The organism is Psychrobacter sp. NPDC078929 (assembly GCF_050267985.1).
In the GTDB taxonomy this organism is placed as follows: Bacteria; Pseudomonadota; Gammaproteobacteria; order Pseudomonadales; family Moraxellaceae; genus Psychrobacter.
On the sequence record NZ_JBNNFX010000018.1, the window covers coordinates 1 to 57,671 of the forward strand.

At 42.6% G+C, this 57,671-nt stretch carries 43 protein-coding genes and 1 pseudogene (1 of these 44 running past the window's edge); 20 read left to right on the forward strand and 24 right to left on the reverse strand.

Translation table 11 applies throughout. The features are described from left to right. From ACQKCG_RS10325 to ACQKCG_RS10350, 6 genes are all read right to left on the reverse strand, one after another. Positions 1 to 215: transposase (locus tag ACQKCG_RS10325; RefSeq protein WP_427585393.1), on the reverse strand; the 215-nt coding region annotated here is incomplete at its 3' end. A gap of 131 nt (positions 216 to 346) precedes the next feature. Continuing rightward, on the reverse strand, positions 347 to 913 hold the full coding sequence (locus ACQKCG_RS10330) for a YsnF/AvaK domain-containing protein (protein WP_134292605.1): 567 nt from the start codon (positions 911 to 913) through the stop codon (positions 347 to 349). 243 nt (positions 914 to 1,156) lie between these two features. Then, positions 1,157 to 2,005 (reverse strand): DUF2382 domain-containing protein, encoded by an 849-nt coding sequence (locus ACQKCG_RS10335; protein WP_102090798.1) that lies wholly within the window; start codon positions 2,003 to 2,005, stop codon positions 1,157 to 1,159. A 398-nt stretch (positions 2,006 to 2,403) separates the two neighbouring features. Next, entirely contained in the window at positions 2,404 to 3,585 is a 1,182-nt protein-coding gene (locus ACQKCG_RS10340; RefSeq protein ID WP_134292604.1) for a thiolase family protein, read from the reverse strand. A 109-nt stretch (positions 3,586 to 3,694) separates the two neighbouring features. Beyond that, on the reverse strand, positions 3,695 to 5,035 hold the full coding sequence (locus ACQKCG_RS10345; protein ID WP_134292603.1) for a homoserine dehydrogenase: 1,341 nt from the start codon (positions 5,033 to 5,035) through the stop codon (positions 3,695 to 3,697). A 386-nt stretch (positions 5,036 to 5,421) separates the two neighbouring features. Continuing rightward, entirely contained in the window at positions 5,422 to 6,276 is an 855-nt protein-coding gene (locus ACQKCG_RS10350) for a DsbC family protein (protein ID WP_101205524.1), read from the reverse strand. Positions 6,277 to 6,681: 405 nt separating this feature from the next. Here ACQKCG_RS10350 and ACQKCG_RS10355 point away from each other — a divergent pair, with 405 nt between their 5' ends. Next, positions 6,682 to 7,623: a DUF808 domain-containing protein gene (locus ACQKCG_RS10355; RefSeq protein ID WP_134292602.1), complete on the forward strand. Its 942-nt coding sequence runs from the start codon at positions 6,682 to 6,684 to the stop codon at positions 7,621 to 7,623. A 116-nt stretch (positions 7,624 to 7,739) separates the two neighbouring features. Here the strand turns inward: ACQKCG_RS10355 and ACQKCG_RS10360 are convergent, their stop codons facing one another. Next, a complete protein-coding gene (locus ACQKCG_RS10360; RefSeq protein WP_134292601.1) occupies positions 7,740 to 11,918 on the reverse strand; it encodes an Rne/Rng family ribonuclease in 4,179 nt (1,392 codons plus the stop codon). 1,189 nt (positions 11,919 to 13,107) lie between these two features. Between ACQKCG_RS10360 and ACQKCG_RS10365 the strand changes: the two genes are divergently transcribed. Beyond that, positions 13,108 to 14,118 carry an RluA family pseudouridine synthase gene (locus ACQKCG_RS10365; RefSeq protein WP_134292600.1) on the forward strand — a complete coding sequence of 337 codons (1,011 nt, stop codon included), beginning with the start codon at positions 13,108 to 13,110 and terminating at the stop codon, positions 14,116 to 14,118. A gap of 133 nt (positions 14,119 to 14,251) precedes the next feature. Next, on the forward strand, positions 14,252 to 14,959 hold the full coding sequence (locus tag ACQKCG_RS10370) for an HAD family hydrolase (protein WP_134292599.1): 708 nt from the start codon (positions 14,252 to 14,254) through the stop codon (positions 14,957 to 14,959). Positions 14,960 to 15,082: 123 nt separating this feature from the next. Here the strand turns inward: ACQKCG_RS10370 and yihA are convergent, their stop codons facing one another. Beyond that, positions 15,083 to 15,838, reverse strand: coding sequence for a ribosome biogenesis GTP-binding protein YihA/YsxC (gene yihA / locus ACQKCG_RS10375; RefSeq protein ID WP_134292598.1), 756 nt, complete (start codon positions 15,836 to 15,838; stop codon positions 15,083 to 15,085). A gap of 404 nt (positions 15,839 to 16,242) precedes the next feature. Between yihA and ACQKCG_RS10380 the strand changes: the two genes are divergently transcribed. From ACQKCG_RS10380 to ACQKCG_RS10395, 4 genes are all read left to right on the forward strand, one after another. Further along, positions 16,243 to 16,578, forward strand: a complete 336-nt coding sequence (locus ACQKCG_RS10380; protein ID WP_057758239.1) for a c-type cytochrome — start codon at positions 16,243 to 16,245, stop codon at positions 16,576 to 16,578. 318 nt (positions 16,579 to 16,896) lie between these two features. After that, positions 16,897 to 17,565, forward strand: coding sequence for a c-type cytochrome (locus ACQKCG_RS10385; protein ID WP_101205531.1), 669 nt, complete (start codon positions 16,897 to 16,899; stop codon positions 17,563 to 17,565). A 358-nt stretch (positions 17,566 to 17,923) separates the two neighbouring features. Beyond that, positions 17,924 to 19,057, forward strand: a complete 1,134-nt coding sequence (locus ACQKCG_RS10390; RefSeq protein ID WP_134292597.1) for a hypothetical protein — start codon at positions 17,924 to 17,926, stop codon at positions 19,055 to 19,057. Then, positions 19,045 to 19,416, forward strand: a complete 372-nt coding sequence (locus tag ACQKCG_RS10395; RefSeq protein ID WP_227543688.1) for an RnfH family protein — start codon at positions 19,045 to 19,047, stop codon at positions 19,414 to 19,416. Before ACQKCG_RS10390 ends, ACQKCG_RS10395 begins: the two co-directional genes overlap by 13 nt. Positions 19,417 to 19,450: 34 nt before the next feature. Here ACQKCG_RS10395 and ACQKCG_RS10400 read toward each other — a convergent pair whose 3' ends face one another. Beyond that, a complete protein-coding gene (locus tag ACQKCG_RS10400) occupies positions 19,451 to 19,870 on the reverse strand; it encodes an outer membrane protein assembly factor BamE (RefSeq protein ID WP_057758247.1) in 420 nt (139 codons plus the stop codon). Between the two features lie 317 nt (positions 19,871 to 20,187). Between ACQKCG_RS10400 and fur the strand changes: the two genes are divergently transcribed. Further along, positions 20,188 to 20,622, forward strand: coding sequence for a ferric iron uptake transcriptional regulator (gene fur / locus ACQKCG_RS10405; protein WP_057758249.1), 435 nt, complete (start codon positions 20,188 to 20,190; stop codon positions 20,620 to 20,622). Between the two features lie 126 nt (positions 20,623 to 20,748). On the opposite strand, the gene ACQKCG_RS10410 is transcribed toward fur, so the two are convergent. Both ACQKCG_RS10410 and ACQKCG_RS10415 read right to left on the reverse strand, forming a co-directional pair. After that, positions 20,749 to 21,870 carry a PilT/PilU family type 4a pilus ATPase gene (locus ACQKCG_RS10410; protein ID WP_134292596.1) on the reverse strand — a complete coding sequence of 374 codons (1,122 nt, stop codon included), beginning with the start codon at positions 21,868 to 21,870 and terminating at the stop codon, positions 20,749 to 20,751. A gap of 132 nt (positions 21,871 to 22,002) precedes the next feature. Continuing rightward, positions 22,003 to 23,058 (reverse strand): type IV pilus twitching motility protein PilT, encoded by a 1,056-nt coding sequence (locus tag ACQKCG_RS10415; protein WP_057758253.1) that lies wholly within the window; start codon positions 23,056 to 23,058, stop codon positions 22,003 to 22,005. A 354-nt stretch (positions 23,059 to 23,412) separates the two neighbouring features. On the opposite strand from ACQKCG_RS10415, the gene ACQKCG_RS10420 reads away from it, so the two are divergent. Then, positions 23,413 to 24,129: a YggS family pyridoxal phosphate-dependent enzyme gene (locus tag ACQKCG_RS10420; RefSeq protein ID WP_134292595.1), complete on the forward strand. Its 717-nt coding sequence runs from the start codon at positions 23,413 to 23,415 to the stop codon at positions 24,127 to 24,129. A 46-nt stretch (positions 24,130 to 24,175) separates the two neighbouring features. On the opposite strand, the gene ACQKCG_RS10425 is transcribed toward ACQKCG_RS10420, so the two are convergent. Then, positions 24,176 to 25,450 carry a hemolysin family protein gene (locus ACQKCG_RS10425; RefSeq protein ID WP_134292594.1) on the reverse strand — a complete coding sequence of 425 codons (1,275 nt, stop codon included), beginning with the start codon at positions 25,448 to 25,450 and terminating at the stop codon, positions 24,176 to 24,178. A 214-nt stretch (positions 25,451 to 25,664) separates the two neighbouring features. Then, the gene (locus tag ACQKCG_RS10430) at positions 25,665 to 27,356 is read right to left on the reverse strand and encodes an NAD+ synthase (RefSeq protein ID WP_102078089.1); all 1,692 of its coding nucleotides are present in this window, start codon (positions 27,354 to 27,356) and stop codon (positions 25,665 to 25,667) included. Between the two features lie 874 nt (positions 27,357 to 28,230). On the opposite strand from ACQKCG_RS10430, the gene ACQKCG_RS10435 reads away from it, so the two are divergent. From ACQKCG_RS10435 to epmA, 3 genes are all read left to right on the forward strand, one after another. Next, on the forward strand, positions 28,231 to 29,358 hold the full coding sequence (locus ACQKCG_RS10435; protein ID WP_134292593.1) for an AI-2E family transporter: 1,128 nt from the start codon (positions 28,231 to 28,233) through the stop codon (positions 29,356 to 29,358). Positions 29,359 to 29,466: 108 nt separating this feature from the next. Further along, positions 29,467 to 30,576, forward strand: a complete 1,110-nt coding sequence (locus ACQKCG_RS10440; protein WP_101205607.1) for a 4-phosphoerythronate dehydrogenase — start codon at positions 29,467 to 29,469, stop codon at positions 30,574 to 30,576. A 50-nt stretch (positions 30,577 to 30,626) separates the two neighbouring features. Further along, positions 30,627 to 31,655, forward strand: a complete 1,029-nt coding sequence (gene epmA / locus ACQKCG_RS10445; RefSeq protein ID WP_102090784.1) for an EF-P lysine aminoacylase EpmA — start codon at positions 30,627 to 30,629, stop codon at positions 31,653 to 31,655. A gap of 158 nt (positions 31,656 to 31,813) precedes the next feature. Here the strand turns inward: epmA and ACQKCG_RS10450 are convergent, their stop codons facing one another. From ACQKCG_RS10450 to ACQKCG_RS10475, 6 genes are all read right to left on the reverse strand, one after another. Next, positions 31,814 to 32,455 (reverse strand): NAD(P)H-binding protein, encoded by a 642-nt coding sequence (locus tag ACQKCG_RS10450; RefSeq protein ID WP_134292592.1) that lies wholly within the window; start codon positions 32,453 to 32,455, stop codon positions 31,814 to 31,816. Between the two features lie 235 nt (positions 32,456 to 32,690). Continuing rightward, a complete protein-coding gene (locus ACQKCG_RS10455; RefSeq protein WP_102093310.1) occupies positions 32,691 to 33,140 on the reverse strand; it encodes a YaiI/YqxD family protein in 450 nt (149 codons plus the stop codon). After that, positions 33,140 to 34,516: a 5-(carboxyamino)imidazole ribonucleotide synthase gene (locus ACQKCG_RS10460; RefSeq protein ID WP_134292591.1), complete on the reverse strand. Its 1,377-nt coding sequence runs from the start codon at positions 34,514 to 34,516 to the stop codon at positions 33,140 to 33,142. The genes ACQKCG_RS10455 and ACQKCG_RS10460 overlap by 1 nt, the downstream gene beginning before the upstream one ends. Before the next feature lie 197 nt (positions 34,517 to 34,713). Continuing rightward, positions 34,714 to 35,265, reverse strand: a complete 552-nt coding sequence (purE, locus tag ACQKCG_RS10465) for a 5-(carboxyamino)imidazole ribonucleotide mutase (RefSeq protein WP_082624535.1) — start codon at positions 35,263 to 35,265, stop codon at positions 34,714 to 34,716. Positions 35,266 to 35,372: 107 nt separating this feature from the next. Further along, complete coding sequence (locus ACQKCG_RS10470; RefSeq protein WP_101205543.1) at positions 35,373 to 36,329, reverse strand: metallophosphoesterase; 957 nt, start codon at positions 36,327 to 36,329, stop codon at positions 35,373 to 35,375. 103 nt (positions 36,330 to 36,432) lie between these two features. After that, positions 36,433 to 37,041: a rhomboid family intramembrane serine protease gene (locus ACQKCG_RS10475; protein WP_101205544.1), complete on the reverse strand. Its 609-nt coding sequence runs from the start codon at positions 37,039 to 37,041 to the stop codon at positions 36,433 to 36,435. Between the two features lie 423 nt (positions 37,042 to 37,464). Here ACQKCG_RS10475 and ACQKCG_RS10480 point away from each other — a divergent pair, with 423 nt between their 5' ends. Further along, complete coding sequence (locus ACQKCG_RS10480; RefSeq protein WP_101205545.1) at positions 37,465 to 39,111, forward strand: hypothetical protein; 1,647 nt, start codon at positions 37,465 to 37,467, stop codon at positions 39,109 to 39,111. Between the two features lie 294 nt (positions 39,112 to 39,405). Continuing rightward, positions 39,406 to 41,001, forward strand: a complete 1,596-nt coding sequence (locus tag ACQKCG_RS10485; protein ID WP_101205546.1) for an OmpA family protein — start codon at positions 39,406 to 39,408, stop codon at positions 40,999 to 41,001. A gap of 112 nt (positions 41,002 to 41,113) precedes the next feature. Here the strand turns inward: ACQKCG_RS10485 and nagZ are convergent, their stop codons facing one another. Continuing rightward, complete coding sequence (gene nagZ, locus ACQKCG_RS10490) at positions 41,114 to 42,190, reverse strand: beta-N-acetylhexosaminidase (protein ID WP_101205547.1); 1,077 nt, start codon at positions 42,188 to 42,190, stop codon at positions 41,114 to 41,116. A 454-nt stretch (positions 42,191 to 42,644) separates the two neighbouring features. Here nagZ and ACQKCG_RS10495 point away from each other — a divergent pair, with 454 nt between their 5' ends. Continuing rightward, positions 42,645 to 44,855 (forward strand): carboxy terminal-processing peptidase, encoded by a 2,211-nt coding sequence (locus tag ACQKCG_RS10495; protein WP_101205548.1) that lies wholly within the window; start codon positions 42,645 to 42,647, stop codon positions 44,853 to 44,855. A gap of 545 nt (positions 44,856 to 45,400) precedes the next feature. On the opposite strand, the gene ACQKCG_RS10500 is transcribed toward ACQKCG_RS10495, so the two are convergent. Then, positions 45,401 to 45,886: an FKBP-type peptidyl-prolyl cis-trans isomerase gene (locus ACQKCG_RS10500; protein WP_057758283.1), complete on the reverse strand. Its 486-nt coding sequence runs from the start codon at positions 45,884 to 45,886 to the stop codon at positions 45,401 to 45,403. Between the two features lie 324 nt (positions 45,887 to 46,210). On the opposite strand from ACQKCG_RS10500, the gene ACQKCG_RS10505 reads away from it, so the two are divergent. Then, positions 46,211 to 48,241 (forward strand): M61 family metallopeptidase, encoded by a 2,031-nt coding sequence (locus tag ACQKCG_RS10505; RefSeq protein ID WP_134292590.1) that lies wholly within the window; start codon positions 46,211 to 46,213, stop codon positions 48,239 to 48,241. Positions 48,242 to 48,412: 171 nt separating this feature from the next. Here the strand turns inward: ACQKCG_RS10505 and copM are convergent, their stop codons facing one another. Both copM and ACQKCG_RS10515 read right to left on the reverse strand, forming a co-directional pair. After that, entirely contained in the window at positions 48,413 to 49,276 is an 864-nt protein-coding gene (copM, locus tag ACQKCG_RS10510; protein ID WP_101205550.1) for a CopM family metallochaperone, read from the reverse strand. A 221-nt stretch (positions 49,277 to 49,497) separates the two neighbouring features. Next, a complete protein-coding gene (locus ACQKCG_RS10515) occupies positions 49,498 to 50,112 on the reverse strand; it encodes a pseudouridine synthase (protein WP_101205551.1) in 615 nt (204 codons plus the stop codon). A gap of 438 nt (positions 50,113 to 50,550) precedes the next feature. On the opposite strand from ACQKCG_RS10515, the pseudogene icd reads away from it, so the two are divergent. After that, positions 50,551 to 51,810: pseudogene (gene icd, locus ACQKCG_RS10520) on the forward strand (NADP-dependent isocitrate dehydrogenase). Positions 51,811 to 52,044: 234 nt separating this feature from the next. Here icd and ACQKCG_RS10525 read toward each other — a convergent pair. Then, a complete protein-coding gene (locus ACQKCG_RS10525; protein ID WP_101205552.1) occupies positions 52,045 to 54,264 on the reverse strand; it encodes an NADP-dependent isocitrate dehydrogenase in 2,220 nt (739 codons plus the stop codon). Between the two features lie 607 nt (positions 54,265 to 54,871). Here ACQKCG_RS10525 and ACQKCG_RS10530 point away from each other — a divergent pair. The 3 genes from ACQKCG_RS10530 to glyA form a co-directional block, all read left to right on the forward strand. Next, the gene (locus tag ACQKCG_RS10530; RefSeq protein ID WP_134292589.1) at positions 54,872 to 56,281 is read left to right on the forward strand and encodes a GNAT family N-acetyltransferase; all 1,410 of its coding nucleotides are present in this window, start codon (positions 54,872 to 54,874) and stop codon (positions 56,279 to 56,281) included. Positions 56,282 to 56,354: 73 nt separating this feature from the next. Then, positions 56,355 to 56,849 (forward strand): chorismate--pyruvate lyase family protein, encoded by a 495-nt coding sequence (locus tag ACQKCG_RS10535; protein ID WP_101205554.1) that lies wholly within the window; start codon positions 56,355 to 56,357, stop codon positions 56,847 to 56,849. A 488-nt stretch (positions 56,850 to 57,337) separates the two neighbouring features. After that, positions 57,338 to 57,671 carry the start of a serine hydroxymethyltransferase gene (gene glyA / locus ACQKCG_RS10540; RefSeq protein WP_101205555.1) on the forward strand. The gene runs 923 nt beyond the window's last position, so 334 of the gene's 1,257 nt are visible here — the first part of the coding sequence; it begins with the start codon at positions 57,338 to 57,340; its stop codon lies beyond the right edge, outside the window.

Below are 57,671 nucleotides of genomic sequence, written 5' to 3' on the forward strand. Positions count from 1 at the left end.
CTGCGGACGGTCTTTTTAGTGTGTCCGTTGCGCTTGTTTGGTTTATCTGCTTTCTCATGCTTGGGGTAGCCGAGATGGTCTTCCATCTCGGCTTCAAGTGCGGTGTCGATAAAAGATTGCATGAGCTGCCTCTGAAAGTCTTTGATGTCATCGAAGCTGTTCATGCTACCAGCCATTTGCTCGGCCAGTTTTTTAATGTCAGATTGAGTCGTCATTGCTTATTCTCCTGTTAGTGGATTATAAGCACTTACACAAAGTTTGGGAAAGGCTCGATAGCGTTGCTTTTTTATGTTGTGACATAATCTCTATCAATCATACAAGTTCGTAGTGGTTAAACTATCAACGCTTATTTTAACGGAGTTGTATCAGAACCATGAGCCAACAGACCCTCTTCAGTCACATCTAACTCTTCATGTCTGAGCTCTACTTGAATGTTGTCAGTATGTACATGAGTGCTCTTATTGATTTCGATGTCTTGAATAGCGTAGGTGTCTTTGGTAACAGTAGCCACTTGGCGAGATAGCACAATATCAATCGGTTCATCGCCAATCTCTATTTGTTTACCATTAATGGTCACTACAGCTTTGCTATCCAAAGAAGGCTCGACGTGGCGCAATATATCTTTTTCATCGTAGTTACCAGAGAGTAAATCTTGGCTTTCTGCGTCATGATAATCAGTACGAATGGTGATATATTCTTCTACCAACTCAATTGGCACTTCAACAGTCTTAGTACGTGAACGCTTGGTGACGGTTACTTTACCCACATCTAAGCGTTCTTTGTTAATTACAGGACGCTCTTCTAATAGCTCTAAGTGTCCAACATTGACGGTATTATTCGTCTGCTTCGTTGAGATATTTTGTTCTTTATCCAAGTCATCTTGGTAAAGGCTGTTTCCATTTTCAGTAGTCATTGTTGTTCCTTTATAATTATAAAATGATGAGTTTTCAACAATCTAAAACGTTATATGCCAACTACATATATTAACTAGCTACATTTAATACTATAAACCATTCGCTCATGTTATGAATACAAAAAAGACCAGAGACATGCTCTGATCTTAATGGCCAAACATATGAGTTTAGCTGATTATTACTATCATATTTAACTGACGATATAGGAAATTTACGTCGTTAAACTATGACTTATTAGCATATTACATGCCACGAGCACGGCGTACATCTTCTGCTGTGATACCATCACGGTCTACTAAGTTACCTTCACGGTCAACCACGTTGCCGTCACCATCAACATCTAGCTCTTCGCGTTGAATGGTCTCAACCACAGTTTCAGTGTGATGATCGGTCGTCTTGCCAACATTTACTTCTTCAGAAACATAGGTTTCTTTGCTGACGCGAGCACGTTCGGCCTGTAGCTCAACTTCAACTGTTTCAGTAGCATCGAGATCACCAATACGACGATCTGTTGGGCGATCTACGCTAGTACGTTGGATATTGGCATGTTCTTCTTCTAGATCTACATCGACATTGCGCTCTTCAGTAACGACATGCTTACCTACTTTTACTAGACCAGCAACGATACGGTCTTTGTTTACCGTTAAACGCTCTTCTAATAACTCTAATGTATTTGGTGCATCATAAGAGTGGTCTGCAATATCGACGCGATCTTCTACAGGGAGTGTATCAGCAGTAAATGCTTGACGATCTCTTTCGTACTGCTCTTTATAGCTGTATTGATAATCGTGATCGTATACTTCCATGGCTTCTACTTGTGTTTTGGTCAAGCTATCAAAGAAGACATCATCACCAACGATACGGGCTAAACCTGCTGGTACCAGTACTTCTTTTGAACTAAACCAGCCGCCTGCATCTACGATTAAGTAACGAATACGACCAGTAGTGTCTTCTACTAAGGCACCTTCGATTTTACCGATTTTTTCTTCATTGATACCGTAAGCAGTTTTGTGCGTTGGGTCATAATAGTCATCACCAATTAAGTCTTGATGAGTAGCTTGAATATCTTTTAAACGGATTAGTTGACTCATTATTGTATTCCTTTTTTGCGAGTTTATTTTTTATAATGTAATGGTTGATGTTGTTATTAGTTTTTAGCAAAACCATATGTACTACAGTTAACGGTAGACCAAATCAATAGTTTCCCTATCAACTTGTAGCTATCCTAACACCGTGATTTTTGATGAGATATATGAGCAAGGTAGCAAAATGTGCACTTGCAGTAATTGCGTGTAATAGGCTGTAAGTGGCATAACATAGGAGGGGGTAGAAGTTAACGAGACTTTACACAGAGTAATATTCAACATTCATCGAAAGAAAAGAGACACAAAAAAACCGCATTACCATTAGCAATGCAGTTTCTCAATAAACAATAATTATCTAAGTATTAGTTAGCTAACTTACTTTAAGTCAGTTAGACCTGCTTTATTTAAGCAAGTTCAATAGCAACAGCTACCGCTTCACCACCACCGATACATAGCGTTGCGATACCTTTTTTGCCACCAGTACGTTTTAGAGAGTTGATAAGCGTAATTAGAATACGAGCACCTGAACAGCCTACTGGATGACCAAGGGCACATGCACCGCCTTCGATATTTACTTTAGCATGGTCAAGTTTCAGCTCGTCCATTGCAGCCATAGTAACCATCGCAAAGGCTTCGTTAATTTCCCAAAGATCTACATCATCTACTGACCAGCCAGCACCTGTTAATACTTTTTCAATGGCGCCGATTGGCGCAATGGTGAACTCGCTTGGGTGACGTGAGTTTGAGGCAGTAGCAACAATGCGAGCTTGATAATCAAGACCTTCAGCATTCGCTTGAGATTCTTTCATAACGACGACAGCTGCAGCACCGTCTGAGATTGAGCTAGCGTTTGCAGCAGTAATTGTACCGTCTTTAGCAAATGCTGGACGCAAAGTAGGAATGCGATCAGCGTTGGCAAGGGCAGGTTGCTCATCGGTATCAACAGTTTGCTCGCCTTTACGCGTTGCAAACGTAACAGGCTCGATCTCATTTTTAAAATGGTTGTCTTTGATAGCAGTCAGCGCACGGTTCAATGATTCAATAGCAAACTCATCCATTTGCTCACGTGTATAGCCTTTCTCATCGGCCATTTCTTGAGCAAACATACCCATTAGCTTACCAGTATCGGCATCTTCTAGACCATCTAAGAACATATGGTCTTTGACTTCTTTATGACCCATACGATAGCCGCCACGTGAACCTGGCATGATATACGGTGCATTGGTCATTGACTCCATGCCACCTGCAACAGCGACGTTGAAGCTGCCCGCTTTGATACCATCATGCGCTTGCATGACTGCTTTTAGGCCTGAACCACAAAGTTTATTGATCGTGACAGCACCAGTCGCATCCGGTAGACCTGCTTTACGCATGGCTTGACGGGCAGGGCCTTGACCCAGACCTGCCGTCAAGATACAACCCATAATGACTTCATCAACACTGTCAGCGCTAACACCTGAGCGTTCAACAGCAGCTTTGATAGCGGCGGCGCCCAGCTCGGTAGCACTCATGTCTTTTAGTGCGCCCTGAAAGCCACCCATTGGTGTACGTGCGCCGTTTAGGATTACAATTGCATCATTTGACATCGTTATTATTCCTTGTTGTGCGTTTTGATTAAGTATCTACCAAGAAATCAGATGCCAATTGGCTAGCTTTTGCTTATATTATAAGCATCTGTCTTCTTCAGTATTTGGTTTATGCTAGCTCATCTAATCGTATGCGTACTACTTTATCAGTAATGGTCTCTAACTTTTCAATCTTTTCGATAGCGAGATTCATCTGACTCTCGACCACAGGTAGCGTCAGAATAATCACTGGCACTTGACCTACTTTATGCGCAGGTTTTTGCAAGATTGCATCGATATTGATACCGGCATCACTTAGGATGCGCGTGATATCTGCCAGTACGCCTGGGCTATCATAAGCATGCACACGCAAATAATATCCAGTTACCATCTGATCAGCGCGCAATATAGGTGTGTCTGATAGCTGGTCAGGGATAAATGCTAAATGCGGGACATGATGTCCAGTGTTGCTCTGATCGTCGCGGTCTTTGCTACCCAGTACACGAACCAAATCCATGACATCGGCCATTACTGCAGAAGCAGTTGCACCAGCACCAGCACCATCGCCGCAATAGAGTGTCTGACCAAGTGGATGTGAGTTGACCAGTACTGCGTTTTTCACACCATTGACGTTCGCCAATAGTGCATCTTGTGGAATAAGTGTTGGATGTACGCGTAATTCAACCCCTGCGTCACCATCGTTTTCACTATCGCGGCGTACTGCAAACCCTAAATGCTTGATACGGTAGCCAAGCTCTTCGGCATAGTTCACGTCTTGCAGGGTAATACCAGTGATACCTTCACAGTAAACTTTATCAAACTGTAGCGGGATACCAAATGCGATTGAGGCAAGTAGCGCCAATTTGTGAGCAGCATCAATACCTTCAACATCAAAAGTAGGATCTGCTTCTGCATAACCTAACTCTTGCGCTTCGCTTAATACGTCGGCAAAAGGACGACCCTTATCACGCATTTCAGTCATGATAAAGTTGCCAGTACCGTTAATGATGCCAGCGAGCCAGTCGACTTTGTTTGCAGCAAGGGCTTCACGCATTACTTTGATGATCGGAATACCACCCGCAACCGCTGCTTCATAAGCAACATGCACATTGTTTTCTTCAGCGAAGGCAAAGATCTCATTACCATGTTCAGCGAGTAGAGCCTTGTTTGCCGTGACTACATGTTTGCCGTTTTTAATAGCCTGCATGATGACGTCTTTGGCTAAGGTAGTACCACCAATTACTTCGATAACAATATCGACATTATCGCTTGCGGCAATTGCCATCAGATCGCTGTTTTGCATGATATTGGTATCAATATCATCACGCTGACGACGCGTACCGACTTCGGTAATAATAATGTCGCGTCCGCTACGGCGTTTTAGCTCATTTAAATTGTCATTGATCAGATTGATCACGCCCGTTCCGACGGTGCCCAGACCAAGTATCGCTAGTTTGATGGAATTACTCACAGTATCCTCAAGAGGTTAAATATAATGAAGTCAGTATAAGCGGTGACAGTGTCAAATGAGTCTGCGACATCAAACATAACGTCTGTGCGCATTGCCTAGTACTGCCTGCCTATCTACTTCATCATAGTTGAATAAAAAAAGCTCAAATAAAAAGGGTGTTGCTCATTTTGCATCGCGCTTTATCGTATCATACCGACAAGGCATTGTGACGTCTATACAATCTCATAAAAGCCAATGTTATAAAGACAACGTCATCAAGGTTATATCAGCTTACGATTATAAAAAAGCAGTAGCTTCAATCTTGTTTGGCATATGTATATATCATTTATGCTTGATTGCCAATATTAGTTGTTAATATGAGTAACTAATACTGGTAACTCAAATGATTAGTTAGCACCTACTGCTTGTGCCAATTCTGCTGCAGGCAAGTAGCCACCTACTTGTTGTCCTGTCTCGGTAAATACCGCAGGCGTACCACGCACACCAAGTCTTGAGCCTAGAGCCATATGTTCTTGGACAGGGTTGGCACAGCTAGGGGCCTGTACGTTGGCACCGATTTTTGCTTGATCCATTGCAGCTTTACGATCCTGACTACACCAGATCGCTTCCATTTTTGGTACAGACTCTTGACTGCGTGGCCATGCCAGATAACGAACCTCGATACCGCGTGCATTGATATCATCCATTTCTGAATGTAGTTTGCGACAGTAGCCACAGTCTGCATCGGTAAAGGCATAGATGACGGCTTTGGTTTCGCCTTTTGCTGGATAAATCACCATGTCTTTTTTATCGACGGCTTTTAGCGCTTCTTGTGCTGTCGTAGCAACTAGGGCGGCACTGATATCAACCGGAGCGGCATCACCCACAGCGATGATCTGACCTTGAATAATATGCTTGCCAGCTTTATCAGTAAAGAAAGAAGGTAGACCTTCAGCGGTCACCCAATAAATACCATCCATATCTGTCGGTACAGCTGAAACGATAGTTTCCTCGATACCAGAGCTTTTTAGGTTCGCCTGTAACGCCTTCACCACGGTTGCATCATTACCAGCTGAGGGCTTAGCAGCAGTGGCATTTGTCTGTGCAGCGTTTACAACACTGGTATTGCTGGTTGCATCAGCGGCATTGTTTGAGCAGCCAGCAGCGATACCAACTAACAGCGCACTCATCATAAAACGAGATAGAACGGTACGAGAAAGAGGATTACGTAAGGTGGTATTTTTGATAGTGGGGAACGGCATACGGGTTTCCTATAGGCGTCGCGCCTAATCATGAGTTCGTTATAAAAAGCGCTATAAACTTTTCTATATAGTAATGTGTCTTGGCAGTGTTTTAAAGGTCTAACATTGAAGAAGTTTTTATAACTTATTGATAATAAAAGATAGGTAATAACATCCTTCATATTACCATATTTACGCCAAATAATAGCGAACGGAAGGCAGCCAAGAAGTATCAGTAAAGCCAACTTTAAAGAATAGCTATCAACATAAATTCAAAAAACAAGATACATTTGTGCTATTTAACATAGTTGCTTGAACTTGTAATCTATGGCTAATCGCATTGTTTCTATAAAAATCTGTATAAAGTGCATTGTATGAACCATTTGAGAACGACTTACTTTAACAAATTTGCTTTAAGGAGCACACATGGCAGGTGCCAGTTTATTAACCTTACTCGATGACATCAGTGTTTTAATGGATGATGTAAGCGTCATGACCAAAGTCGCTGCCAAAAAAACCGCGGGCTTAGTTGGTGATGATTTAGCACTCAACGCCGAGCAGGTCACAGGGGTTAAGCCAAATCGTGAGCTCCCCGTCATTTGGGCAGTTGCCAAAGGCTCTGCCGTGAACAAAGTGATTTTAGTACCAGCGGCGCTATTGATTAGTTATTTTATACCGTGGTTGATTACTCCGCTATTGATGATCGGAGGGCTATACCTGAGTTATGAAGGGGCTGAGAAGGTCATTCACAAATTTTGGCCGAAGTTGTTGCCTCATGATGAAGAGCAAAATGCCCGTTTAAAAGCCAACGCAGATGAGTCGGTAGATTTGGTCGCGTTTGAAAAGGACAAAATCAAAGGTGCCATACGTACAGACTTTATCTTATCAGCTGAGATTATTGTTATCTCTTTAGGCGCAATTACAGCAGCTGGTGGCGATATTGTCCAAAAGGGCATCGTACTTTCGATAGTGGCTGCTGTCGTGACCGTCGGTATTTACGGCTTAGTTGCAGGCATCGTAAAGATTGATGATGCGGGTCTGCATTTGATTGAAAACTCACAAGCAGGTGATAGTAAGCGCAAGTTTGGCGAGTTTATGCTTGCGGCTGCGCCAAAGCTTATGAAGTTTTTGTCCATAGCAGGCACGATTGCGATGTTCTTGGTGGGCGGCGGTATTATCGTTCACGGTATCAGCTTTTTGCATCACAGTGTAGAAGACATTGCCCATCTTACTGGGGTATTTGAAGGGTTAACCGCGTCATTGTTAAATGGATTGGTCGGACTGATTGTTGGCGCTATTGTGGTAGCTATTGTTACTACTATTGGTAAAATCCGTGGTAAAGATGACACAGCGTCTTCTGCACATTAAGCTTATTTGCTTTTTATTGTCTCTCGTTTGAATTAGCAAGTAAGTTCGGCTGTATTAAAATAAAAAGCCCCAAAGCTACGAATAGCTTTGGGGCTTTTACGTTTGAGCTTATATGACTAGCTGTCGCTGTCTGCATCATCAGATGCGAGCTTTTCAGCCTGCGTCGGCTTTTTGTGCTCCGTCTTAGGCTTACGACTGCGCGCCTTTGGTACTTTTGGCGTAGTCAAATTAAACATACCGGTCTGTGGTAGCAATTGCTCAGCCACATTTTCGATCATGTTTTTATAGCTGGCTATGGTCGTCTTAGACTTAGCTGCTTGACTATCATCTTTGCTAGCCTCTTTAGTAGCTTCTACTACTACCGAGTCAGTCGTCTGCTCAGTCTCTGCAGCTATGTTTTCTGCAGCATCTTCTACCTCATTGACAGTTTGCTCTGTAGAGGTTTCGACTTCTACATCCTTAGCCTCTGACTGAGCACGCTCGGCTTCTAGCAAGTGCTCACTATCAACACTGACGTTTTCTGTCTGTGTCTGATTGGCGAGGGCAGTTGCTTCAACGTCATGCGCATCGACTTTGCTATCGGTTTGCTCAGTGATAGCTGGTTCCGCGTCACTTACTTGTTCAGCAGGTACGCTCAATACAGCGGGTTCCTGATAATCAGGATGCTGTCCGCGTGGATCGTTGCTAGCACGCTTAGTGATAGCACGTGGCTCAACGTCTGTCTTACCTTGTGCTGCTGCGAATTGACTGACGGCTTGAGTCATCACTTCAAAGCGTGCAAGGTAGTCGGCAGCCAATGGTTGATAGCCATAATTGCTAAAGTCAAAGCTCTGGCTAGCAGCATTAGAGCTATTATTAGCACCCTGAGATTGCTCATTATGCAACGCAATAGTCGCGATAAAGCAGTTGATAATGCCTTCTTCTGCTAAGCGAGTTTGTGCCTCTGGTAGCGTGGCACGAATAAACTCACCAACCGTGCCACGTATTGCTGGCACATTAGTAGCAGCTGGCTTGTCCGCTCGAGCGGCTTGCTGATCAAGTACTACACGTGGATCGTTACTCGCTTGACCAAATTTCTCAGCAGTCACGTAACGTGCGCCAAATAGTGCTTCATGGGTCAGCTCAAGTGCTGAGTTACTTACATTACTTGTGCTTGCACTATTACTGTCAGCCTGAGTATTTTGAGCTTCATCGCCCTTACTCACATTTTCAGCAGTCTTGGTTTCCTGCTGTTTTGGAGTCTCTGTAGCTTTTTCAGTATCAGCAGTTGCCGACGTTGGAGCTTCCGCTTTACTTTCGGTGTAACTCGTAGAGGTCGATTGAGCTTCTACAACTACAGGTGCTTTTTTCTCTTCAGCAGCCTGCTCATGCTTAGGTACATCGTTTTGCACCTTAGCTTGTTCGGTAGATGCACGCTTATCGTCATTTACCTGATTAGCATTTGCTTCCACCGTACTTTTTGCGTTATCGCTTTGCTTGTCAGCATTTGGAGCACTGGTGTTTTGCTTGTCAGTGTTCTGCTCATTGCTACTATGCTTATCAGTAGGTTTTTGAGCAGCTGTTTCGTTTGAACACTCATCTTTTGCTACGTTATTTGTCGCGCTTTGCTTCTCACTAGGCTGAGTTTTGGCCTGTGTGGATTTGCTATCATCTAAAGATAGATGCACCACTTCAGGGGCTTTTAGCTCAGTTGGCGCTTCATTGACCTGTAGCACGACTTCGTTAGGGTCTTGATTGCGACGTGCGCTAGATTGATTTTTGCTATTGGCAGCATCGTTGTTTCTAGCGTTCTGCTGCTTGCTCTGTTTGACACTGTCAGCCGTTAGTGTTTCACCGCGCTCTAGCTTACCGCGTGAGCCGCGTTGGCTATGCGATTTACGCTTAGTACGAGTTTGCTCATCTGCTTTAGAGCTGTTTTCGTTATCAGCATCACTGCGCTCGCTTGCGTTACGATTGCTGTTCTGTTGATTGCTATCTTGGCGGTTATTACGATTGCGATCGTTCGTGCGTCTGTTATCGTTCTGACGCTTGTCTTGCTGTCTTTGGTCTTGAGTATCAGACGACTTGTCATCAGCATTGTTTGAGTTAGTACTTTCTGAACTACTGTTTGCTTTGCCAGCAGTCTCGTCAGTTGTCTCTTTTCTTTGACGCGGCTTAGAAGATCTAGACTTACGCGGCTTACGTCTTCTTCTGTCTTCATTGCTGCTGTCGTCAGTATCGCTGTCATTACGACGCGCCTGTTGACGGTTAGTGTTATTATCTGACTGTTGGCTTTCGTTTTTCTGACTGTTGCTTTGCTGAGTTGGCTGCTCACTAGTTGCAGCTGCACTATTCAATGCATTGCTATCAACTTGACCAAACGAGCCTAAGCTTTGCGCGCCCGTGTTTACTAGCGCTTCGATTGCTTCAGCGGCATCTCGGCTACTAACACTAGGTGTCGTAGTGGCTTGCGGTGCTTGAGCAAATAGGTTTGATAACCACGCAACGGCTTTTGGTTGAGCAGTAGCTTCGACACTCTGTGTCTGCGGTGCTACTGGAGCGGCAACACTAGCAGTTTTATTAGCTTGCGGTGCATGTGCAGGCGACACGTCGTTGGTATTTTTATGATTACGACGATCATTGCTATGATTTACCGTATCGTTCTGTGCTTGCGTAGTTGCATTCGACTGCGTGTTTGAGCGGCTCTGCTTATCATCTGCAGTTTTACGAGGTTGGCGAGTAGGTTGCTGTTCAGGACGCTCTTTTTCAGCAGTCTGCCAGTCAACATTGTAGCCAAGGTCACTGTGCTCTTGCTGCTGAGTATCAGTGATACGCTCATAGCTGGATGGTGCAAAGCCATCACGATTGAAGTGAAGCTTGAAGTTTGGTGATTCTAAATGCGCGTGTGGCAAAATAGTGATACGCGTGCCACTGTCTTGCTCAAGATAAACCAAGCTGTCGCGCTTTTCATTTAATAAGAATGCTGCGATGTCTGTCGGGACTTCTGCTTGTACTTCACCTTGGCGTTCTTTAAGGGCGATTTGCTCAATTTGACGCATGATAGATAGTGACAATGAGCGCAAGTCACGAATCATACCGTTGCCGTGACAACGTGGGCAGATATAGCCAGTTGACTCTTCTAAGGAAGGACGTAGACGCTGACGGCTCATTTCCATTAGACCAAATTTAGAGATATCGCCGAACTGAACGCGTGCACGGTCATATTTGGTCGCATCAATCAGACGTTTTTCTACTTCTTTTTGGTGCTTATTGTCATTCATGTCAATGAAATCAATAACGATCAAACCACCCATATCACGCAAACGAAGCTGACGAGCAATCTCATCGGCTGCTTCTAAGTTGGTATGGTAAGCGGTCTCAGCAACGTCTGAACCTTTGGTTGACTTAGCTGAGTTAATATCGATAGAGACCAGTGCTTCTGTTTGGTCAATAACGATTGAACCACCTGATGGCAGACGAACTTCACGCTGATAAGCGGTTTCGATTTGTTTTTCAATATTGAAGCGCGAAAACATTGGTTCATAATCGGTATATTTGCGTAGCTTTTCGGCTTGTTTTGGCATTACCGCATCAATAAACCCAGCCGCTTCAATGTAAGCGTTTTCGTTATCAATCCAAATCTCAGCGATATCATCACGTAGATAATCACGAACAGCACGTGTGACAACGCCCGCTTCTTGGTGAACCAAGCGCGGTGATGGGTATTTTTGGTTTTGTTCTTGAATGGCTTGCCAAATATTGAGCAAGTGGTTTAGATCGTGCTGTAAATCTTCCTGAGTCTTACCAATACCAGCAGTACGAATGATGACACTCATGCCTTTTGGTAAATCAAGGTTGCTCAGCATACGCTTCATATCTTCACGCAGTTTGCCCGAGATTTGACGTGAGATACCACCACCGCGAGGGTTGTTTGGCATTAATACTAGGTAGCGACCGGCTAATGACACATACGTCGATAGGGCAGCGCCTTTATTGCCGCGCTCTTCTTTTTCGACTTGTACGATTAGCTCGTCGCCTTCTTTGATCAGTTTTTTGATGTTTTCGTCACGTGGGTTGCCGCTTAGGTATTCAGCAGAGATTTCACGAATTGGTAAAAAGCCTTGGCGCTGAGAACCATATTCGACAAATACTGCTTCGAGCGATGGCTCGACACGGGTCACATGACCTTTATAGATGTTAGATTTTTTTTGCTCGCGAGTACGGTTTTCTAGGTCGAAATCGTACAGGTGGTTGCCTTTACATAAGGCGACACGAATCTCTTCGTTTTGAGTGGCGTTGATCAAAATGCGTTTCATATTTGTATCCTATGAGTACGCATGACAACGATAAGACAGTCTTTAGGACATAGTGGCAAGTGTGGCTAATATTGTGATTAGCGTGTGTAGATGTTCATTAACGGTAGAACGTAAATCGTGGGTTTCATAAAGCACATGGGCTTTTTCAATGGCTTCTTTTTTTACCTGAAGTAATGAGCGGTGCTCACGTTAATATCAGTAATATAGGGTGTAAGGCTATGGTACTTATATTTTATCATCAGTAAACTTGGTACATATATGATTGGGTCAGCGAGTCAAAGCGCTCTTATTCTCAGTACGTTCTATTGGTAGTGATTTCAGCGCACGTTGTAAGCGTGGGCGAGGGTCAGTTACAGTTCTAAAAAATACTGATATTAAAAAGGCGTGGTGCTGTTGCCATTCATCCATCAAAGTCTAACAATAATATCGCGGTCATGATTGCTACTATATAGTGGCGTCATTCGGCGGTTGTTTTTCAGGCGAAGCAATTGGTTACTCTTTGTTTATCGTTCTTTGTATAACGTCAATAATATCTTGGGTGTCTCAAGGTTAGGTGTCGCAGCTTTTGTTATCAGCGGGGCGTACTTGGCAAACAGAGTAATGGACCAGCTTGTCAGCGTGGTATCGTATTTACATTGCTATCGTCATCTGTTTGACCACCAATACTTAGGCAGCTATCGATATACTTTTCGATCCTAACGCTAAACTACCCATACTTGCTCAACTATGCTGGCATAAAGAACCATCAGATAAATAGTCATTAAATAATGATTGGTTATCGAGTACGGTCGTTGTCATGCAATTAGTGAGTCAGTGTTGTGTTGTAATCGGTTAATAAGCTGATTTATTATCAGCGTTATTAACGCGATGGTATTTAGTGTCACTATTTATTTTATGGTACCGAATAACATTCAGTACAGTATTTTTAATTTGTAGGGCTATATTTGGTAAGTAATACCTCTAAATAAATAACGCGCCCTAAAATCAGATGAAACGTGTCAGGTCAGCAGGATAAATAGTGTCAACCTCTTTACTGGCAAGTAGTAGAAAACTGACAAGCAATAAAATGGTGTTCAACTATTTGTAACAACAATGATTATTGCTGTCGCCTCTGCTTAATTGTCGCTCAACATGCTAAACTATAGCAAATCTTTGTGTAAATACCTAACTAAAAATGACAAACTCAAAAATGACTGACGACGCTACTACCCATGAAGCCCCTGCTATTTTCAATAGCAAAACACGCCCACAAAGCGCTGACGATGAGATTAGCAACTTCGGTAAGGTGAACTACCTCGAAGTAACGCGCCATCAACACGATCAGCGTTTGGATAATTTTTTGTTAAACCGTTTAAAAGGTTTGCCAAAATCACATATCTATAAAATGATTCGCTCAGATGAGATACGTGTCAATAATAAGCGCTGTAAAGCACACGATAGAGTGCAGCGTGAAGATGTGGTACGTATCGCCCCTGTAGAGCTAGCAACGCGCGAAAAACCAATTATTAGTACCGAATTTGCCAAGAGCTTGCTGGCTCGCGTGGTCTATGAAGATGACGGTTTGCTAGTGCTAAACAAGCCCTCTGGTATCGCTGTGCATGGCGGTAGCGGCTTGGACTTTGGGGTTATCGAAGCGATGCGTGAAGTGACGGGTAAAAAATACCTAGAGCTAATCCATCGCATTGATAAAGACACATCAGGGCTACTGATGATTTCCAAAAAACGCTCAACGCTCAAAGTATTGCAGCAGCATTTGGTAGACAAGACCATTCAAAAGCACTATCTATGTCTTGCCAAAGGTCAACCTGCACTTAATGAGCAGCGTATCAATGCGCCATTGCTACGTTATACACTTGCCAGTGGTGAGCGCCGAGTAAAAGTAGATAGCCAAGACCCACAAGCGAAAGAAAGCCAGACTGATATTATTATTCATGATCGCTTTACGATTAATAGTCAGTCAGTAAGCTTAATTGAAGCCAAGCCATTGACGGGTCGCACTCATCAAATCCGTGTGCATTTAGCGCATATCGGTCATGCCATTTTGGGTGATGACAAATATAACGTCCATGATAAATCAGGCGTCCATCGTCTGTGTCTACATGCATGGCGCTTAGACATCCCAGGCTACAAGACTATTACTGCGCCATTGCCAGAAGAGATGGCAGATTGGTTGCCAGAAACAACGAAATTGCCTGAATAGTTTTTCAAAATTAATTCTTAAGCCAAACTATTTTTGTATTTTCTTAAACGTCACGATATCTTATTTTTACGAATAAGCCGCCGTGACGTTTTAGTATCTGCTATTTATTATTGTTATTCATTAAGGTAAATTCATGACCAAACCAGCTACAATTTCAGAACGCATTATAAATGCTCAACCATCAGCAGAACACAATCTGTCTGATAAGACGTTGATTATTTTTGATTGGGACGGCACGTTAATGGATTCAATCGGCCTGATTGTTGATTCTATGCATGTGGCTGGGGAAACACACGGGTTTAAGACGACTGATAAAGCTGTAAAAGACATCATTGGTCTGAGTTTAATGAATGGCATTAAGATTTTATATCCGCAGGCAAACGATGCGCAGTTGCGTGAGATTCAGCAAACCTATGCAGAGTACTATATTGCCAATAGTCATAGTACGCCGCTATTTGAACCGATAGAGCATATGTTGCAAACTTTGCAGCAGCAGGGCAAAACGCTCGCCGTAGCAACTGGTAAAAAAAGAAAAGGGCTAGATCGTGTATTAGATGCCTCAGATAGCCATGATTATTTTGCAATTACGCGTTGTGCTGATGAGTCAGGCTCAAAACCTGATCCGCAAATGTTGACCGATATCTTGGATTATACGCAGCAGCAGGTTTCTGATGCTGTGTTTATCGGCGACAGTATCTATGACATTCAGATGGCAACAGCATTAGGCATGACCAGTATAGCGGTGAACTATGGTACGGCAACAAGTGTAGAGCTTGCTGAGCAAAATCCAACCTATCAGGTTGATACTCCACAAGCGCTAGTGGATTTGCTATGCGGGTAGAGCTACTTTTATAATTCTCGTTATTCTAATAGCACACCGATGATAATAATGAGTGAATAAACAGACAATAAAAAAGGGTTTATCGTAATAGCGATAAACCCTTTTTATTAAAGACAACGATGTTTATTTGTTTTCTTTTTCACCGCTTTCCTTTTCAATAGCGTCTTCTAACTCAGCCCCTTCTAGTAACGCAAAAGAAGACTCAATGATTTTGTCTGCATCAAGCTGATACTCATACCAGTTGCCCATTATTCCAGCCAACTCATCGAGACCTTCTTTTCTGAGAGCCGAAAACAACTGAATGGTACAGTTTAAGCCCAGTTTTTTCAGGCGTTTACGAGTCTCAAGGAGGGCGTTTTTAGAAGCACCGTACTTCAGTTTATCTGCTTTGGTCAGCAGAATATGTACTGGTAGCTCACCATCGTTTGCCCAGTGCAGCATTTGCTCATCAAAAAACTTAAGCGGATGACGAATATCTGTCATCAATACCAGACCTGCAAGGCTTGAGCGTGATACCAAGTATTCTTCTAGCTCAACCTGCCATTCTTTTTTCATCTCTAGCGGAACAGCTGCATAGCCGTAACCAGGCAAATCGACCAAACGTCTGTCAGTATCACCGATACTAAAAAAGTTAATCATCTGCGTGCGTCCAGGTGTCTTAGACGAGCGAGCCAATTGACGCTGATTGGTTAAGGCGTTGATGGCTGATGATTTGCCAGCGTTTGAGCGACCTGCAAAAGCGACTTCCAATCCCATATCAGGCGGACAGAGACGAAAGGTAGGTGCTGACATCATAAACTCAGTTTGTTGAATTTTCTGACGAGATTTGGTATTGAACAAAGCATGTTCAGCGGCGACATCGTTAAACGGGGTACTCATAAATGGCTCATTAATCTTAAAAAATTGGATGCGATTATAAAATTTTAGTCAGCTGATGATTCAAGTCATCGGTGCGGTCAAGTAATTGGTCAAGCGATAGGTAAATCAAGTTAAAAGTATGTTCTTTATCAATAGAGTTATGTGCAAATCATAAAAGTAGCTATTTAATATTACTGGCTATTCTATACTATTCCGTGTCTTACTTATTGAAATAACTGCGATTAGCATCATATAAATAGTAGGATAACATTAAAGTTGGTCAGTCATTAAGACAAGTTCTCAGCTTTAACAAAGCCATATCCAAATTCTCTATGTTTATATGACATATATTGTTACAATGTTTAATGAAGGATGTTTAATAGAACGATTGATGAGACACGTGAAATATCACGAGGAGGTGCTCTATGTTTTCAATCAGTAAACTTCTTAGCACGAGTTATCGCGCTATAACGGCTAGCAGTGCTGCACTATTATTAAGTGGCATTATGATTAGCAGCGCAGGTGCGGCAGATATCGCCACTACCTATAATAACTCATGTGCAGCCTGTCACGATAGTGGGGCATTGAATGCCATCAAAAAAGGTGATAGTGCCAAATGGCAACAGCTGATTAAACAAAAAAGTATGCCGACGCTCATTAAGTCTGTCAAAGGTGGGATGCCGCAGATGCCAGCAGGTGGTCTTTGCGACAAATGTAGTGATGACGACTATCGTAAACTTATCGAATATATGAGCAAATAATCGACTTACAAATATAAGTTAAGCATATAAAATAAAGCGCTGGGTTAATAACCTATCTGCGCTTTTTGTTTTTGCGGCATATTGTATATTGTATTGCCAGAAAACTGATGGATACTATGATTAAGTAGGCAAATGATACAAAGTCTTGCTATAATAATCGAAAATAAACCCTGATGTTAGTAAGTACTTTCAGACTGCTTGTGTCCAAGACCTCAAAATATACGCCATTCTCATGATTAAAGAGACGGCTATATCAGGTATCTTACCAGTGCAATCACTCTAAATAATGCTTACGCCGAGCTAGTAGGATTTGTATCAATGAAAAAGTTAATCGCTGCTGCCAGCTTATGCGTTGCAAGTTTCAGCGTACAAGCTGCTATTATTGTTCCTGAATATGACGTCAATGCAGGTCAAAAAGTTGCAGAAACCGTTTGTGCCGCTTGTCATGGTCTTAATGGCGTCAGCATTGTTCCTGCACAGCCAAACCTTGGCGGCCAAAATGTAAAGTACCTATATAAACAGCTAGTCAACTTTAAAGCAGGTTATCGCAAAAACGGTATCATGCAGTCACAAGTTGCTAATTTGTCTCAGCAAGACCTAGCCAACGTAGCAGGTTATTACGCCAGTCAAGCACCTTGGGGCGTTGGCTACGGCAATCCTGCAACTAACCAAGAAGCGACTAAGCTATTCTTGGGCGGTGATAAGTCGCGCGGTGTTATTGGCTGTGCAGGTTGTCATGGTCCAGATGCTGCAGGTAATACTTGGGCTGCATTTCCAAAGCTAGGCGGACAGCACGCTCAGTATATTGCTACTCAGCTAAAACTATTCCGTGCTGCTGGACGTGTTGATGATATCGATAGCGATGACCAAAAACGAGTCAATGATGCAGCCAAAGAAGGCGAGATGGGTATGATGCAAACGGTTGCATCGAAACTATCAGATCGTGACATTCGTATCCTGTCAGACTATGTAAGTGCTATTCACTAATTGAGTCGCACTGATTCAGTATCTGATACATGCTTTGCGTTGCATAGAAGGCCATTGAGTAAAGCCACTGAGTATTGAATCGCATATTGATTATATCTGAATGACTAAACCCCGATTTCGGGGTTTTTTTATAACTGTTTGTCCCTTATATTAAGACAGTATTTAGATGAATTCATTTACAGAAGCCAGTCGTTGCTCTGTATAATTATAAATTATCGTTATTCACTTTATACCAATTTTCAAAATATGGTTAGCCGTGTCAAACATGTTCAGTCTACCATGCATGGTAATGGCACTTGTTTTGTTTGCTAATCCAGTTTTTGTGAATGGTATTAATTAGATCGTTTGGATTGAAATTATGATGATCCGTTATGCTTCTTATTTTATCGCGGCGCTACTGCCGTTATTGCTATTTCGTTGGTTTGCACCTGCGTCAATTGGTGAGATTGACTTTTGGTTACTATGGCTATTAGCCATGGTATTGGTTGCGCTGCCAGTTGTTTACGCTGAGATAGCATTGGCCTATCGTAGCGTTGAAGGCCCTCTAGCGGGTATGCAAAAGCTCACTCGTGAAGCAGATGTCAGTCCGATCTGGCGTAGCTTTGGTTGGTTAGCGGCATTAGTCTCTATTGTGATTGCAGCGTTGGTTATATCTGGCGCAAGTACAGGTATATTGTCTGCATTAACTGAGCTAAATAGTGTACCCGATGTACCGAACTTCGCAGTTGCTGCAGGCCTGATGGTCATCGCGTTACTCTTAAGCTTGTTGGGTATTGCACCTCTACCTATTGGTTTGGGATTGATGGTGATAGGGTTGCTGCTAGGGTTCGCAAATGGTGTACCAAATGTTGGTTTTGCCATGACTGATGTCAGTTTGACAGAATGGGCACGCGCAGTCGCACTAGCATTGGTCAGTGTCGGTGCGGGTACAGGATTATACTGGTTCGGTCAGAACTTGGTAAGCAGACAAACAGTCACAGCGGTAGAAGCAAACAATCAGCAAGTAAAAAACAGAGCGGCTACTCGTGAGTACCGTGCAACCAAGCTAGTGTTACCGATTTGGGTATTGCAACTGCTGATAGGAGTAGTGGCTTTATTTACTAGTGGTATGTCGCTACCACCAATTGGACAGCTGTTATATTGGGGTGGGGTGTTATTTGTAGCCAGTTACTTGCTACATTACAGTACTCAGCAGTTAACGCATAAGTTTGGATTATTAGTTAGTTTGATAATCACTTTTGCTGTAGCGTTACTATTAGTGGTTGCGATACCGACAGCATGGTTAGTTGGCATCTTGGTCATTATTAGTAGCATTGCTGTACTATTATTATCAGTATTTGCGGGATGGCAGATGAAAATCAGCCATCTACGCAAGTCGTTAAATTTTAGCAATGAAGCAGTTTATAACTTGTGGCGAGTAGCGATACGTTTAGTCGTACCATTAGCATTGCTGCTAGCATTGATAGGTTGGGTGATGCAGTGGTTGAGCTAACAGTCGAAGGTCGTGACAACAGCGTGCCACAGTCTACGCAAGCCAATCTAATGACCGTATATCTGGCGTATGCTGAAGATGAGCAGCGCCAGCATTATCTAGCTTTGCAGGTTAGACAAGATACTAGTTTGCATGAAGCGTTGGCGCAAGCAGGATGGCTTGAGAAATTTGCAGAACTGGCAGCGTGGTGTGAGCAAGTAATAGATATCACCACGCCAACTGCGAAATGTTGGCATGTGGGTATTTATGCACAGAAACAGGCATTAAGCTATTTGCTACAGCCTTTTGATCGTATCGAGGTATATCGCAGTTTAAGCGCTGATCCTATGTCTCAGCGCAAAAATAAATCTCGTAGCTAAACCGTTAACTATCTAAGCTAATAGGTTTCGCTGACTATGATGCTGGCAGACTCTCAATACCTTCGATGCGCGTGACCAAACCATTATCATCAAAGTAAACAACTAAATGCTGGCTAGCATTTTTGACATCTGCGATGCCTTTGCGGCTACCTTCAGTGCCTGCTTTGTAGTCATAGATATAATCCCAGCGTTTAGGTTCAAGAGTATCTCGAATCGCAGGGCTGCCAAGAGTATAAAGAACTTGGTTTTGATTCATACCCACTTTTAGCTTCTGGGCTTGGGTTTGCGTAATCGCTGTGCCTTGTGGCAAATCAATCTTATAAACACTCAATAATGAGCAGCCAGACATAGCAACAGTAGCGCTAAGCATACTGGTGATAACGATCTTACGTAATGCGCTTGTGTGGCTTAACGGACGGAAATTTAATGTCTTTATCATGGTAAGATGACTCATAAGAAATGAATTAGGTGTGGCCAGTGTTAGGTCGTACCAGTCTGACCGACAATCTTGGACAAATGATACGTCATTTACTTGCAATTGCCTACCACTTACGACATTATTTACCAAACACAATCTGAATAGTTAGATTAATTATATTTTAAATTCATAGGCTTGCATCTCGATATTTAGAAAATAATAAGAGAGATGTCTGCGTAAGTTTCATCAGTTTATTATTGATCATTTACTTTATATTAAATAAAAATAATCTTTGTTGATTATTTATCTCATATTTTCTATTTGTTAAGGCTGTCACAGTCAAAAGGGATATTATGGCTTCTTTTACCAATCAAGATTTACGTAGAGCAGGACTCAAGGTCACGTTACCTCGTATCAAAATTTTAGAGCTATTAGAAAGCGCAGAGCTGCATCACATGAGTGCAGAAGAAGTATATAAGGCACTTATCGAGCAAGGTGAAGATGTAGGTCTTGCCACTGTCTATCGTGTCCTAACACAGTTTGAACAAGCAGGTATTGTTGAGCGTCATAACTTTGAAAACAATCTATCTGTATTTGAGATTACCCAAGAAGAGCATCACGATCACCTAGTTTGTGATGTGTGTGGCAAGATTATAGAGTTTCATAATGAAGTCATCGAAGAAGAGCAACTAAAAGTAGCAGAAAAACATGGCTTTAAACTGTCTGGGCATTCTCTCGTGCTATATGGCATTTGTGCGGATCAAGCCTGTAGAGATAGCGCGAAATAATTGTCTAGCGTACTAGTAGAAACGCTTATTTCTACTAGTACTACGATATTGAACAGTAAAAAACCCTCGTTATTTATAACGAGGGTTTCTTTTTATATGTCTATTATGCCTAGAAAGCGCAATAATTTAGCTCACATCTAACGATAAACTATCAGCACCTTCATCTAAATTAGCCTTGCCGTTTTTGCTACTGAGCTTAATTTTTAGGCGTAGATCATTAGGAGAGTCGGCATGTAAAATCGCTTCTTTATACGTTATCTCTCCTTGTTCATACAAATCAAAAAGTGCCTGATCAAAGGTTTGCATGCCACTGTCTCGTGAGCGTGTCATCACATCTTTGATTTCATGGACTTCTCCTTTACGGATATAGTCACTAATCAGCTGCGAATTTAGCAAAATCTCAATAGCAGCGCGTCGTCCTTTACCATCAGGTGTGGGGATAAGTTGCTGCGCGATAATAGCTTGTAGGTTCAGCGACAAATCCATAAACAACTGATTATGGCGATTGGTTTCAAAGAAGTGAATGATACGATCAATTGCTTGGTTGGCATTGTTTGCGTGCAACGTTGCAAACACTAAATGACCTGTCTCAGCATATTGGATAGCGTAGTTCATGACTTCACGGTTACGAATCTCGCCGATTAAGATGACATCGGGTGCTTGGCGTAGCGTGTTTTTTAGGCCTGCTTCAAATGAATGAGTATCGATACCAACTTCACGCTGGGTAATAATACAGCCGCGATGTTTATGAACAAACTCAATAGGGTCTTCTATCGTAATGATATGACCATGAGAGTTTTGATTGCGATGTCCTATCATTGCAGCAAGGGTAGTAGATTTACCTGTACCTGTTGCGCCAACTAATAGAACAATACCGCGTTTTTTCATGGCCAATTCTTTTAGCGCTGGCGGTAAACGTAACTCTTCGACCGTTGGAATGTTGTTTTCAATTTTCCGTAAAATCATTCCTGCCATATCGCGTTGTACAAATGCACTGACTCGAAAGCGAGCTTGTTGCGCCTCGTCAGAGATCGCAAATTGACACTCGTTGGTATCTTCAAACTCTTTTTGCTGGCTTGGTGTCATTACACCTTTGACCAATCTCATGGTTTGTTCAGCACTCAAAGGTGTTCTACCGACAGGTAAAATTTTTCCATTCACTTTCATGGAAGGTGCTACGTCAGCAGTAATAAAAAGGTCAGAGCCATTTTTGCTGATCATTAATTGTAATAGTTTATCAATGTCCATATCGCACCTGTACCAGATGTAAGTCAATTAAAATCATATTTTAAATACGTCAGTAAAAAGTAAAAAAGTAATTACAGAGACCATAAGTTGTTTGTTATTTTTGATGGTATCTGTCAATACTGTCTGTCAGTACTATAAAAATGCCTCAGGTTGCTTGGCATAAGGACGTGCAACATCCTTACTAATGGTTCCTTTACTTACCAAGTTCTTTAACGTCTGATCAAGGGTGATCATGCCATCGCCTGCACCTGTTTGGATGGCAGAATACATCTGAGCGATTTTGTTCTCACGTATCAAGTTACGGATAGCAGGGGTGCCTATCATTATTTCATGGGCGGCTATACGTCCACCTGCTTGACGACGTAACAGGGTCTGTGAAATAACAGCTTGCAACGACTCGGATAGCATAGCGCGGATCATATCTTTTTCAGCAGCAGGGAATACATCAATAACACGGTCAATTGTCTTAGCCGCTGAGCTAGTATGCAAGGTACCGAATACTAAGTGACCAGTTTCTGCTGCCGTCAATGCCAAACGGATAGTCTCAAGGTCACGTAGCTCACCAACCAAAATAACATCGGGATCTTCACGTAGGGCAGAGCGCAATGCTGGCTCAAAACCCAAAGTATCACGGTGTACTTCACGCTGGTTAATCAAGCTTTTCTTAGATTGATGCACAAATTCAATCGGATCTTCGATAGTTAAAATATGCTCTTTACGGCTTTCGTTAATATAGTCAATCATCGCCGCAAGTGTTGTTGATTTACCTGAGCCTGTTGGGCCTGTGACCAATACCACACCACGCTTAAAGTCTGAAACGCGTCTAAAGACATCGCCCATACCTAAGTCTTCCATCGTTAATACTTTGGAAGGAATGGTACGGAATACAGCGCCTGCACCGCGGTTTTGATTAAAAGCGTTGACACGGAAGCGTGCTAGATTAGGAATTTCAAAAGAAAAATCCGTTTCAAAAAACTCCTCAAAGTCAGCACGTTGCTTATCATTCATGATGTCATAAATAAGCTGATGCACGACCTGATGGGTCATCTCTGGCATATTAATACGTGTCATTTCACCATCAACACGTATCATTGCCGGCATACCCGCTGAAATATGTAAATCTGACGCCTTATGCTTAACCGTAAAGCGCAGCAAGTCTTCGATATTAAGATTATTTTTTTCAGCCATAATTTGATATTCCTATCACTTAGTCTAGGTAAGACAAAACACTATAAAAGTACGTGGTAAACTATCTATCGATAGCCTTAGTATAATAAGAGATGATAAGAAGCTCACCAGTACAGGTCTTTACCATCACTAGCATATTCAGCAGCATATGTTAAAGCATGTAACAATATCATAACAAGACTATGAGTATTTAACCATCTACTAAATTAAGAAAAAATAGAACTGGATCGTTTTAAAATAACTCTTATAGGAGTTATTTCTAATTTACTTTTAAAAATCGGATAGTTATGTTTTTTTATAATAAAAATTGCAGAAAAAAATTTCAAAAAATTAATCAAGCAATAAGGGCAGAATATGAAGGAAATGAATGGCAATATTGATGAAGTGACACTTATCGATAATTGGCAACAAGTTAGTAAGCAGATGAAGCAAGCGTGTGATCATGCTGACAGACAGGCTGATAATGTTATGCTGCTGGCTGTTTCGAAAACGAAACCTGCCGATATGATCGCAACTTTAGCGAAGCAGGGACAGTGTGATTTTGGTGAAAACTATCTACAAGAGGCCATCGCAAAAATTACTATTCTTAAAGCCCAGCCTGTAGGCAAGAGTATCGTTTGGCATTATATCGGTAGTATTCAGCGTAATAAGACACGTGACATTGCAGAGCACTTTGATTGGGTGCAAACGGTTGAGCGCGATATCATCGCCAAACGATTGAATGACCAACGACCAGCTGACCTGCCACCATTGAATGTGTTGATCCAATTAAACATCGATAACGAAGATAGCAAGTCAGGATGCCTGCCAGCCCAGTTGCCAGAGCTGATAACAGCGATCAAAGGCTACGAGCGTTTGCAGCTACGTGGTCTGATGATTATTCCTGCTAAAGCAAATACGGATGCCTTTGCTCGAACTAAGCAGTTGTTTGAAGAGATCAAAGCTGACCATTCAGAGTTAAGTGGTTGGGATACGCTTAGTATGGGTATGAGTGGTGATATGGCGGAAGCGATAGAAAATGGCACAACGATGGTACGTGTCGGCACTGCTATCTTTGGTCAGCGTGCTTAAAGCAATGTGAAGAAGCTAGTTAAGCATCCTTTAACTAGCCAGTAGATTAAATGACATCTTCTAATTTGGTGACTAGCATCTGCGTAATTTTAAGATTATCAGTCGCGATAATCTCAAATCGATAATTGGCATACTCAATCGTGTCGGTCTTTTTAGGGATTTTTCGGAGCATATACATCATAAATCCACTGATAGTTTCGTAATTTTGACTTCGTGGTAAGTCGACGATATCTAATGCACGAATCACATCTTCTATAGGGGTCATGCCATCGATTAGCCACGAATTGTCAGTGCGCTGGACAATAGGTTGTTCTTCTAGCGTTACCAACTCACCCATCACAATACTCATCACGTCCTTTAAGGTGATAATGCCAACGACTAGGGCATATTCATTCACGATGACCGCAAAATCAGCGCCAGTAGATTTAAACATTTCTAATACTTCAAACAAAGACAACGTATCAGGCACGAAAAGTGCTGGTTTCAATAGAGTCTTGTTTGTCAGGCTAACTTCTTGTTGGTTCAAAACCAAAGCCAAAAAGCTACGAGATTCCACATAACCAACGATATGTTCTAAATCATCATCATGGCAGACCAAGAACTTATTGTGTGGCTGCTCAATCATGATATTCACGACTTCTTCGGTACTTGTCTTGGTATCAAAATAAACGATATTTTCTCGAGGATTCATCACTGAGGTGACGGTACGCTCCTGCATATCAAAGATGTTTTCGATCAAGTGATGCTCTTGCTTCTTTAGTACACCCGCTTCAGCACCAGCATCCATCACTGCATAAATATCTTCTGGTGTCATATCATCTTGACGTATGGTTGAGATGCCAAAAAGCTTAAACAGGATATTCGCAGCCCCATCGAACACCCATATAATGGGCTTTAGTATAAATATCAACAACATCATCGGGCGTACGAGCCGTACCGCTATCGTCTCAGCATTTGACATGGCCAAACGCCTAGGCATTAGGTCGGCAAGTAGTGAAAACAAACTCGTGATAAGTACAAATGATATAACTGATGCTATCGTTTCACTATTTAATAACTGCTCGAGATAAGGACTAATGGCCGACTCACCCACGGCACCAGCTGAAATAGCGACCGCATTTAGTACTATTTGTACAACGGTGATAAAGCTACCAGGATGCTCTTGCATATTGAGCACATCAAGTGCGCGAACATCGCCTTCTTTTGCCATAATTTGGAGCTTGATTTTGCGGCCTGCGGCGATGGCAATCTCGGCAGCAGAGACAAAGGTGCTTAAGGCAAGCAGTAAAAGAAGAAAAACACTAGCGGTTAGCAAACTCATGACGTACTCGAAAAAGGAATAAAGATAATTAAGGCAAAATAGTTAGTGAAACTGTGTAGAAAAGAATATGGCTAGGTGTAAAAATTTTTGGTAGATAAAAACCAAAAAAGCTGGGCAAGCACCCAGCTAATAGTAAAAAATTCGATATCTTGTAAAACTGGCTAACTAGTACCTCTCAACTTATAGATAGTAGAAGTTAAGAGGTGTATGGTAATTAACCTTTGATTGACCACTTATTAACCAACGGATAACGACGCTCACGTCCAAAAGCTTTGTGGCTAATCTTAGTACCGATAGGAGATTGCAAGCGTTTGTATTCGCTGTTGTCTACCATTTTGATGACTTTAGCGACCATCTCAGCATCAAAGCCTTTATCAATAATCTCTTGATAGCCCATGTCTTCATCGATATATGATGTCAAGATACCATCTAACACATCGTAGTCAGGCAAGCTGTCTTGATCCTTTTGATCTGGACGTAATTCAGCCGATGGTGGACGAGTGATAACGCGCTCAGGAATGACAGGCGTATCTTCTAAACGATTACGATAGCTTGCCAATTTATAAACTTGAGACTTATATACGTCTTTTAGTACGTCAAAGCCGCCAGCCATGTCGCCATATAGCGTTGAGTAACCAACAGCCAATTCTGACTTGTTACCAGTTGTGATAACTAAATGACCGAATTTATTAGACAGTGCCATCAAAATCACACCGCGAGCGCGCGCTTGGATGTTTTCTTCGGTCGTATCCGCTGGTGACTTATTGAATAACGGCGCTAACGTATGACGGATGCCTTCGACAGCGTCAAAAATAGGGCAGACGGTGTAAGAAACATTTAGGCGACGTGCCTGTGCTTGAGCATCTTCTAGACTGATTTGAGAAGTATACTCGTATGGCATCATAACTGCATATACCTTGTCAGCGCCTAGAGCGTCAACAGCGATACAGAGCGTCAATGCTGAGTCAATACCACCTGATAACCCGACAATAATGCCAGAGAACCCTGAATGGTTGACATAGTCGCGTAGACCGACGACTAACGCCTGATACATTTCAGATTCACGGCTTAAGGTTAGAGGCGCTTTGGTCTGCTCGTTAAACTTAGCAGTTTTTACATCTAACGTAGCCAGTAGCAACTGGTTCATAAAGCGTGGTGCTTCATGAGCAATGCTACCGTCAGCTTGTACAGCCATAGAGCCACCATCAAACACTAGATCGTCTTGCCCGCCCACTGCGTTGACATAGACGATAGGTAGTTTGTTTTCACGGCTACGCTTGGCAAGCATGGTTTTGCGATTGTCTTGCTTTTCAATCTCAAAAGGCGAGGCATTTAAGCTTACGATTAAATCAGCACCTTGTTTTTTAAGCTCGGAGATAGGCCCTTTTTCCCACAAATCTTCACAGATAAGTAGACCAATAGTAATGCCTTTATAGTCAAATAAAACTTGATTACGACCTTTATCGAAATAGCGACGCTCATCAAACACGCCATAGTTTGGCAAAATTTGCTTATGGTAAAAACCTTTTTGATGACCATTATGTAGAATGGCAGCAGAGTTAAACGTACCGTGATGATCGACATGCGGATAGCCGACAATCATGACGATATCATCGATATCACTCAAAGTAGATAAAGCGCTTTTAACGCGACCTGACAAGCTTGGACGCAGCAATAAATCTTGTGGAGGGTAGCCTAACAGCGCTAACTCTGGGAATACGATTACGTCAGCACCTTGTTCGCGTGCTTGTAATGCTAGGGTACGCATTTTTTCAACGTTGGTTGAGATATCACCGACCAAAAAATGTGATTGAGCTAAAGCAAAAGTGACAGTATCTTGTGGTTTATTGGTCTTACTGGCTTCGTTTGAGGTGTTAGAGTTGGGGTTATCAGTGTCTTTTGACATTGTTATTGTTCCTATCGATATATTATTAAAATTTGGTGTGTCTGCATTGATTTCAAATAAAATCAAAGTAAATCCGAAATTAACTCAAAACTGCGCTCTGGCATATCAGCTCAAATATTGAGCTGATATGCTGAGTCTAAATCTCGTATAAGCCTTTATAAAAGACTTATGATTTTGCTCAAGTAACTCACTCTAAGTGATAGCGACACCCTAAAATGAGAACTTATGATAGTCTAAAAGAAGACGATATAAGCAGGTGTTGAAATCTGGCTCAAAGGATTCAATGTCTGTACGACGATGTAAATAAACATGTGCAAATAAACTTAACTACACTGAAAAGCTTAAAATAATTGCTTTAGTATAACATCAATTGTCGCGACAAATAGAACGCACCAGTGGATTCCCTTATAAGATAACAGTTTAAAAGCTGAACATAAAAGCAGTTTTCAATACATCATTTTTACACACTAAATTCATGCATTATGCGCTAGTCATTATCGTCGTCATCTAGTAAGCTTGCATAGACAAAGTTGTAAGTAAAGATTACAACAACGCGTTATATAATTCACATGCTTTATTGCATAATAAAGCGTGCTAACCGCATTTTTATTATTTTATCTATAATGAGAAAGGGCTTTGAATTCGCGGTATGGAACTGGGCACATTCATACTATTTAATCGTCATACTATTTAATTGCCATATTACTTAATCGTTATATGATTTCATAAGTCCGACCCAATGCTTTTTTGTATGATTCGCAATTCTCGCTAATGGATATGGCTTACAGACAGTGTCTAAGAGCTGATATTCATCACACATTTATAAACTCGCCAGCAAAACTATCGTTTGCTGTCCGCTTTTGGTTTATACGCTATGATTGAAAACTGGACAAAAGAATTTATTATTCAGCGCTTATTGGCAATTACGTTGCTAGTGGTACTGTTCGTATTGTGTTTTCAAGTGGTGCAATTTTTTATTGTGCCAGCGCTGTGGGCAGCGATTTTGGCCTATGTGACCTTTCCTATTTATAATTTCTTCCATGAAAAGGTAAAGCTAAGCCCAGACTTTAGCGCCGCTATTATGACGGTGAGTATTTCACTGATAATTGGTGTGCCAGTGGTTATCGGTGTGTTTATCTTGCAGCAAGAAGCTTTAAGTTTAATCAGTAATTTGATTTACCGTATCAAGGTAGGTTACTTAGATGTGCCTGACTCCCTCAAAGATTTGCCTATCATCGGCCAGCAAGTCAAAGACGTGCTGTGGCGTATCAATAAAAACCCAGAAGGGACGCTAGAAGCTTTTCGCATTTGGGTTCAGTCGCATTTATATTATGGCAAAATAGCCTTTGATGTGGTGTTCAGTAGTTTGGCCAAACTCGGTATGGCGTTAATGACACTCTTCTTTTTTTATCGTGATGGCACCAGTCTGGTTCGGCAGATTCGTCAAGCGCTGCGTAACATCATCGGTAATCGCATTGATGGTTACATCGATTCTGTGGGTACAACTACGCGCGCTGTGGTATACGGCATTGGGCTGACGGCATTGGCTCAGGCACTATTGGCTGGTATCGGCTATTACTTCGCTGGTGCGCCAAGTCCTATCTTATTGACCATTGTCACGTTTATTATTGCCTTGATTCCATTCGGCACACCATTCGTTTGGGGCGGTGTGTCGATTTGGCTATTGAGTCAAGGGCATACTGCAGAAGGTATTGGTTTGGCACTGTGGGGTGTACTGGTGATTAGCTGGGTAGATAACTTGATTCGTCCTATCGTCATTAGCGGCGCGACCAAAATCCCTTTTATCATTATTTTTATTGGTGTACTGGGTGGTCTTACAGCATTTGGTTTTGTTGGTTTGTTTATTGGGCCTGTCGTGCTGGCTATTGGGCTTGCGGTATGGCGCGAGTGGATATCGCAGCATAAGAATGAGATATTTGCTCAGCAAGAGGTGATGCTTTCTGACCCTCGTGCGATAGATCCTGTGCATGGACCGGAATAATGAGTCGCTAGCAAATACGATGTAAAAAATTATCGATAGAGATGATGAATAATGACAAATGAGAATATGGCAGATTCGACGAATAATAAGACCGATAAATTAAGTACAATTAAAAATATCACTATTTTAGCGGACAGTAATATCACCAGTCTGAATGATTTTTTTAATGACTCTACGCTTGGTCATCTGACTGAGCATACGGTTGATATCATTGCTGTTGCTGGTCGAGCTATTGATGCAGCGCTACTTGCTAGAGTACAGCCAGATGTACTGCTGATACGCTCGGTGACGAAAGTAAACGAAGCGCTATTAGTGAATAATAACAGCGTGCAATTTGTTGGGTCTGCGACTATTGGTACCGACCATGTAGACCAAGATTATCTAGCGTCTCGCAATATCACTTTCGCCAATGCGGCTGGTTGTAGTAAGCATTCTGTGGCTCAATATGTATTGACGGCTATTTCCACTTTGCGTCCGCAGTATTGGCAGCAGTCGGCGTCATTAACCTTAGGTATCATTGGCCTTGGTAATATCGGTAATACGCTTGCTCAATATGCCTATGATTTGGGTTGGCAGGTGCTAGGTTATGATCCCCTGTTACCAGCCTCCAAAACTAACAATGCTAGCTTGGAGCAGGTACTTAGCCAAAGTGACGTGGTTAGTCTGCATGTGCCTTTGACCAATGAAAAGAATGCGACGAATCCTAAAGGTAGTGATTACCCAACACGTCATCTGATTAATGCAGCTGCATTAGCAGCGATGCCTGCCGATACGATATTGATTAATAGTGCACGTGGGCCTGTAATTGAGGAAAGTGCGCTTGAAGCCGATATTGAGCGTACTGGACGTCAAGTGGTGCTAGATGTGTTTGAGCATGAGCCGGAAGTCGCAGTAAGCTTACTATCCAAACTTGCTATTGCTACACCGCATATCGCTGGCTATACGCTAGAAGGTAAGCTGCGTGGCACACAAACTATTTATGATGCATTGTGCGAAAAATTATCGATACCTCTAGCTCAATCTATGTCCAATCTGCTACCGTTAAATATGTTCTTATGGTCTGAATTAAAATCATATCCAGACAGACTGCCAAAGTTTTATGACATCATGCAAGATGATACCTCGTTACGAAATAAAGCAGTTGATGGGCAAGTAAGTGGTGCTGACTTCGACGGTCTGAGACGTGATTATAACTTGCGCCGTGAGTGGCAGTTTTAATTAAACGAGATACTGAGCAACCAATTATTAATCAGTCGCAGTAGAGCCCAATGACTCAAGCAAATAACATTTCTTCGCAGCTTATTACTTCTAAGCCTAGCTACGCGCCAACCATGACACTTGCAATGGCACAACAGCGTGCGCAATTTATCAGCAATATTCGTCAGTTTTTTACCAGTCGACAAGTGCTGGAAGTGCAGACACCGCTATTATCCCAAGCAGGCAATACAGACACTTTTTTGCAGTCTGTAGCAGCTCATGTGACCTATCAAGACCGTCCGCGCACTTATTATCTGCATACCTCGCCTGAGTTTGCAATGAAGCGTTTATTAGCCAGCTGGCAAGTACCTATTTATCAGATTTGTCCTGTCTTTCGTGATAATGAAATAGGTACGCGTCATAATATTGAATTTACGATGCTTGAATGGTATCAACCGAATTATAGTCTGGACGAGATAGCAACTGAACTTAATGAGTTGTTAGAAGCGCTTTATGGTCATTCTGTTGTGATGAGTCATTATCGCTATGTCGATGCTTTTATGGATTATGTTGGTATACATCCGTTGACAGCGAGTTTAACTGCATTGCGAGCCGTGGCAGAAGATATGGGTTTGACAGGATTTAATTTTAATAATACTGATGATAGCGAAGAAAATCGTCGTCAGAGCTGGTTAGATTTGTTATTCAGTCACGCCGTAGAGCCAAACCTAGGTCATGATTTGCCGACATTGATTATAGAGTATCCACCTGCGACCGCTGCGTTAGCGAAAACCGCTATGGATAAAGACGGTAATAAAATTGCGAAACGTTTTGAGCTGTATATCAATGGCATTGAAATCGCTAATGCTTATGATGAGCTAGCAGATGGTCAAGCATTGCGTGACCGTTTTGAACAAGACAATCAATTACGTGCGCGTCATAATCTACCTAAAATGCCAATCGATGAGCATCTATTAGCTGCCTCCAATGATTTGATACCATGTAGCGGTATCGCAGTCGGTATGGATAGATTGCTAATGGTTGTAACAGGTGCAAGCAGCTTGGAAGAAGTCATCCCTTTTCCCAGTGGGCAAGCATGATTGAATACGCGTCTTTTAGGTTAGCTATAATCTAAATACATAATAAAAAGGTCGCTACCTATTTACCAATTAGATATTGGCGAATCGATAACGACCTTTTGTATCGGCTGCTTCTAAAATCTAGCGTCCACAATCAATTCTGTTAATACTAAACTTATTTATACGGTAGCAACTGCTTCATTAATATCGATGTCACCATTGTGTAGATTGAAGACTTTGCCTATCGTGTTATCCGCTGTGAGTACAGCAGCCAATGTTGTCGCTACATCTTCGATGGCATTCTCACCAGAGCTGGTATCATTAATAGTAATTTTACCAGTACCTGCGCGTTCTTTTAGTGCGCCTGGCTGTATAATAGTGTAATCCAGCGAGCTGTTATTCACTAACCAGTGATCGGCGTAATGTTTAGAGATGTAGTATTCTTTTAGGTCTGCAATACCAGGGTTTTCATCCCATTTGTCAGTTTCTAATGAAAAGACTGAGCTCAGCATAATATAACGTTTAATGCCTTTATCTTGTGCAGCCTGCATCGTTTTTACAGCACCATGCAAATCAACTTCTAAGACGTTCTTGCCACCAGATCCTGCAACAAAGTAAACAGCCTCTATATCCTGATCCAGTTGTTTTTCAATAGAGTCTTTACTGGCTGTAATGTCTAAATCTAGCTGGGTATAGTTGTCATTATCAAATAGTTTTTCTTTCTGACGAGTCGTGCCAATAACTTGATGGTCATCAGCCAATAACTGCTTAACCAAATCACCGCCCACTCGACCACTTGCACCAACGACTAAAATTTTCATAATCATTCCTATTTTTATTTAAATTCTATTGTTTAAATTATTCAGTAAGTTTATTTATCTTAAAAACCGAATATAGAGTAACAAAGATAGTTAGCACGCTTCGTTATAAAGCGTGCTGATTGAATAGTGTTTGGTTATAGAGTGTATACAGTTTGCAAGGAAGCAAACGTTGATCAGATGACATCATATAATAGATGACAGAACAGGTAGGCGTCAGATAGAACCATAGAAGGCACTAACGAACCAAGCGATTGAGACCATCGGCAAAGGCTTTTTTATCACGATCACCGTAGGGCTTTTGCCCGCTCATTTCCTGCAACTCTAGGACACCAGTACCGCGCATGGTGTCCATAAAGTCGCGCATATTGAGCTTTTGCTTGATGTTGTTTTTGTCGTAGACCACGCCGCGCGTCGTCAATACCATACCACCTTTATCCAAAATGTCATTGGCCAAAGGGATATCGCTAGTGATAGCCAAATCACCAGCTTGTATCTGTTCGACGATATAATCATCAGCTTTGTCGAACCCTGATGGCACGACAGTCATAACAAGTAGGGGCGACTTGCGTAACTTAATCGGCTGATTGGCCACAAATATGGCCATGGTCTTAGTACGTTCAGCCGTTTTAATAATCAAATCTTTGGCAATCAATGGTACCGAGTCTGCGTCCACCCATATCTGCATTATTTTTTGGCCTTCTCAGATTTTAATGGAGTAGCAGTCAGGCTGTCTGTTTGGCTATCTTTAGTGTCTAGTTCATCAGATGTGGCATCATTTTGAGCACTGTTCTGAGCACTGTTTTTAGCATTAATCTTAGTATCGACGTCTACTTTACTAGGCTGAGTATCTACATTTGCATACTCTTTATCTAGACCAACCTTGTTTGGCAAGATAGCAACCAATTTTGCCATAGCAGGTTCTAAATCAGTCACATCATTAGGCATCAAGGTGATATGAGCAATCTTGCGATCGTCACGCTCAGCCTTATGATAGCTATGATAATGAGCGCCATCAATATTTAGCACCGCACTGATATCAGGGTATTGACCCAGCACATTTACCATAATCGCAGGATGGACGTTATCTGTATCGCCTAATGGCAAGTTGACCACGGCACGGATATGATTCTCAAACTGACTAGTAATAGCGCCTTCGATACTCCAGTGTCCAGAGTTGTGGACCCGTGGTGCGATCTCATTCGCCAGTATTGCGTTGTGACCGCGAGCATCTTTGGTGACGAACAATTCAAGCGCCATAACGCCGACATAATCCAAGTGGTTCATGACTTTGGTAATAGCATCTGTTGCTTGCTGAAACAAGTGACTCGTACCAACAGCAGGCGCTTGAGTTTTGGCCAAAATACCATTGTGATGATGGTTTTCGACCAAATCGTAACAGCGTACCTGGCCATTTTGCGCTCTTGCTGCAATGATAGAGACTTCACGGCTAAAATTAATAAAACCTTCAGCAATTAATGGCGCAGGTGTTGGCGTAAGTGAGCCTTTGCCGCTGACAGCGTCTTTTAGATCTAGCCAAGCAGCTTTAATGTCACTGTCTTGCTTGATGATGAACTGTCCCTTGCCATCGTAACCACCTCGGCTGGTTTTTAGAACGATAGGCAGTCCTAATTCTTTACAAGCGTGTTTGAGCTCAGCTTCAGAATTGACTTCCATAAATGGCACGGTTGCAATATCAAGCGTGTTGAACATCTGCTTTTCTTTTAGACGATCTTGGGCAATATCAAGCGCAATCAGTGGTGGAAACATACCTTGCTTGCTGCCAGATTTTGATAAAGCGGTAAGCTGCTCGACTGTAGACGTTGGTGTGTTTTCAAACTCTAACGTAAAGACATCCGCTGCTGCGATAAAGTCTTCTAATTGATCGCTATGAAAGACACGACCGTATAAGCTGGCAGGGCATTCTGGATTGTCTTCTAAGAATACACATTGGTAACCCAGTGGCATGGCGGCTTCGGCAAGCATCATACCAAGCTGACCACCGCCTAAAATACCGATGGTACGAATGGTTTGGGTAACAGGATAAGCGTTTGCTGTAGTCATGGCAGGCTCTTTGAATAAAAGTGAATAAGGTGTTTGGGCTATGAAAATCTAAAACTCAATGGGTGAAAATAGGAAAAGGTGCACTGTATGCACCTTATCTCTACTCAGAATTGCTTAAAAATATACAGTGATAGCTTCAATCGTTAAGCTATAAATATAAAAGACTCTGCTATAAAAGCTGATCGATTTATATTTACTTAAGGATTGATAATACCTGGTGTTGGGCTAGCAAGAATAGTCTCAGTCTGGGACTGGCGCATCTGATCGAGCTTAGTAGCAATCGTATCATCATGCAATGCCAGTACTTGAATTGCAAGTAGGGCAGCGTTATAAGCACCAGCAGCACCAATCGCCAAAGTACCAACAGCGACGCCTTTTGGCATTTGTACGATAGACAGTAGACTATCCCAACCGCTCAGCATAGATGACTTTACAGGTACACCAAAAACAGGTAGCGGCGTTTGGCTGGCACACATACCTGGCAGATGAGCGGCACCGCCTGCACCAGCGATGATCACTTGTAGACCATTATCTTTTGCGCTTTTGGCATAATCAAATAATCTGTCAGGCGTACGGTGTGCAGAGACAACTTCACAATCAAAAGCAATGTCAAAGTCTGCAAGCAATTGCGCAGCAGCACTCATAGTTGCCCAGTCAGACTGCGAACCCATGATAATGCCGACTTTTGGCTGACCAGCAGGAGAGGTAATTGGACCGTTCTGGTTAGCAGCAGTATTCGTGGTGCTCATGATTGGATATCCTCAAAAAGACCATCATACAAAAATTTTGCTACACTCGTAAAGCCAAGTTTGACTTTTAATACTGGTATGGCGTTAATTGCAGTGATATCACGATTTTATGTTTGCTTTTCATCGTGATAGTGCTGAACAAAATGCTTGGCCGTCAATGGTAATGGTTGTTCGGTATCTAACTGGTAGCAGGTCAAATAACCGCTATCCACTGCTGCAGAGTAGTCGGTACAGGCAACTTGTGGACTGAGTGGCTCAGGGGTACCAGTGAGCCAATAATGCCCGACGAACACAGGTTTATGAGTTTTTAGCGCAAATTCTATATTTTCAGCCAGCGCATCAGGTGGTATCTGCGCCAACGCGGACGATGGAGCACGAGACACTTCACGAAGTGTGCGTGTATTTAACTCATCTAGCCACCAGCGTACTCGTACTCGTGTACGCTCAGTACCTTCTTTATCTACCATCACAATGCCATCAGGTAAGCTTGTTTCAACCCCTTTTAGTACTCGCTCTAAAGCGTCAAAGGCGATGGTATCTTCTTTAGCCGTCGCGATTAAACCTGCTGGAGTCAGACAGTTATCGTCAGTCAGAAGGGGTTTTAGTATTGCCATGCTATCTGTATCCCAGCAAGCATGTACAAAACAGGCGTAGTCGGTCTCAATCCATAATGGAATTTCGTATAAACGCTGCAACCAGTACTCATGTTGCTCTGAGCCAAATGGTATCTCTGCTAAAAACGCCTCGTGTTGGCGTCTATGGATATCATTGTGCGAGCGTAAATACTGGCTAGTATTATCAGGATCGCGCGTGGCATATGCCAAAGCATTATATTCATGGTTGCCCATCACTGCATCGGCCACATCGGCATCTAGCATCGCAAAGACAATCTCCAGTGTAGCTAGTTGCTGTGAACCACGATCGATCAAATCGCCGATGAACAAAGCCCTGTGACCTATTGGTGGCACGAAGTGCTGACCGTTATGCTTATAGCCTAACTGATGCAGCAGACCGACCAGCTTGTCTGCATAACCATGTATATCACCGATAATATCTATAATCATAATGTATTACTAAATCTCAAATGTAGAAGTGTACCCTGCGCAAAATAGAGCTCATAAAATATTGCAGTCTTTAAAGTGCTAGCTTTATTATACGTAAAAATGTCTAAAATCCCGGTGATAGCAACGCATTGATAAAATGCGGTAGTACTTTTGGTTCCAAAACGATCGTGGCGATAACGCCAAATGCGCCGCCCCACATATGAGCCATATGATTGATATTTGAACCACCGCGTCGATCCGCATAGATACTATAAAATATATAAGCGACGGCAAATAGTATCGCAGGAATAGGAATCACGGCAAAGAGATAAATCCTCTCCCATGGTGCTAACAGAATAAAAGCAAATAACACAGCCGATACGCCGCCTGATGCGCCTAGACTCAAATAACTGGCGTTGTTCTTATTTTTCACGTAACTTGGAATCATGGCAACGATAATTGCCAACACATAAAAAACCACAAAACCGTAGCCTAATAAAAACGGCTGATATAGTCCTTCGATAGCACGTCCAAAGAAATACAAAGTAAACATGTTGAAGAGCAAATGCATACTATCAGCATGAATAAAGCCATGGGTCACAAATCGATCCCATTGCCCATTGTTGACTGCTGGCGGGTAAAAAATCAGTCGATTAAATAGCGTCTTGTTTTGCCAAGCCAATAAGCTGACAATAACGGTAATAATGATAATAAGCGTCGTATGGTTTAACAAAGGAAAATCCTTAGGCCGTGCCTGATATGTGACAATGTTACAAATGACAATCTACAAATGACAATATTCAAAGCCTAAGCGTTACGGCTGAGTAAAAAATAAGTTTGACGTCTGATCCGTATTAAGTACTAACCATTAGCAATAGACTAATACTAACAGTAGTTGCGATAACGCAAATACCTATTGTGTGACAAAACGATGCTTTTTTATGCGGTTATAGTGAATAATGTAGCAGTGTACCATGCAACATAAGTGAAACTTTTAGAGCGATGGTAATGAAGACACCAATAACTAAGGTAATGCTTAGACTAGTTACGAGTACGGCCTTAGATAAAAAAGTAACATTTCCAAATGATGTAGATAAAAATAAAATAAGTGCTTAGTTTTTGCACATTCAAATAAGGCTGATAGAGGCAGTGGAATATGAACATTATTGACCAGCTAGAACAAACAGTAACCCCAGCTGTAATGGGTAATGATGACAGCAATAATGTCGCCTATTTCAATCTACTTGAGCAGTTTTATGCTGTTTTGGCCGCGCGCCTAGCTGTGCCACAGGTTTACTCACAGTTGCTGCGTACTGATCAAGTAATTACTAGCAGTAATAATGAAAGCCCTCTATTTGAACAAATATGGCAAGATAAAAGCCTGCAAAAAACGATTTTCCAAGAATTGGCAGTTACCCATCACATTGATGAACAGACAACTGAGCAATTACTAATTAGCGCTACCCCGTTGGCATATCGTGAGCTAAAAGTATTGGCTAATGGGCAGTTCTTGCCAGCATTTCTACAAGAAAAACAGGCTGCTTTACGACCATATTTACCTATCTGGGCAACCGCTGTGATTACGGCTCCTCAAAGCGTTAGTCAGCAAATACAAACAAGTTTCAATTCAGATGATGACTATGTGCCAGTACATATGCCAGTAAGTGACGACATATCGAATAGAATTGAGGACGCTACTTTAGCTACTGGCATAGCTGGCATAGACACACCAACAACGAATAATGATGCAGAAAGTATAGAGCAAATATCAACTGCTGAGCGTGCAAACACTGAAGCGTTAGATAACGATACGATGGCCAATAGCGATGCTATTCATGCCAATCCAGCAGCCTACCATTTGGCAGAAAATAGTAATTTAAAGCATGCACAAGTACGCACTCGCAATCAACGAAACGATCTACTAATACGTGTGTTTTTATTAATAGTAGCTCTAGCTGCGCTTGCACTAGCAGCATGGGCATTATTAGTGAAACCCAATAATGAAATACCAGTAGAGCCTGTGGCCACGGCACCTGTTGAACCACAGCCAGCACCCGTGCCTCCTGTACCAACAACGACTCCTGTTGAGCTTATTGTCGGTGTAGACAACGGCGGTAACTTGTACACTTGTAGCGCGACCGTTGGCGATGCTGCACTGCAAAGCACGTTGCAACAGGCACTCAATACAAGCTTTGGTGAGCAGGCAAGTATTTGTGAATTAAACATACAGGATGGGGTAGCAACCACAATCGCTAATATGCCTGCCGAAATACTGTCCAATGTCTTGACGATGCTTAGATCAACACCATTTGCACGTTTGCATGTGCAAAATGATCGTCTCACACTGGAGGCGCCAGACAATATGCTGCTGCAAAAACTGGTTACAGAAGTACGCAACTTAGCACCAGCGATGGTGGTCGAGAGTACAGCACCATTACCGTTGCCTGATAATAGCAATATTGGTGATGCTACGAACAACATGGCAAACGCAAATAACCAGTTTGTAGATGATGGGGCGGGGATTAATAATCAACTCAATAATAATGGGGTAAATAGTAACTCTGGCGAATACCAAGCATCAGATGATGATACTGGAGATCGTGTGATACCAACTCCTTTGCCTAACAATAATAACAGTTTTAATAATGCGCCCAACAATCTGCCTACCAATGGCGCGAGTAATATTCCCAACAACTTTCCTTCAAATAATCAAACGACCAGACCGCCAGGCCCTTTCTCACCTTCAGAAGTGGATGAGATGGCAAACACGATTATCGTTGCTGAACCAGCTCAAGTTAGGTAGTTTTTATAAGGCACGCTGTTTTGTATGGCGTGTCTTTTTATATGGCCTATCTTTTCATGTAGCTTGGCTATAGTTACGTGTGCCATCCGAAACATTACTTACTGTATCATTTGCACAACAACGTACAGACTGTGAATAGCAGCTTAAGAATTTTATAATAATCAAAACCAAATAAAGTAGTTTGATGGATTTATCGCCACCATGACTACTATGACGATTGAATACAAAAGAATGAAATAGCTGCTTTTTGAGCAAACGAATCATATAAATAAAAATTAAGGGGAGAGCCATATTATGGATATTATTAGCCACTTGACACGCACCGTCAGCCCAGCCGTATTGGAAGATGACCGTAGCCCAGCTAAGAAAAATCTACTAGAACAGTTTTATGCCATTTTTGCTGCTCGTCTTGCAGACAATGATACTTTTAGCCGCTTTGCCAATGAAAACATTGCCCGTGATGACAATGCTTTTTATGACCGTGTATGGACAGAAGGGGCACACCGCGACCAAATCTCTCGCGAATTAGCAGGCAAACATAATGTCGATGCAACGGCCTCACGTGGTTTGATTGCGATGGCAGCGCCATTGGCTTTTCATGAGATCAAAAGCTTGGCTGGTACCACGCCCGTTCCGCAATTTTTGAATGACAACCTGAACAGTTATCAGCATCATATCCCTGCATGGGCGGGTACTGTTTTGCCTGCTAGTGCGGTCGCTGCCACCTCTACGGCTGGTACACCTATTTCTGATACCACCAGTACAGCGCCATTACAAAGAGAAGAAGAGCCAAAAGAGAACTTTATGAAAGCGCTGCTACCTATTATTGGTTTGATTATCTTGGGTGCACTGGCTTGGGCACTACTCAGAGGCTGTCAAGAAAACCCTGAGCCTGTAGCAACGCCAGCGGCTACAGTACAGCAAGGGGCGCAAGGTAATGAGGCATTAGCGGTTGCAGGCGCAATTGAGCCTGCATCACTAAGTATCGCAACTGGTGAAAATAGCGAGCTGTATGCTTGTCGTATGAGCGTGGGTGATGAGACACTACAAACCAATGTTATGAACGCTTTGACTGGTGCATTTGGTGATGAAGCCAATAAATGCCGTGCTGATGTTGATGATAACTTTGCAGTAGATATGCCAGCATCTGCTCAGTTGGCAACGATATTACCAATTATTAAAAATGTACCGAACGCGAGTATGATTATTAAAGGTGATAACATCACTGTCAATGCTCCTGATAAAGCTGCATTGGATAAGTTGGTTGCTGACTTACAAGCAGCTGCTCCTGCCATGACCGTGCAAGCTGAAGGTCCATTAGACTTGCAAGGTGAGATTGATGATAGTCTGGCTGCTGCAGATGTGGCGATGACCAATCTTGGTGAAAACCCAGATCCACGTGATGTTGCCCGCGCTTTGAGTATTCAGGTGATTAACTTCCAAGTAGATGAAGCGGTTATACCTGAAGTCAATAAAGCGCTGTTAGACCGTGCTGCAGAAATCATCAATAACGTACCTGATATGAAGCTGATGATTGTCGGTCATACAGATAGTCAAGCCTCTGATACCTATAATATGGAGCTGTCTCAGGAGCGTGCTGAGTCAGTGAAAGCATATCTAGTGTCTAAGGGAGTTGATGCCAGTAAATTAGCTACCAAAGGCATGGGCGAATCAGAGCCAATCGCGGACAATTCAACCGAACAAGGTCGCTTCCGCAATCGCCGTATCGAGTTTATGGTCAATGACGAAGTGGTCAGCGCCAATGATGGCATGATGATAAACAGTGATTCCCTAGATCCAGATATGAACCCATTAGATAGTAATAATGATGACTTGTTACCAGATGGCGATGATGCTACCCAAGGTACTGCGGTAGACCCAAGCAATTAATCTATTTGTTCTTATTTTGATTATAGCTACGCAGTAGTAGTTAAATGACAAAAACCGCATCTTATAAAGGTGCGGTTTTTTGTATGCTGCTCGATGATAGTGAAGTAAGCTATTATTTATACAGAGTAGGATCTGTTGATTCCTTAGCAGTCTGACCATCAGCTTGCGCATCAAAAAAAGTCTGAGTAACATTTTGCTTGGCTTGCTGCCAATATTCAAACTGCTGGCAGGTAGATTCAAGATCGCCTTGCCATGTTGGGATATTGCCGCGCATGGTTTTGATACGCTGCTGGTTAGGGTAAGGCAAATCTTGCGCAGCTTTAGCAGCTTCATGAGCAGCCACACGGTCGTTGCATACGAGAGCAATATCACAACCGGCATCAATGGCCGCTTTTACGCGAGCACTGACATCACCAGCCGCCTTTGCACCTGCCATCGATAAATCATCAGAGAATAATACCCCATCAAATTTAAGCTCATCTCGAATGATATCTTGTAGCCAAATTTTGGAGAAACCTGCTGGCTTGTCGTCTACCTGCGAAAATATCACATGTGCTGGCATAAGAGCGTCTAGACTATGTAGTGTTTGAGCAAAAGGTTGCATGTCGCTATTAATGATTTCATCCAAGCTACGCGTGTCGATGGCTTCTGATACGTGCGAGTCAGGAGCGATGGCACCATGACCGGGGAAGTGTTTACCAGTGGTTGCCATACCAGCTGCCTTCATACCGCGCATAAACTGTGTTGCAAGCGCAGTGATGGCTTGTGGCTCATGATGAAAGCTGCGGTCACCAATGACTTGGCTAATACCATCTCTATCCAGTACGGGTGCAAAGCTCAAATCGATTCCTACAGCTAGCACTTCAGCTGCCATTAAATAACCGCAATCGTAGGCGCAGCTAAGTGCCTGACTTGGATCTTGATTGAATAGCTCACCCAGTCGACCCATAGCAGGCAAGGGCGTGAATCCTTCACGTAGCCTTGCGACTCGTCCACCTTCTTGGTCCACACCGATAAGTATGTCTTGATTGTGATAACGTATATCGTCGCACAGTGCTCTGACTTGGGCCGCATCTGTGACGTTACGACCAAACAATATTACTCCGCCGACCTGTGCTTGTTTAATCAAACTGACATCTTCAGCGGTCAAAGCGGTACTATCGATATCTATCATTAAAACGCCGTACATCGTGTGTTCCTTATTATTTTATATATGGTTATATTATGAATGTGACTGACTATGCCTGTCTTATCACTTATCAGTCATTGTTCAAATATCTTATTATGACAGTTATTATTAATTGAGCATAATGTGGCAGATTATTAGGGTCAAATCAATTTGCTAATAACCAGTAGATTCAGTCATCAAATCGATGTTGATAGCTCTCAACTGCTGTGTATGATAAAAGTGATAGAAAGTTTGGTATGTACAGGTGTAGCGTGTAAGATTGCTTATACAGTTTGAGACAGTTCAGTATTTATGCGCATGATAATATTGATTGATTTTTGACTATATATAAGTATTTAATGATGCATAAAATATAAGAATAAAACACAGCATTTATAGGTCATAACAGATTCGAGCATTTCTAATTCTGATGAATTACCCAATACTATTAACTTCAAATAACTAGGTACATATGATGAAAAAACAACCAGCACAGTGGTTACTCAGTGCAGCATCAGTGGGCATCGCCGGTATTATTTTAACTCAAAGCTACGGTACTGCAGTGGCCGAGACCAATACGGGAAGTTTCGTTCAGACCCCTGAGCAAAAGGTCACCACCCGTCAAGTAGCCGCTTTGCTGGATCGCAGTCATTATCTTAATCAGCCTTTAGATAGTAAGACTGGTAGTGAAATTCTATCAATGTATATTGATAGCCTTGACCCAAACCATACGTTGTTTTTGCAATCCGATGTTGATGAGCTGAAGAAAAAGCACGCTGAAGACTTTGGTGCTCGCCTAAAACAAGGTGATCTATCTGCAGGGGTAGAGGTGTTTGATCGTTACCGCAAACGCTCAAATGAGTACTTTGCGATGGCCACCAAGATGCTCAAAACAGATATTGATTTGACAGGTAACGACACAATCATTCTTGATCGCGAAAAACTCGGCCATTTTAAAACCAAAAAAGAGCAGCGCGATTACTGGGAACGTCAGCTAAAGTTCCAGTTGATGAGCATTACCCTCGGTCAAGAAGACGAAAAAGCCAAAGAGAAAGTATTTTTAAGCAATCCAGATATCACACGTGGGCAAGACTTGGTACGTAACGATGAGCGTACACCAAATGAGATTTTGCAAAATCGTTTGTCGCGTCAACAAGAGCAGTTTAAGCGTCTTAAAGATGATGAAATCATGGAAACCATCTTAAATACGGCGATGCTCACTTATGATCCACACAGTAATTATTATGCACCGATTCAAGCGACCGAACTCCAAATCCAGTCTAGTCTTCAGTTAGAAGGCATAGGTGTCTCTATTCGTCCAGATCGCAAAAATCCCGACTATACTCGTATTGTGACCTTAGTCGATGGTGGTCCAGCCGCCAAGTCGGGTCAGATTAAGCCCAATGACTTGATCGTCGGTATCGCAAAAGATGGCGAAACCATGACGGACGTGGTTGGCTGGTCAACGCGTGAAATTGTCAGCTTGATTCGCGGTAAACGCGGTACCTCGGTCACACTGAAATTACGTCAACCTAACACGCCAGATGCTAGCGCCCGTACGGTCACGGTAGTACGAGACATCATTCAGCAAGAAGAGTCAGGCGTCACTCAGCGAGTGGTAGAAGTGCAGCGTCCTAATATTGATAAGACACCAAAGCGTATTGGAGTACTTGAGATACCGAGCTTTTATCTAAACTATCGTGCGCGCCGTAATGGTGAAGACTACCGTAGCGTTAGTATCGATACTGAAAAAGCGCTAAAAGAGCTGAATAAACAAAATATCGATGGCCTAGTGGTTGATTTGCGCAATAACCCTGGTGGCTCATTAGATGAAGTTGCCAAGATGCTAGGTTTCTTTATCAAGAGTGGACCACTGGTACAGATTCGTGATAATCGCGGCAATATTCAAGTATACCGTGACAACGATGGTGGCGAGCAGCTATATGATGGCAAGATGGCGGTCATTACCAATTTAGCATCCGCCTCAGCCAGTGAAATTTTTGCCGCTGCTATTCAAGACTATGGTCGCGGATTAGTGGTTGGTAGTACGACAACTGGTAAAGGCTCTGCGCAGATCCAGCTTGATAGCTTAGCTTTAGGCTCTGCTACCTTGACTCAGCGTAAATTTTATCGTGTCACTGGCGGTAGTACACAGAATAAAGGTGTCGTACCAGACGTTGAGCTAGTCAATATCTATGATGATGCAACCTTTGGCGAGCGCGCTCAGAAAAAAGCATTGCCTTGGGACACTATCAGAACGGCGCCGTACAAGCCTGAAGGGAAGTTTACCAGTGATACATTGGCGACGCTCAATCAACAGTCTAAGATTCGCCAACAAAAAGACCCGCAGTTTACTTATCTGTCGACGCTAAATGATATTCGTAACATGGATGATGAAAAGAAACCTGTTCGATTAGATATCAATAGTCGCCGAGCTAAAATGCAGCTAATTGAGAAACGCTCATTAGAAGCAGAAAACAAGCGCCTTATCGCAACTGGCGAGCGTCCATACTCTAACTGGAATACTTATCAAGCAGCGATGGATGCAAAATTTGAAGAACGTAGCCGTATGAAAGCAGCTGAACGTCCAGAATTACCAGAGGATGAAGCGTTTATCAATGAGGCAGCTTACTTGATGCTTAGCGCTGAACCTAAGACAATGCTTAGCCCTGAAGAGAAGCTATAATGTGAAGTTATTATAACGTTACGTAATCTATGTAAGCATATGCTTACATAGATTGACGTTTAGACCTCTTACCAACGAAGGGTCAATCTGCGACTATAACTGTACGGCACGATTGAACGAAACGGTTCATTGATACTAGGGATTGGTATCTTAAAGGTCGCACTAGGGATAAGTAGTTTGCTGATTAAGGATGATAAGGCTGGATGCCTGTCAGTTATGAGATGCCCCGGGATTAGGTATCACGTAACGCTAACATGGATGGTTGGTAATAAAAGCCGCATGACGCTTGTCGTTATGCGGCTTTGTTACGTCTGGAGACTAGTAATTTTTGTGGCGGATTTTCTAAGTAGATAGTATTTAAATTGAGCAGCACTGTATACGGAATTAGTAGTCAGTTCATAGATGAGCACATCTACATTAATTCAAAACTTACCATGAGATAAGCATAAAAAAGGCCAGTAACCTTATCGGCTACTGACCTTTTAGATTAGAGAATAAATTTAATAACTTATCATCTAACTATTTTCACTATACTCTAAAAGAGATTAGTGCTCAACGCCACCTGCACCATGTACATGGCCATGGTTTAGTTCGTCTTCAGTTGCTGCACGTACTTCTTGGATTTCAACATCAAATGTCAAACGCTTACCAGCCAATGGATGGTTTGCATCAACAGTCACTTCTTGATCGTTCACAGCAGTCACAGTAACCAACATTACTTGGCCGCCAGCTTCTGACTGGAACTGCATACCAGGCTGAATGTCATCAACGCCTTGGAAGTTGTCACGTGGTACATGCTGTACTGCTTGCTCTTGGTATTCGCCGTAGCCATCAGCAGGTTCAACGACTGCATTAACTTTTTCGCCAGCAGATTTACCTTCTAATTGTGCTTCTAGGCCTGGGATAATGTTGCTGTGACCATGTAGATAAGCAAGTGGCTGACCTTCTGGTGACTGGTCAAGGATATTGCCTTCGTCGTCTTTTAGTGTGTAATTGAATTTGACGGCAGTGTCTTTTGCGATAGTAGTCATAAAATATCCTAAATATATCTATGTAAAAAATTAAATACGGTTGCAATAAACCTAAAAAAGCCAATCTGCAAGCCAAAAGGCCACGTCATTAGTCAATTATCATCAGTTTATTAAAGTAACTTTAGCAGTTAGCATCTTTAATTGAGATGGCCCACATAACTTTCAAGGCAAAAAACATAAAAAATGCCAATTAATGCCACAATTTACAATAATAACTGCTATTTTCTATAGCTAATGCATAGCTATTGGCTATTCATGGTTTAGGAGTTGCTTTTTTAGAGCAGGACTTCTAGCATAATTATAAAAATAAGGACGAGAGATACGATGACTGCATTTGCCAATACCACTACTAAACAACCAGCGAGCAATGTTTCAACCAATCATGATGATACTAAGGCTAAAACGATAGTTGATATAAGCTATCAATTTGATTTTGCCCGTTTCTACGAGCATTTGGTCGATGTATCCCTGAGCTTTACAGTAGTATCCGACGCTCCGCAGCTTTGGTTACCAGCGTGGATACCAGGCAGTTATCTGATGCGCGAGTTTGCCCGAAACATCACTGCGGTACATTATCAAATAGTAGGGGCTCAAACAGCGGATAGTAACAAGCAACCAGCGACTTATCGCGCGCAAAAAATTGACAAAAACACATGGCAGCTGCCAGCGGCGCAAGCAGGGCAGAGGGTCATCGTCGAGTACGAAGTCTATTGCTATGATTTATCCGTGCGTACGGCCTACGTCGATCAGCAACGACTTTACGGTAATTTCACCTCACTTGCGCTCGCCGTCGAAGGGCAAGAGCAATCACCTGTTCACGTTAGCTTGATTGTGCCTAATACATTTTTTGCAGACAAAGAAAGTAGCAAAGTACTGTTGGCTTGTGGGTTGGACGCTACGCACCTGCAAGTTGATCAGCAGCAAAAAGGCCGTCAGCAAACGAATAGTCAGCACATTTATAAGTTACAGGCAGCCAATTATCACGAGCTGATTGACTATCCATTCGAAATCGCGGAACAAGAAAATTTTGATTTTATTATTCATGATAATGAGCATCAGACGCTACATCATAGCTTTTACCTGTCAGGTAAGCAGAGTGCCAATCTAGGTCGATTGCAGCAGGATATTACTCAGATTTGTCAGACCTATGTAGATTGGTTAGGCGATGCGCCATTTGATGATTATACCTTTATGACCTTTGCCAGCGGTCAAGATTATGGTGGGCTTGAGCATATCAACTCTACTAGCCTTATTACCCCGCGCAATGACTTGCCAAATGCCAATGAACCAAAGTTACCAAGTACAGATTATCAGCGGTTTTTAGGCTTATGCAGTCATGAGTATTTTCATTCATGGTGGGTGAAGACGGTACGTCCTGATGTCATGATTGATGTCGATTTGCGCCGTGAGGCATTTACGCCATTACTTTGGGTATTCGAAGGGTTTACGTCTTATATCGATGATTTTATGTTGCAAGCATCTGGTGTAATCGATAAAGCCAATTATCTGCGTCTCCTAGCCGAGCAAATCAATCGCTATTATCAGACCCCAGGGCGTGGTAATCAAAGTGTAGCAGAATCAAGTTTTGATGCTTGGATTAAGCTGTATCGTACCGATGAAAATACAGGCAACGCAGGTATCAGCTACTATAATAAAGGCGCGTTGGTAGCTCTATGTCTGGATCTAATCTTACTCAAAAATAGTGATGGTCGTTATCGTTTGTTTGATGTGGTCAAAGCTTTTTATACTCAAGCTAAGCAGAACGACAGTAAGCGGATTGGTATCAATAGTGCTGACATGGGCTCAGTCATTGAGCAGTTTATGCCGCTAGCAGAATGGGAGAATTTTGAACGCCGTTATGTCAACGGGGTAGAAGAGCTGCCAATTGAAGCGTTGCTAGTTGCAAATGGTGTCAAAATACAGGCGAATACTAAAGAAACGGCTGACAAGCATGTGCCTTGGGGTATGCGATGTAACGAAACGCCAGCTGGGCTCAAAGTCAAACGTGTGATGCGAGATAGTATTGCGGCTAAAGCTGGTATTTCAGCACATGACGTTATTATCGCGATTGACGGCATCAAAGCGGATACGAAACAGCTTACCGCCTTGGTTAATATAGCGCATCCTGTTGAATGTTATTTATTCCGTCGTGATGAGCTGATGTGTGTTCAGGTTCAACCCGAACCGACAACCAAAGTTAAGTCGCGAGATGAGACAATTAGCATGACTGGAGCAGTACCTCCTCATAAAGTAAGCCTACGCTTAGCAAAAGAAGATAAGACGCTAGACAATGATAATGAGCAATTAAAAGGTGAGGCAGGTTGGGAGACATGGCTTAATGTTATGAAGCGATAGCCTCAATGCTATATAAAATACCTTTCCATACGAAAAACCCTTCCATATAAAAAACCCTCTTCCGAGCAATACTGTTTAGAAGAGGGTTTTTTTAAATCACTTTTAATATTGTAGATATATCCAAGCAACTTAAATGCTCGATAGGTCAGAGGTTGGCGAGAAGATATACATTTACTGCTCTTTAGCTCTGTTGTCTAGATTATCTGGGTTATCTGGATTCTTATTATCGGTAGTTTTAGGATCAATATTTTCATCTACAGAGCTATCGTCTTCGTTGCTACTTGCAGCCTCAAGCGCAGCAATCCAATTTTTCATCATATCAATTTCAGTTTGCTGGGTATCAATGATGTCTTGCGCCAACTGACGCATCTCTTCATCTGTCCCATATTCAAGCTGAACTTTTGCCATGTCAACAGCGGCAATATGATGCGGTAGCATGCCGCGTGCAAATGCCATATCAGGCACGGGATCAGACACACCCAAAGTCATTTCGCCATGCATATTTTCCATGCTCTTAGCATATGCTTGCTGCATTGCCACAGTATTTGGCTTAGGTTTGGCAGCATCAGGATGGCTAGCCAACCACTTGTTTAAGACATCGATTTCAGCTTGCTGGGCCGTAATGACATCTTGAGCAAGTTGGCGCATCGCTTCATCAGTACCATACTTGAGCTCTATTTTTGCCATCTCTACCGCGCCGCGATGATGTCCCAACATGCCTTTAGCAAAAGCGGTATCGGGATCGTTATACCTCATCCCAATCATCATCTCGTCATGCATTCTAGTCATCGATCTCGTATAGTCTCTGAGCATATCGCTCATTTGAGACTCATCACTGACACTGCTATCGCTATCATTTGTTAGAGTATCATCTGCCATACCGTCATGCTCAGCATGTGGCATATCAGTCACGGGCGGTGAGGTTTCTTCCGCAGGATTTGATTGGTTGTCCTCAGTCGTTGGCTGACAGGCGCTCAATACAAGCGCCGCAGAAATGCTAGTGACCAACGAAAGAAAACGACGAGAAGCAATCATGACATATCCCTATTGCGAAAAAACCAAACGATAAATGGATAATACCTATTATACATAATCAATTACGTGCTGAATGTTAGCAGATAAACCTTACCCATTCGAGACACTATGTTTAACAGGTCGTAATATATTAGTGTCAGAGCTTTATATTAGGGGCTAAACAGCTAAATAGCCAAACAGTGTGAACTAATCAACAATATATAAACTTAAAACTATCTAAACTAGCTAGAAATACCTAGCTGACGACAGTGTTCGCTAGTTAGATGAACGCGTACAAACTCTCCAACAGCTAACTCACCTAGCTCAAATCCTGCCACTGACCAACGTATCAAACGCAGACAAGGCAGACCGACATGCGCTGTCATACGTCTAACTTGGCGATTTTTACCTTCATATATTGTCAGCATTAGCCATGAGTCCGGTACGCTTTTACGCTCACGTATTGGCGGATTGCGCTGCCAGAGTACCATCGGTAGCTCATTTTCACTGACGTGTTTGACCTCAGCAGGTAGCGTTTTACCATCTTTTAAAACCACGCCACGTTTGAGCTTATTGAGTTGCTCAGCAGTAGGGGTTCCTTCTACTTGCACTAAATAAGTTTTACCTTGTTTGCGCCCTGCATTGGCTTTTGGCGGATGAGTAATTGCTTTATTAACTCGACCATCATCGGTCAAAATCAGCAAGCCCTCTGAAGTAGCATCTAACCGACCAGCAACTCGCAAAGCCTTATCGGTAAAGTATTGCGATAGGGTGGTGTGGTCGTTGTTACTATCATCTCTAAACTGACTTTGCACGCCGTAAGGCTTATTGAATAAGATGAGACTAGAAGTAGACATAAAAAGGTGTTTCCTAGTTTTTGATGGACAATGAATCATTGTAGCGTATGTTTTGTGATGCAGAGCTAGTATTAAGCAACAAGACTAAAGGCGATATATTTAATGTGCTGTATGCCACATGACCTGCTACAAAAGTAGGACAGCGCTTGTATGAATTTGCTGTTATCCTAAATCCGCATTCTGATAGTGGTATTTATATTCTTAATAGAGAAATATCTACTATCTGTAAGCGGCAATCCTTGTTTGGGTCTCTATTTTAATTTTTTTAGCTTCGAGCTATTTTTCATATTGTTCAAATCAATGCCGCAAGTGTCGTACTCATCAAAGCCTTGCTTAGCCGATAAGCGCCCAAAGCGTTACCACTATAATAAAACGGTTAGCATAACAAAGTGTTAAGTTCGCTTGCGACGTCCAACATACAACCAAGGAGTATCATCGATATCATATGATAAGGTTATCGTGCCAAGAGACGGCGAAAAAGTGACCGTAAACGCAGATCTAACATTAAATGTTCCCAACCATCCGATTATTCCGTTTGTGGAAGGTGATGGGATCGGTGTAGATATCACGCCTGTCATGATAAAAGTAGTCAATGCAGCGGTTGATAAAGCGTATCACGGCAAGAAGTCTATCATTTGGATGGAGACTTATCTTGGTGAAAAAGCAGCGAAAGTATATGACGGCGACTATTTGCCAAGCGAGACGCTAGAGATTCTAAAAGACTACGTCATTAGTATCAAGGGTCCATTGACCACACCAGTGGGTGGTGGCTTTAGCTCGTTAAACGTCGCAGTACGCCAAAACCTTGACTTGTATGTCTGTCAACGCCCAGTACGCTGGTTTGAGGGCGTGCCAAGTCCAGTACAGCATCCAGAGCTGACCAATATGGTTATCTTCCGTGAAAACACAGAAGACATCTACACGGGTATCGAGTGGAAAGCGGGCAGCGATGATGCCAAAAAAGTTATCAATTTCTGAAGAGATGAGATGGGTGTGACCAGTATTCGCTTCCCTGAAGACTGCGGCATCGGTATCAAGCCTGTCTCAAAAGAAGGCTCTCAGCGCTTAGTACGCAAAGCGATTCAGCATGCCATTGATAATGATTTGCCAAATGTGACCCTAGTGCATAAAGGCAATATCATGAAGTTTACTGAAGGCGCATTCAAGGATTGGGGCTATGAGCTAGCGGCAGAGCGTTTTGGTGCAGAGTTATTAGATGGCGGTCCATGGATGACTATGAAAAATCCAAAAACAGGTAATGATATTATTATTAAAGACGTCATCGCTGATGCGTTTTTGCAGCAGATTTTGATGCGTCCCGCAGACTATTCTGTAGTAGCAACGCTTAATCTAAACGGTGACTATATCTCTGATGCATTGGCGGCTGAAGTAGGCGGTATTGGTATCGCGCCTGGTGCAAACAAAGGCGGCGCGATCGCTGTTTATGAAGCGACGCACGGTACTGCGCCCAAGTACGCTGGTCAGAATAAAGTAAATCCAGGCTCATTGATATTGTCTGCTGAGATGATGCTTCGTGATATGGGTTGGACGGAAGCAGCTGATCTTGTCATTAGCGGTATCCAAGGTGCGATTGCCAATAAAACAGTCACATATGATTTTGAGCGTCTGATGCCAGATGCTACCTTACTGAGTACTTCTGAGTTTGGTAAGGCGATTATTAAGCATATGGAAGCCTAAGACTACTTCAGCTCTCAGCATTCTATTTTATTACTATGTATTAAAAGCCACCTATTTATATAGGCGGCTTTTATTATTTCACTCTTTATAAAGATTTTAGAAAACATAAAAAAACACCTCAATGTTCTAAGACGGTTGAGGTGTTTTTTACTAAGACTTAAACTCGCATAATCGCTTCTGGGTATAAAAACCAAAAGAGATTAGGCTTAATTGTTTAAGAGCAGTTGCTTAAAATTATAGCGATGCCAATGTCTCGTTAAACAAAGCGCTTGGACGCATTGCTTTCTTAGCCAATTCTTCATCAGCATAGTAGTAGCCTTTAATGTCTACTGGCTTGCCTTGAGCTTGGTTAAGTTCTTTAACGATGGCTGCTTCGTTCTCTTTTAGCTTTTGCGCGAATGGTGTAAATTGCGCTTTTAGCTCGCTATCTTTATCTTGCGCTGCAAGCTCTTCTGCCCAGTACATTGCTAGATAGAAGTGGCTACCACGGTTGTCGAGCTCGCCAGTTTTACGTGATGGCGACTTATCGTTTAGTAGCAGTTTCTCTGTTGCTGTATCTAGCGTGTCTGCCAAGATTTGAGCTTTAGCATTGTTGTCGTTGTTTGCTAGATGCTCCAAAGATACCGTCAAGGCCAAGAACTCACCAAGTGAATCCCAACGTAGATGGTTCTCTTCTGTCAGCTGCTGAACGTGCTTCGGTGCAGAACCACCAGCGCCAGTTTCAAACAAACCGCCGCCTTTCATTAGTGGTACAACTGATAGCATCTTGGCACTGGTACCTAGCTCTAGGATAGGGAACAAGTCAGTTAGGTAATCGCGTAGGATGTTACCGGTCGCAGAGATAGTATCTAGACCACGAGCAACGCGCTCTAGCGTATAACGCATCGCACGAACCTGAGACATAATCTCGATATGTAAGCCAGTAGTATCATGATCTTTTAGATAGGTTCTAACTTTTTTGATTAGCTCGTTCTCATGTGGACGGTAAGGGTCTAACCAGAAAATTACAGGTGTATCTGATTCACGAGCACGGCGTACGGCAAGTTTTACCCAGTCTTGGATAGGCTCATCTTTAACCTGACACATGCGCCAGATATCACCTTTCTCAACACGTTTTTCGAGTAATACTTCATCAGTGTCAATATCGACGATACGTGCAATACCAGCATCGCTAGACTCAAAAGTCTTGTCGTGCGAGCCATACTCTTCAGCTTTTTGAGCCATTAGGCCAACGTTAGGAACGGTGCCCATTGTTTTTGGATCAAAGTTACCATGCCATTTACAGAAGTTAATCATTTCTTGGTAAATGCGGGCAAAGGTAGACTCTGGCATCACTGCTTTACAGTCATACATTTTGCCATCAGCGCCCCACATTTTACCACCTGAACGAATCATCGCTGGCATAGAAGCATCAACGATTACATCACTTGGTGAATGGAAGTTGGTGATACCTTTTGAAGAGTCAACCATCGCCAGACGTGGGCGATGCTCTTGACACGCATGTAAATCACGCTCAATCTCTTCACGCTTTGAAGCTGGTAGCGTTGAGATCTTGTCATATAGATCTGCCATACCGTTGTTGACGTTGATACCTAGCTCGTCAAAGAATGCACCATGTTTTTCAAAGGCTTCTTTGTAGTAGATTCTAACCGCATGCCCAAAGACGATAGGATGCGAGACCTTCATCATGGTTGCTTTTACGTGCAATGAGAACAAGATACCAGCTTCGCGGCAATCTTCCATTTCACGCTCATAAAACTCTAATAATGCCTTTTTGCTCATGACCATCAGATCGATGACTTCTTTATCAAGCAAAGCAATTTTAGGCTTTAATACTTTTTGAGTACCGTCATCAAGTAACAACTCCATACGTACTGTACGAGCTTTATCTAATGTCATAGATTGCTCGCCATCGTAGAAGTCGCCGCCATGCATGTGTGATACGTGCGTGCTTGACCATTGCTTCCACTCACCCATAGAGTGTGGATGCTTGCGTGCATAGTTTTTAACTGCTTTAGGAGCGCGGCGATCTGAGTTACCTTCACGCAGTACTGGGTTCACTGAACTGCCTAAGCTTTTGCCATAGCGCTTGCGCAGCTCTTTTTCTTCGTCAGTTTGTGGGTCTTCTGGGAAGTTAGGGATGGCATAGCCTTTGCTCTGTAGCTCTTTGATAGCAGCTTTTAACTGCTGTACAGAAGCACTGATGTTTGGCAGTTTAATGATGTTGGTATTTGGATCTTGAGTCAGACGACCTAGCTCAGCTAAGTTGTCAGGAACACGTTGCTCTTCGGTCAAGTATTCAGGGAATTCGGCCAATATACGCGCTGCAACAGAGATGTCGCTGGTTTCAACTTCAACGCCTGCCGTTTTAGTGAATGCTTCGACAATAGGTAAGAACGACAGAGTCGCCAGCGCTGGGGCTTCGTCAGTTTTTGTATAAATAATTTTTGACATTTTAGTTAGATCTTCCTTTAGGCTGTAGTTAATAATAAAGCTCAAATATAGTGTTGAATATGCGTCAATGATACTATGCAATAATCCATGATATGGTTAGAACAAGTACTTCATATGTAGCTTCTTAGAAATTTTTAAGACAGGTCAGACATTTTCTTTTAATAATATTCATGAAAAAAGCATTTAAAGGCAACACGTTAACGGTCGGTGCAAAACTGCCTAAAAGTGAATCACTGACGCTACATTATAATCAATCCACTATAAATCCGATAGGATGTCAATCGTATACCATGAACTAAGTATACTGTTTTAGCTCGTATCCTATGGTTTCGAATTATACTAAGCTAATAACAACCTTATTCTACCAGTCATCGGCTTCGATATCATCTTTTCCATACAACTACTGTTTTTTCATGACGTTTTATATTGATCTTACTGCCCATGAGCGCATTCTTACAAACCACCCGCGTTATCGTTGGTGGTTTTCTATTGGGTGCGGATAAGTTTTTGCAAATTGTGACAGCAATGACGTAAAAATTTGCTAGTCTAGGTCATCAATAGATTGGTTATCGATAAATATATCGCGATTATAATAGTGACGGTGAATATGAGTTTAGAGTATGCGCTGATTAATGATACCAGCTGGCAGAGCCAAACAGAGTGGCAGACGCCAGATACCCCTTTTATGTCATTCAAATTTTGGCAAGCGTTGGCTGATACCGGTGCCATTGGTGAGCAGGCGGGATGGTTACCGATATTTATCTTGGTCCACCGTGTCGCTGATGCTACTAATAGTGCCGATAGTGAAGATAACACCGATACCTTAGTAGATGACGCGGTAGAAAATGCATTGCAGCCTGTGGCTGTCATGCCAGTATTTATAAAAGGTCATCATCGCGGTGAGTTTGTATTTGATCATGCATGGGCTGAAGCTTATGCACGCTATGGCGTTGATTATTATCCGCGATTGGTCACTAGCGCACCGTATACACCGATTACTGGTCAGAGAGTTTGGTTGGCCAAAGGTGAAACCTTAAATGAAGATATTCTCAAAACAGCCATCGCAGGTATCGATGATATCGCTCAACAAGTGGGCGCCTCAAGCTGGCATGGACTGTTTGTGACACCAGAGCTTGCCTCTATCGCCACCACCTCTATGCCAACTGAAATTGATGTAGAGCATGCGATAGCGGCTCAAGAAAGCGGCGTAGAATCAGCTGCTATTGAGCTACCGATATTTGAGCGTCAAGGCTGCCAGTTCTTATGGCAAAACAAAGACTTGCTTAATGACAGTAAGCCATTTGCAGATTTTGATGCGTTTTTGATGACCTTAAAAGCCAAAAAGCGTAAAACCATTCGGGCTGAGCGCCGTAAAGTTGCCGAGCAAGGCATTATTTGCCAGCGAAAATGCGGCGATGCTATTAGCGATGCTGATTGGAAGGCTTTTTATCACTGTTATGTGATGACCTATGCAGTACGCGGACAGCAGCCTTATTTGACGATAGATTTTTTTATGGCATTGGCAGTGAGCATGCCTGAGCATATAATGCTTGCACAAGCACTCGACGCCAGTGGTGAGATTATCGCGAGTAGTTTGTTCTTATATGACAGACCTGATAGCGACAAGGCTGATGGTGACAATGTTGGTGGTGACAATGTTGGTGGTGACAATGTTGGTGGCGATAATAATGCCACCTTATATGGTCGTTACTGGGGTGCGCTCGGTGAATATGACAGCTTGCATTTTGAGCTGTGTTATTACCAAGGTATCGAGTTTGCTATTGAGCAAGGATTGATATCTTTTGATCCTGGTACGCAAGGCGAGCATAAGCTAGTACGTGGTTTTGTCCCAACGACGACACATTCTATCCACCGTATCTATGATCCGCGTTTTGTACCGGCGATTGGCGATTTTTGTGCTAGAGATCGTGAGCATATGGCGCAGTATCGTCAGCAAGCCTTTGACGCACTACCATTTAATGCCGATAATATGCCTCAGTTTGATGGTAATAAGTGATTGGCTTAACGTGCCCAGTAATAGCGAATTTGCAACCTTCCCCTATCTATATGTCCAACATTAGCTGTTAATTATGTCTAACAATCAATTGTCTTGTCCTGCCCACTTATCAGCTCCTACTGAGCTCTTGCCATGGCTCAATGCTGAAGGTTCTCTGACTGCGATGCTTGAGGTAAAAGCGGGTCAGCCGCTACGTGTCGAGCGTAGCTTTGAGGGTTATCGCTCATTGTCATTGGCACAAAAACGACAGTTGGGTGTACGAGGCGCTATGCTAAATCGTCCGATGCTGGCGTGGGTACGCGAGGCGCAGCTATATGGTAATGATGAGCAACCATGGGTCGAGGCACAGAGTATCTTTCCGTTACCCAGTCTCAAAGGGCGCGCCCGTCGTCTGCAACAGTTAAAAGGTACGCCCATCGGATATGTGTTGTTTAAGCGCAGTCGCACCTTGCCCAATCAGCGCTTTATCCAACACACGGGCGCAGGCTGGCAACGACAAACACGTTATGATTGGTATGGGCGCACGCTACTGATTAGCGAAACGTTTTTAGCTTCATTTTTAAAATGAGCACACTCGTAGTATATAGTCAGACCAATATGAAAAAGATACAGCGGGACTGGGATAAGTTTTTTGCAGCCTCTGTCGGCGCAGGCACAGCAAGCCAGAAAAATTTATACCAGTTTCGCGTTATTAAACAATGTGTCAGTTTTATTTAGTATCGACTATAAGTTAGGATATTAATAAAAATATTGTTTTAACCGTATGGGTGAGCCGCCAGTAAATACTTTATTTTATTGGCTATTTATCTGCGTGATATAGCCATTTAAATTGCTCAGCTTGCTGTGAGGTTTTTTTGCGCTCGCAGTACAAATTTTCATGTTACACTTAATCTTTAGCGATGATATCGATGCATTTATATGTCGAATTTATTGCCTATAATGGACGAGTTAATAACAAGGCCAATTGCCTTTGCTTGCCTATTTTACCTCCTTTTACTACTCGCTTCTTTTTCATAAACACTACCATTAACGATAGCCACTACCTAGGACATCACTATGTTTAAAGATATTTCTATCAAAGAGTTTGATCCAGCACTTGCTGAAGCCATGGCCGCAGAAAGCGTTCGTCAAGAAAATCACATAGAGCTTATTGCCTCTGAAAACTACTGCTCGCAAGCAGTGATGGAAGCACAAGGCACTGACCTTACCAACAAATACGCTGAAGGTTATCCAGGTAAGCGCTATTACGGTGGTTGTGAGCACGTCGATGTGGTTGAGCAATTGGCTATTGATCGTGCAAAAGAGCTGTTCGGTGCTGAGTACGTCAACGTCCAGCCACACTCGGGTAGCCAAGCAAACTCTGCGGTATTTTTAGCGTTGCTTGAAGCCA

Coding starts and splice junctions, on each gene's coding strand:
- ACQKCG_RS10330 (WP_134292605.1), bottom strand. CDS start 913: ATGACTACTGAAAATGGAAACAGCCTTTACCAAGATGACTTGGATAAA.
- ACQKCG_RS10335 (WP_102090798.1), bottom strand. CDS start 2,005: ATGAGTCAACTAATCCGTTTAAAAGATATTCAAGCTACTCATCAAGAC.
- ACQKCG_RS10340 (WP_134292604.1), bottom strand. CDS start 3,585: ATGTCAAATGATGCAATTGTAATCCTAAACGGCGCACGTACACCAATG.
- ACQKCG_RS10350 (WP_101205524.1), bottom strand. CDS start 6,276: ATGCCGTTCCCCACTATCAAAAATACCACCTTACGTAATCCTCTTTCT.
- ACQKCG_RS10355 (WP_134292602.1), top strand. CDS start 6,682: ATGGCAGGTGCCAGTTTATTAACCTTACTCGATGACATCAGTGTTTTA.
- ACQKCG_RS10360 (WP_134292601.1), bottom strand. CDS start 11,918: ATGAAACGCATTTTGATCAACGCCACTCAAAACGAAGAGATTCGTGTC.
- ACQKCG_RS10365 (WP_134292600.1), top strand. CDS start 13,108: ATGACTGACGACGCTACTACCCATGAAGCCCCTGCTATTTTCAATAGC.
- ACQKCG_RS10370 (WP_134292599.1), top strand. CDS start 14,252: ATGACCAAACCAGCTACAATTTCAGAACGCATTATAAATGCTCAACCA.
- yihA (WP_134292598.1), bottom strand. CDS start 15,838: ATGAGTACCCCGTTTAACGATGTCGCCGCTGAACATGCTTTGTTCAAT.
- ACQKCG_RS10380 (WP_057758239.1), top strand. CDS start 16,243: ATGTTTTCAATCAGTAAACTTCTTAGCACGAGTTATCGCGCTATAACG.
- ACQKCG_RS10385 (WP_101205531.1), top strand. CDS start 16,897: ATGAAAAAGTTAATCGCTGCTGCCAGCTTATGCGTTGCAAGTTTCAGC.
- ACQKCG_RS10390 (WP_134292597.1), top strand. CDS start 17,924: ATGATGATCCGTTATGCTTCTTATTTTATCGCGGCGCTACTGCCGTTA.
- ACQKCG_RS10400 (WP_057758247.1), bottom strand. CDS start 19,870: ATGAGTCATCTTACCATGATAAAGACATTAAATTTCCGTCCGTTAAGC.
- fur (WP_057758249.1), top strand. CDS start 20,188: ATGGCTTCTTTTACCAATCAAGATTTACGTAGAGCAGGACTCAAGGTC.
- ACQKCG_RS10410 (WP_134292596.1), bottom strand. CDS start 21,870: ATGGACATTGATAAACTATTACAATTAATGATCAGCAAAAATGGCTCT.
- ACQKCG_RS10415 (WP_057758253.1), bottom strand. CDS start 23,058: ATGGCTGAAAAAAATAATCTTAATATCGAAGACTTGCTGCGCTTTACG.
- ACQKCG_RS10420 (WP_134292595.1), top strand. CDS start 23,413: ATGAAGGAAATGAATGGCAATATTGATGAAGTGACACTTATCGATAAT.
- ACQKCG_RS10425 (WP_134292594.1), bottom strand. CDS start 25,450: ATGAGTTTGCTAACCGCTAGTGTTTTTCTTCTTTTACTGCTTGCCTTA.
- ACQKCG_RS10430 (WP_102078089.1), bottom strand. CDS start 27,356: ATGTCAAAAGACACTGATAACCCCAACTCTAACACCTCAAACGAAGCC.
- ACQKCG_RS10435 (WP_134292593.1), top strand. CDS start 28,231: ATGATTGAAAACTGGACAAAAGAATTTATTATTCAGCGCTTATTGGCA.
- epmA (WP_102090784.1), top strand. CDS start 30,627: ATGACTCAAGCAAATAACATTTCTTCGCAGCTTATTACTTCTAAGCCT.
- ACQKCG_RS10450 (WP_134292592.1), bottom strand. CDS start 32,455: ATGAAAATTTTAGTCGTTGGTGCAAGTGGTCGAGTGGGCGGTGATTTG.
- ACQKCG_RS10455 (WP_102093310.1), bottom strand. CDS start 33,140: ATGCAGATATGGGTGGACGCAGACTCGGTACCATTGATTGCCAAAGAT.
- ACQKCG_RS10460 (WP_134292591.1), bottom strand. CDS start 34,516: ATGACTACAGCAAACGCTTATCCTGTTACCCAAACCATTCGTACCATC.
- purE (WP_082624535.1), bottom strand. CDS start 35,265: ATGAGCACCACGAATACTGCTGCTAACCAGAACGGTCCAATTACCTCT.
- ACQKCG_RS10470 (WP_101205543.1), bottom strand. CDS start 36,329: ATGATTATAGATATTATCGGTGATATACATGGTTATGCAGACAAGCTG.
- ACQKCG_RS10480 (WP_101205545.1), top strand. CDS start 37,465: ATGAACATTATTGACCAGCTAGAACAAACAGTAACCCCAGCTGTAATG.
- ACQKCG_RS10485 (WP_101205546.1), top strand. CDS start 39,406: ATGGATATTATTAGCCACTTGACACGCACCGTCAGCCCAGCCGTATTG.
- nagZ (WP_101205547.1), bottom strand. CDS start 42,190: ATGTACGGCGTTTTAATGATAGATATCGATAGTACCGCTTTGACCGCT.
- ACQKCG_RS10495 (WP_101205548.1), top strand. CDS start 42,645: ATGAAAAAACAACCAGCACAGTGGTTACTCAGTGCAGCATCAGTGGGC.
- ACQKCG_RS10500 (WP_057758283.1), bottom strand. CDS start 45,886: ATGACTACTATCGCAAAAGACACTGCCGTCAAATTCAATTACACACTA.
- ACQKCG_RS10505 (WP_134292590.1), top strand. CDS start 46,211: ATGACTGCATTTGCCAATACCACTACTAAACAACCAGCGAGCAATGTT.
- copM (WP_101205550.1), bottom strand. CDS start 49,276: ATGATTGCTTCTCGTCGTTTTCTTTCGTTGGTCACTAGCATTTCTGCG.
- ACQKCG_RS10515 (WP_101205551.1), bottom strand. CDS start 50,112: ATGTCTACTTCTAGTCTCATCTTATTCAATAAGCCTTACGGCGTGCAA.
- ACQKCG_RS10525 (WP_101205552.1), bottom strand. CDS start 54,264: ATGTCAAAAATTATTTATACAAAAACTGACGAAGCCCCAGCGCTGGCG.
- ACQKCG_RS10530 (WP_134292589.1), top strand. CDS start 54,872: ATGAGTTTAGAGTATGCGCTGATTAATGATACCAGCTGGCAGAGCCAA.
- ACQKCG_RS10535 (WP_101205554.1), top strand. CDS start 56,355: ATGTCTAACAATCAATTGTCTTGTCCTGCCCACTTATCAGCTCCTACT.